This is a genomic window from Aeromonas popoffii, assembly GCF_000820025.1.
Classification (GTDB): domain Bacteria; phylum Pseudomonadota; class Gammaproteobacteria; order Enterobacterales; family Aeromonadaceae; genus Aeromonas; species Aeromonas popoffii.
Window position 1 is genome coordinate 862 of sequence record NZ_CDBI01000070.1, and the last position, 57,671, is coordinate 58,532.

44 protein-coding genes, 2 tRNA genes and 3 pseudogenes (1 of these 49 running past the window's edge) are annotated in these 57,671 nt (G+C 58.4%); 34 read left to right on the forward strand and 15 right to left on the reverse strand.

The annotated features are described in order from the left end of the window. The 4 genes from tssI to BN1129_RS14640 form a co-directional block, all read left to right on the forward strand. The coding region (gene tssI / locus BN1129_RS14625; protein ID WP_042037452.1) for a type VI secretion system tip protein TssI/VgrG at positions 1 to 1,263 on the forward strand (1,263 nt) is incomplete at its 5' end. Then, the gene (locus BN1129_RS14630) at positions 1,263 to 2,054 is read left to right on the forward strand and encodes a DUF4123 domain-containing protein (RefSeq protein ID WP_042037453.1); all 792 of its coding nucleotides are present in this window, start codon (positions 1,263 to 1,265) and stop codon (positions 2,052 to 2,054) included. The genes tssI and BN1129_RS14630, both read left to right, overlap by 1 nt. After that, positions 2,054 to 4,054, forward strand: coding sequence for a phospholipase effector Tle1 domain-containing protein (locus tag BN1129_RS14635; protein ID WP_042037454.1), 2,001 nt, complete (start codon positions 2,054 to 2,056; stop codon positions 4,052 to 4,054). The genes BN1129_RS14630 and BN1129_RS14635 overlap by 1 nt, the downstream gene beginning before the upstream one ends. Before the next feature lie 2 nt (positions 4,055 to 4,056). After that, positions 4,057 to 4,755: a DUF2931 family protein gene (locus BN1129_RS14640; RefSeq protein ID WP_042037455.1), complete on the forward strand. Its 699-nt coding sequence runs from the start codon at positions 4,057 to 4,059 to the stop codon at positions 4,753 to 4,755. A 269-nt stretch (positions 4,756 to 5,024) separates the two neighbouring features. Here the strand turns inward: BN1129_RS14640 and BN1129_RS14645 are convergent, their stop codons facing one another. Further along, positions 5,025 to 6,377, reverse strand: a complete 1,353-nt coding sequence (locus BN1129_RS14645; protein ID WP_042037456.1) for a tyrosine-type recombinase/integrase — start codon at positions 6,375 to 6,377, stop codon at positions 5,025 to 5,027. A gap of 445 nt (positions 6,378 to 6,822) precedes the next feature. After that, positions 6,823 to 6,942, reverse strand: a pseudogene (locus BN1129_RS22690) (IS1 family transposase); the annotation flags it as partial. 243 nt (positions 6,943 to 7,185) lie between these two features. Between BN1129_RS22690 and mdcA the strand changes: the two are divergent. The 8 genes from mdcA (at position 7,186) to mdcH (ending at position 14,253) form a co-directional block, all read left to right on the forward strand. Then, the gene (gene mdcA, locus BN1129_RS14650) at positions 7,186 to 8,841 is read left to right on the forward strand and encodes a malonate decarboxylase subunit alpha (RefSeq protein WP_042037457.1); all 1,656 of its coding nucleotides are present in this window, start codon (positions 7,186 to 7,188) and stop codon (positions 8,839 to 8,841) included. After that, the gene (locus tag BN1129_RS14655; protein ID WP_042037458.1) at positions 8,841 to 9,701 is read left to right on the forward strand and encodes a triphosphoribosyl-dephospho-CoA synthase; all 861 of its coding nucleotides are present in this window, start codon (positions 8,841 to 8,843) and stop codon (positions 9,699 to 9,701) included. The genes mdcA and BN1129_RS14655 overlap by 1 nt, the downstream gene beginning before the upstream one ends. Before the next feature lie 10 nt (positions 9,702 to 9,711). After that, a complete protein-coding gene (gene mdcC / locus BN1129_RS14660) occupies positions 9,712 to 10,011 on the forward strand; it encodes a malonate decarboxylase acyl carrier protein (protein WP_042037459.1) in 300 nt (99 codons plus the stop codon). Further along, on the forward strand, positions 10,004 to 10,837 hold the full coding sequence (locus BN1129_RS14665; protein WP_042037460.1) for a biotin-independent malonate decarboxylase subunit beta: 834 nt from the start codon (positions 10,004 to 10,006) through the stop codon (positions 10,835 to 10,837). The genes mdcC and BN1129_RS14665 overlap by 8 nt, the downstream gene beginning before the upstream one ends. Next, complete coding sequence (gene mdcE / locus BN1129_RS14670; RefSeq protein ID WP_209418517.1) at positions 10,834 to 11,637, forward strand: biotin-independent malonate decarboxylase subunit gamma; 804 nt, start codon at positions 10,834 to 10,836, stop codon at positions 11,635 to 11,637. Before BN1129_RS14665 ends, mdcE begins: the two co-directional genes overlap by 4 nt. Positions 11,638 to 11,772: 135 nt before the next feature. Further along, positions 11,773 to 12,732 carry an AEC family transporter gene (locus BN1129_RS14675; protein WP_042037461.1) on the forward strand — a complete coding sequence of 320 codons (960 nt, stop codon included), beginning with the start codon at positions 11,773 to 11,775 and terminating at the stop codon, positions 12,730 to 12,732. 1 nt (position 12,733) lies between these two features. Continuing rightward, positions 12,734 to 13,351 carry a malonate decarboxylase holo-ACP synthase gene (locus tag BN1129_RS14680; protein WP_042037462.1) on the forward strand — a complete coding sequence of 206 codons (618 nt, stop codon included), beginning with the start codon at positions 12,734 to 12,736 and terminating at the stop codon, positions 13,349 to 13,351. After that, complete coding sequence (gene mdcH, locus BN1129_RS14685) at positions 13,351 to 14,253, forward strand: malonate decarboxylase subunit epsilon (protein WP_042037463.1); 903 nt, start codon at positions 13,351 to 13,353, stop codon at positions 14,251 to 14,253. The genes BN1129_RS14680 and mdcH overlap by 1 nt, the downstream gene beginning before the upstream one ends. Here the strand turns inward: mdcH and BN1129_RS14690 are convergent. Together BN1129_RS14690 and BN1129_RS14695 are read right to left on the reverse strand one after the other, a co-directional pair. Next, complete coding sequence (locus tag BN1129_RS14690) at positions 14,243 to 15,172, reverse strand: LysR family transcriptional regulator (protein WP_042037464.1); 930 nt, start codon at positions 15,170 to 15,172, stop codon at positions 14,243 to 14,245. The two genes, mdcH and BN1129_RS14690, sit on opposite strands and share 11 nt — an antisense overlap. A 259-nt stretch (positions 15,173 to 15,431) precedes the next feature. Further along, positions 15,432 to 16,650: pseudogene (locus BN1129_RS14695) on the reverse strand (IS256 family transposase). Positions 16,651 to 16,854: 204 nt separating this feature from the next. On the opposite strand from BN1129_RS14695, the pseudogene BN1129_RS23495 reads away from it, so the two are divergent. Then, positions 16,855 to 17,046 (forward strand): annotated as a pseudogene (locus tag BN1129_RS23495) (IS5/IS1182 family transposase); the annotation flags it as partial. An 85-nt stretch (positions 17,047 to 17,131) separates the two neighbouring features. On the opposite strand, the gene BN1129_RS14700 reads toward BN1129_RS23495, so the two are convergent. Beyond that, the gene (locus tag BN1129_RS14700; RefSeq protein ID WP_042037465.1) at positions 17,132 to 17,332 is read right to left on the reverse strand and encodes a YbfA family protein; all 201 of its coding nucleotides are present in this window, start codon (positions 17,330 to 17,332) and stop codon (positions 17,132 to 17,134) included. A 215-nt stretch (positions 17,333 to 17,547) separates the two neighbouring features. Here BN1129_RS14700 and BN1129_RS14705 point away from each other — a divergent pair, with 215 nt between their 5' ends. Next, entirely contained in the window at positions 17,548 to 17,841 is a 294-nt protein-coding gene (locus BN1129_RS14705) for a hypothetical protein (protein ID WP_042037467.1), read from the forward strand. An 83-nt stretch (positions 17,842 to 17,924) separates the two neighbouring features. Here the strand turns inward: BN1129_RS14705 and BN1129_RS14710 are convergent. After that, positions 17,925 to 17,998: transfer RNA gene (locus tag BN1129_RS14710), tRNA-Cys, on the reverse strand. Between the two features lie 57 nt (positions 17,999 to 18,055). Beyond that, positions 18,056 to 18,131: transfer RNA gene (locus tag BN1129_RS14715), tRNA-Gly, on the reverse strand. 248 nt (positions 18,132 to 18,379) lie between these two features. Here BN1129_RS14715 and BN1129_RS14720 point away from each other — a divergent pair. The 11 genes from BN1129_RS14720 to BN1129_RS14775 all read left to right on the forward strand — a co-directional run bounded on the left by BN1129_RS14720 (position 18,380) and on the right by BN1129_RS14775 (position 35,077). Beyond that, positions 18,380 to 21,817 (forward strand): ATP-binding protein, encoded by a 3,438-nt coding sequence (locus tag BN1129_RS14720; RefSeq protein ID WP_042037469.1) that lies wholly within the window; start codon positions 18,380 to 18,382, stop codon positions 21,815 to 21,817. Between the two features lie 416 nt (positions 21,818 to 22,233). Next, a complete protein-coding gene (locus BN1129_RS14725) occupies positions 22,234 to 23,919 on the forward strand; it encodes an ABC transporter substrate-binding protein (protein ID WP_042037470.1) in 1,686 nt (561 codons plus the stop codon). Between the two features lie 119 nt (positions 23,920 to 24,038). Then, positions 24,039 to 25,022, forward strand: a complete 984-nt coding sequence (locus BN1129_RS14730; protein ID WP_042037471.1) for an ABC transporter permease — start codon at positions 24,039 to 24,041, stop codon at positions 25,020 to 25,022. 46 nt (positions 25,023 to 25,068) lie between these two features. Next, on the forward strand, positions 25,069 to 25,989 hold the full coding sequence (locus BN1129_RS14735) for an ABC transporter permease (RefSeq protein WP_042037542.1): 921 nt from the start codon (positions 25,069 to 25,071) through the stop codon (positions 25,987 to 25,989). After that, positions 25,986 to 27,005: an ABC transporter ATP-binding protein gene (locus BN1129_RS14740; protein ID WP_042037472.1), complete on the forward strand. Its 1,020-nt coding sequence runs from the start codon at positions 25,986 to 25,988 to the stop codon at positions 27,003 to 27,005. Before BN1129_RS14735 ends, BN1129_RS14740 begins: the two co-directional genes overlap by 4 nt. A gap of 11 nt (positions 27,006 to 27,016) precedes the next feature. Continuing rightward, positions 27,017 to 28,009, forward strand: a complete 993-nt coding sequence (locus BN1129_RS14745; RefSeq protein ID WP_042037473.1) for an ABC transporter ATP-binding protein — start codon at positions 27,017 to 27,019, stop codon at positions 28,007 to 28,009. A gap of 115 nt (positions 28,010 to 28,124) precedes the next feature. Then, entirely contained in the window at positions 28,125 to 29,858 is a 1,734-nt protein-coding gene (locus tag BN1129_RS14750) for a glycoside hydrolase family 9 protein (protein ID WP_042037475.1), read from the forward strand. A 128-nt stretch (positions 29,859 to 29,986) separates the two neighbouring features. After that, on the forward strand, positions 29,987 to 30,859 hold the full coding sequence (locus BN1129_RS14755) for a glucosamine kinase nucleotide-binding domain-containing protein (RefSeq protein ID WP_042037476.1): 873 nt from the start codon (positions 29,987 to 29,989) through the stop codon (positions 30,857 to 30,859). 160 nt (positions 30,860 to 31,019) lie between these two features. Beyond that, positions 31,020 to 32,885 carry a beta-N-acetylhexosaminidase gene (locus BN1129_RS14765; RefSeq protein ID WP_042037478.1) on the forward strand — a complete coding sequence of 622 codons (1,866 nt, stop codon included), beginning with the start codon at positions 31,020 to 31,022 and terminating at the stop codon, positions 32,883 to 32,885. A 213-nt stretch (positions 32,886 to 33,098) separates the two neighbouring features. After that, positions 33,099 to 34,652, forward strand: a complete 1,554-nt coding sequence (locus BN1129_RS14770) for a methyl-accepting chemotaxis protein (protein WP_042037479.1) — start codon at positions 33,099 to 33,101, stop codon at positions 34,650 to 34,652. 68 nt (positions 34,653 to 34,720) lie between these two features. After that, a complete protein-coding gene (locus BN1129_RS14775) occupies positions 34,721 to 35,077 on the forward strand; it encodes an MGMT family protein (protein WP_042037480.1) in 357 nt (118 codons plus the stop codon). 73 nt (positions 35,078 to 35,150) lie between these two features. Here the strand turns inward: BN1129_RS14775 and BN1129_RS23870 are convergent, their stop codons facing one another. After that, positions 35,151 to 35,318, reverse strand: coding sequence for a hypothetical protein (locus BN1129_RS23870; protein WP_167335284.1), 168 nt, complete (start codon positions 35,316 to 35,318; stop codon positions 35,151 to 35,153). A 115-nt stretch (positions 35,319 to 35,433) separates the two neighbouring features. After that, on the reverse strand, positions 35,434 to 38,055 hold the full coding sequence (gene topA, locus BN1129_RS14780; protein WP_042037482.1) for a type I DNA topoisomerase: 2,622 nt from the start codon (positions 38,053 to 38,055) through the stop codon (positions 35,434 to 35,436). A 361-nt stretch (positions 38,056 to 38,416) separates the two neighbouring features. Between topA and astB the strand changes: the two genes are divergently transcribed. Then, a complete protein-coding gene (gene astB / locus BN1129_RS14785; protein WP_042037483.1) occupies positions 38,417 to 39,754 on the forward strand; it encodes an N-succinylarginine dihydrolase in 1,338 nt (445 codons plus the stop codon). Between the two features lie 64 nt (positions 39,755 to 39,818). On the opposite strand, the gene sohB is transcribed toward astB, so the two are convergent. Then, positions 39,819 to 40,826 (reverse strand): protease SohB, encoded by a 1,008-nt coding sequence (gene sohB, locus BN1129_RS14790; protein WP_042037484.1) that lies wholly within the window; start codon positions 40,824 to 40,826, stop codon positions 39,819 to 39,821. 232 nt (positions 40,827 to 41,058) lie between these two features. Between sohB and BN1129_RS14795 the strand changes: the two genes are divergently transcribed. Both BN1129_RS14795 and BN1129_RS14800 read left to right on the forward strand, forming a co-directional pair. Continuing rightward, positions 41,059 to 41,814, forward strand: a complete 756-nt coding sequence (locus BN1129_RS14795) for a YciK family oxidoreductase (protein ID WP_042037486.1) — start codon at positions 41,059 to 41,061, stop codon at positions 41,812 to 41,814. A gap of 109 nt (positions 41,815 to 41,923) precedes the next feature. Next, complete coding sequence (locus BN1129_RS14800; RefSeq protein WP_042037487.1) at positions 41,924 to 42,808, forward strand: LysR family transcriptional regulator; 885 nt, start codon at positions 41,924 to 41,926, stop codon at positions 42,806 to 42,808. A 55-nt stretch (positions 42,809 to 42,863) separates the two neighbouring features. Here the strand turns inward: BN1129_RS14800 and BN1129_RS14805 are convergent, their stop codons facing one another. Next, complete coding sequence (locus tag BN1129_RS14805) at positions 42,864 to 44,036, reverse strand: MFS transporter (protein WP_042037488.1); 1,173 nt, start codon at positions 44,034 to 44,036, stop codon at positions 42,864 to 42,866. A 161-nt stretch (positions 44,037 to 44,197) separates the two neighbouring features. On the opposite strand from BN1129_RS14805, the gene BN1129_RS14810 reads away from it, so the two are divergent. Beyond that, entirely contained in the window at positions 44,198 to 45,337 is a 1,140-nt protein-coding gene (locus tag BN1129_RS14810; protein ID WP_042037489.1) for a MalY/PatB family protein, read from the forward strand. 183 nt (positions 45,338 to 45,520) lie between these two features. Next, a complete protein-coding gene (locus BN1129_RS14815; RefSeq protein ID WP_244463065.1) occupies positions 45,521 to 46,894 on the forward strand; it encodes a TAXI family TRAP transporter solute-binding subunit in 1,374 nt (457 codons plus the stop codon). A gap of 195 nt (positions 46,895 to 47,089) precedes the next feature. Here BN1129_RS14815 and BN1129_RS14820 read toward each other — a convergent pair whose 3' ends face one another. After that, positions 47,090 to 48,010: a LysR family transcriptional regulator gene (locus BN1129_RS14820; RefSeq protein WP_042037490.1), complete on the reverse strand. Its 921-nt coding sequence runs from the start codon at positions 48,008 to 48,010 to the stop codon at positions 47,090 to 47,092. 183 nt (positions 48,011 to 48,193) lie between these two features. Here BN1129_RS14820 and BN1129_RS14825 point away from each other — a divergent pair, with 183 nt between their 5' ends. Beyond that, entirely contained in the window at positions 48,194 to 49,450 is a 1,257-nt protein-coding gene (locus BN1129_RS14825) for an adenylosuccinate synthetase (RefSeq protein ID WP_042037492.1), read from the forward strand. Between the two features lie 314 nt (positions 49,451 to 49,764). On the opposite strand, the gene tyrS is transcribed toward BN1129_RS14825, so the two are convergent. Next, positions 49,765 to 50,964 (reverse strand): tyrosine--tRNA ligase, encoded by a 1,200-nt coding sequence (tyrS, locus tag BN1129_RS14830; protein WP_042037493.1) that lies wholly within the window; start codon positions 50,962 to 50,964, stop codon positions 49,765 to 49,767. A gap of 110 nt (positions 50,965 to 51,074) precedes the next feature. Between tyrS and BN1129_RS14835 the strand changes: the two genes are divergently transcribed. The 3 genes from BN1129_RS14835 to BN1129_RS14845 all read left to right on the forward strand — a co-directional run bounded on the left by BN1129_RS14835 (position 51,075) and on the right by BN1129_RS14845 (position 55,567). Beyond that, complete coding sequence (locus tag BN1129_RS14835; RefSeq protein WP_042037494.1) at positions 51,075 to 52,397, forward strand: peptidoglycan DD-metalloendopeptidase family protein; 1,323 nt, start codon at positions 51,075 to 51,077, stop codon at positions 52,395 to 52,397. A gap of 21 nt (positions 52,398 to 52,418) precedes the next feature. Continuing rightward, positions 52,419 to 53,537, forward strand: a complete 1,119-nt coding sequence (locus tag BN1129_RS14840) for an anhydro-N-acetylmuramic acid kinase (protein WP_042037495.1) — start codon at positions 52,419 to 52,421, stop codon at positions 53,535 to 53,537. 767 nt (positions 53,538 to 54,304) lie between these two features. Next, positions 54,305 to 55,567, forward strand: a complete 1,263-nt coding sequence (locus BN1129_RS14845; RefSeq protein WP_042037496.1) for a RidA family protein — start codon at positions 54,305 to 54,307, stop codon at positions 55,565 to 55,567. Between the two features lie 183 nt (positions 55,568 to 55,750). On the opposite strand, the gene BN1129_RS14850 is transcribed toward BN1129_RS14845, so the two are convergent. Beyond that, positions 55,751 to 56,149, reverse strand: coding sequence for a hypothetical protein (locus BN1129_RS14850; RefSeq protein WP_084204666.1), 399 nt, complete (start codon positions 56,147 to 56,149; stop codon positions 55,751 to 55,753). 395 nt (positions 56,150 to 56,544) lie between these two features. After that, positions 56,545 to 57,671, reverse strand: partial view of a transketolase gene (tkt, locus tag BN1129_RS14855; protein WP_042037497.1) — the 3' portion only. The gene runs 865 nt beyond the window's last position; 1,127 of the gene's 1,992 nt are visible here — the last part of the coding sequence; its start codon lies off the right edge, out of view; the stop codon is at positions 56,545 to 56,547.

The following is a 57,671-nucleotide window of genomic DNA, read 5'->3' on the forward strand; positions in this document are numbered from 1 at the left end:
GGCCGCTACAAGCAGGACGGCAGTGGCAAGGCATTTGCCCAGCACCGGCTTGATGCCCTGCGCAATGACGCGGTCAGCGGCAGTGGCAAGTCCAACAGCGCAGCCCTGCTGCCGGGCCAGACATTTTCACTCACCGAGCATCCGAACGGCAGCCTCAACACCGACTGGCAAATCGTTCATATCCGCCACACCGGCGAACAGCCGCAGGCGCTGGAAGAGGAGGGCGGCAGTGGCCCGACCGTGTACCACAACGAATTTAGCGTGGTCAAAGCGAGTACCACCTGGCGAGCGCGGATTGGCAGCCCCGAGGCACCCCACAAGCCAATGGTCGACGGCCCGCAAATCGCCAGCGTGGTTGGCCCTGAAGGGGAAGAGATTTACTGCGACGAACATGGCCGGGTCAAACTGCAGTTCCCGTGGGACCGCTATGGCTCGAGCAACGACCAGAGCTCCTGCTGGGTACGGGTCAGTCAGGGTTGGGCAGGCGGCCAGTACGGCATGATGGCCATCCCGCGTATTGGCCATGAGGTCATCGTTAGCTTTTTGGAAGGGGACCCGGACCAGCCCATCGTCACCGGTCGCACCTTCCACGCCACCAACCGACCGCCTTACGAGCTGCCCGCCAACAAGACCCGCACCGTGCTGCGCACCGAGACCCATCAGGGTGAAGGCTTCAACGAGCTGCGTTTTGAAGACCAGTCGGGTCAGGAAGAGATTTACATCCACGGTCAGAAAGACCTGAATGTGCTGATAGAGAACGACGCTGCTTGGCACATCAAGCATGACCAGCACACCGACATCGACAACGAGCGGGTCACCCGCATCAAAGCCAACGACCACCTGACGGTGGAGGGCGAGAAGCGCGACCAGATCAAGGCCGACTATTCGCTGACGGTGGATGCTTCCATGCACCAGAAGCTGGGGCAGTCACTGCTGGTTGAAGCGGGCCAAGAGGTCCACATCAAGGCCGGTAACAAGATTGTGCTGGAAGCAGGCTCAGAGCTGACGCTCAAGGTCGGTGGCAGCTTTGTGAAAGTTGACCCGAGCGGTGTCACCCTGGTCGGTCCCTCCATCAAGATGAACTCTGGCGGTAGCCCTGGCTCAGGCTCTGGGTGGGCGGGTCAGATGCCCGGCTTGCCGGGTGGTGTGGAAGTGCCTGTGGCGCCACCGGCCATGATAACTGCGCTTGGTATTCAGAAAACCATGGAGTCCATGATGCCGATGGCCAAACCTTGCCCGCTAGCAGACCAAGGGGGTAACTGATGGTATTGCAACAATGGCGCGAAGAAGGGGTTCTATATGCAGTCATTGATGCGGCAGCAGACCCCTCCTTGGTTGCGCATTTCTATGAGCTGGGCGGAAATGATGCCTACCCACTGTTTGCTGGAACAGACTTTTCGGCGCAGGCCGAACACGGTCCTTGGCTGCTACCTACCCCCTCGCAGGCTTTTGTTGAGGCACACCCCACACTCAGCGGCTTTTACTGCCGTAGTCGCGCCTCGAAAGAAGTAATGCAGAGTCACTGGCAGAGCCTGAACAGCGCCATTCATGACGGCGAGGCCGTGTGGTTTCGCTACGCCGATCATCGCATCTTGCTACCAATGCTCACCGCAATGACGCCAGGAGAGCGAGATGCGCTGCTTGGCCCGTGTGAACAGTTAATGATCGAAGGGCAGTGTGTCACACAAAGCCAAGATTTCATCTGGGTACCAGCGAGTGAAACACCTTGGTTCCATATTCGGGAGCATCAACTAGCGGGTCTTTATAACGAGTCCCGCCATGCTGACATACTGCATCGCCATCTCTGGCAACGAATAGAGAAGGTGATGAGAGCCCACACCAACCCCAAACCGGTGATCCTGAACACGTTGCAGCAAGCGAATCGAGATGGGTTGGTTGAGGATGCGCGCGAGGGCGTCATCGCTGGAGCCCTGGCGCTGCAAGCCGATTTTACGCTGGACAGCATACGTGCCCCCTTGATGCTCACCGACGATGAATTCATGCAAGTCGCCAACTGGCTCGGCAAACACCCTGATTTGATAGGAACTCACTGATGGCTGTAAGTGCACATTGTTTACTCTGCGAAAAATATGATCGGTGGATTGAGATCGATGTTCGTGATGAACAGAACCAATCATTTAAGGGCCTCAAGGCCACGCTGAAAGATGAAACCGGCCAGGTGAAAACCGTCACCCTCAAGGATGGCCCCACCTTGGTGAAAGGCTTTGCCGTTGGTGAGGTTACTCTGACCATTGAGAACCAACCTTGGCTTAAAGCGGCTCAAAACCGGGAAAAATTAAAAGAGGGGGAAGCAAGCAAGGTTCCGGCCTATGCCGATAAGTTTCTTGGCCATAAGGGTGTGAAACGTAAACACGTCAAGCTGACTACTGGGGACCTGTGCCAAACCGATCCAGAACAGCCGTTGCCGGAAGGTCACAAGCGTGGTCAAGCTCAACCAGCTCGTCTGCTCACTGACGAGTCCTACGTGATCGAGGTGAAAGGTTACCAGCTCAATATCTTGCGGATTGGCGTCTTCTTCGATGGTACCGGCAACAACACGCGCAATGCTCAAGTGGGACTACAAAAGGTGGAGCAATGGTTGCTAGAGACCTGTTCCGATCCAGCCCAGCGGGAGAAAGAGCTACGGGGCTGCCAGATGGGGCAAAGCCCGGTTAAAGGGAGCTCGGCCAATGATGTGACCAATGTAGGCAAGCTGTTTGAACAATATGACATCACAGCAGGCCCTTTGGTGACTCACAGCTATATCAGTGGTATTGGCACTCGCGACCCAATCGCAGGAGACAATGGCCCTGAATATCGTTCGGATGACACCCTGACCCAAGGATTTGACCTCGATTTTGGTGGAGATAATACCTCTATTATCGGAAAAGTAGATGCAGCATGTGAACAGAGCATAGTTCGCTCGATCAATCGGGATTTGGGCGAGATTTTAGTTGATGTAGAGCGTATCCATCGTATCGAGTTTGATGTGTTCGGGTTTAGCAGAGGCGCCGCCGCCGCCCGCCACTTTGTTAATGTGATAGACCAAAAAACCGATCACCATTTGGTACACGCTATGGCCAATAGCCCGAATATTCGCCTAAAGGCAGGTTTTGATTGGGCTAGCCGCGACGATGTACGCTTTACCTTCGTTGGCCTGTTCGATACCGTAGTTTCCTCTTACAACCGCAGTGTCAATGTTCAACTCAAAGCGGATTGTGCAGAGCGGGTAGTACATCTCACCGCGTTGGATGAAGTGCGTAAATACTTCCCGCTATCACGCATTACAGAAGATGCTGCTGGCGCCCGTATTCCTGCTCACTTTACTGAGCTGGCGCTACCGGGGGCTCACTCTGACATAGGTGGCGGTTACTATAGCCGCTGGAGCTTGAGCAATCCCAACAGCGATCCAGCCCTGATCGAGTGCATTGAGCTGGAACGTTTTATGAGTGTAGAAACTGTTTCAACACCAGATGCCGAGAGCATTGCCTATCAAAAAGCCAAGGCGTATGCCGAGGAGAAACGAACGTTGGGCTGGGTCACTCGTATCAACCCTAACCTGTCTCGTGGCGCCGTGCCGCCACTGGGGGCGATCAGCCTGAAACCTTATTCGTTCCGGCGTCCCGAGGGAAAAAGTGGCACAGGCCCCGGCAAAAAGTCGGTATATGTGGAAGTGCTGATGAGCCGGGTGGTGGAGGGGGAATACTCCCGTATTCCGCTACATATGATGGTTGAGGCGGGCCGAGCCGTGGGGGTGCCGTTTAAAGCATGGATGCCGGAAGATAGGGCATTGCAGCTTGAACCGCTATCTATCAAACGGCCAGAGGTTGACTTGAAGGAGTTGGATAAACTCTGGGCCCTATCAGCTGTCGAACAGAAGGTTGCCAAGAACTTGACCCATCAATTATCACCCGATGTTTACCGCGCCTTGCGTCGTGACTATCTGCACCACAGTGCCAGCAACCAGGGCATCGCTAATCCGGCCAATACCAATAAATATGAGCCCAGCATCAGCAAGGAGAGACGTGAGATGATAGGGAACAAGGAAGCATAAAGATGAAATATATCGTCGCATTGTTGGGAGTCAGCTTGTCATTGATGGCCTGCGCGGTTCCACAATCTCTGTCTAAATTTGCTTGGGATTATGGTACAGGCAGCAATATAGATCTTACTAAGAACACCAAGACCGAGTTCTATCTTGGAGGGAAACAGGTTTATGCGGACCGTCTAGCTGGAGGGGGGGCTGGAGGTCTGCTTGCCGACCGTATCAAGGGACAGCGTTACTACTGGGCTGGCGGCGGTGGCCTGCCCACCGATGGCGTTCCCGTCCCCGATAAAGCCGTGATTGAAATGGTTTCGTTCCATGATGGCAAGCGCTACAGCATCAAGGTGGACTTGCCTGCCAATCTGGAGCAGCAGATGCGCCAAGTCTACTCAGTCGAGGGACGTTATGACCGCCGTAGTTGGCTCTTTTTTGGTCTAGCGCCCGGCGGCTATTTTGAGGTGTTGCTCAAAGGGGATGGGCTACTTGTTAAGCCAGATATTCTACTTACCCGTGGTATCGCCGAAGAGGTGACCGATGATTGGTATGATCAGAGAGTACCGATAGCGCGCCAATATGGTATGGATGATTTCGACAAGAAATATGGTGAGCTATTCAAGCAATACCCAGTTCCTAGCGGGATGGATTGGGCTCCTATCATGGACGCTTACCGTGCCGCACAGCCTAAGACGGATACCAATCCGGTCAACTGATTTGGATAGCGGTTTAAGAGGTATCAATGAAGCAGTACCAAAACTGGTTGGCCCAGTATCTGATTTTTTCGTCGTGATAACGACCATGCCATGGCCGCAGAATTGGCCGAGGGCATCTGTGCTTTCTGGCAGGCAAGGCTAATGGCCAGGGATGGCGCCGCATCAGCTTTGTGCCCATCAGGTGGTCGCGAAGCATATCAGACGAAATGGAATCATAGAAGGAAGCGGCCGATGGCCGCTTCCTTCTTGGGTCTGATTAAGCCGAAAACTCAGCGTTTACCGAATGTCCCTTGGATTACGTTCCCCATAACATCAGGTGATTTTTCCACTTCATGTTGGGCTATTTGATGTTCCACAATTTCCCCCCATCGAAGAAATAAACTCCTCAGTTTTTCAGGGTTACGTAAAGCACCCGCCTGATAAGTTCGCAGGAGTTTGTCACTGATCTGGTGGTTCAACATGTGCTCAATCTCTAGAGGCCCCGCACCGAGTTCAATACCACAGCAGTTTGCAACACTGCGCCGCAGATCGTGAACACTAAAGGGCTCGAGCTCTGCCAGCTTACGCTTCTGTAGCCGGTCAAGGGCGCGCATAAGTGCATCACCAGTGATGGCGTGACCCAGCTTCGTCGTCGATTCGAACACATATGGACTGGTAGAGGAGGTTATCATTCGCTGCTCTGCAATGATTTCCTGAGCCAAAGGCGACAAGGTCACCACGTGCGGACGCCCATTTTTGGTTTCCGGAATCGTCCAGCGATCACCATCCAAGTGTGCCCACTGCATCGATATCACTTCACCTCGACGAACCGCGCTTAATATGACGATTTTAATTGCATTGGCAACACTTCCAGAAAGCACAGAAGTCGCAGCAATGCCACGACCACCAGCTGCTAAAGCTCCACCACCGCCAACGCCCTCCCCCAATGCATGCCACAAGGCTCGTAATTCAGAGACTGGTAGCCATCGCTCTCGAGGTGGATTGGGGGTCGCATTGTAAACTTTGGGTTTGAGCGCCAACGTGGGACTCATCTCGATAAGCTGCCGTCGCATAGCCTCTTCCATCACTTGGTTCATTATCCCCATTGCTTTGCGAAGTCCTTCCAGAGAGACCTTCTGTAGCTTCTGATAGTGTTGGTGGAGGACCGCCATGGTGATATCGCAAATACGATATTTACCAAGGGCCTTTTGTAAGTGTGTTTGGTAAATTCGACGATAATCAGAGACAGTTCGTAGGCTAATCTCTGATCGAACACCATCCCGGCGTTTTACGCTGGCTTTGTGGCTAAGCCATTGCTCAAACAGTTCATCAAGCACGAGCATCTGTTCGTTCTTTTGCTTAGCTTCTACAACAACCTGACGGGGATCGATGCCCTGTTTGACTTGCCCCACAGCAATACAATGTCGCTCACGAGCTTGAGCAAGCCCCATCGCGGGGTATAGTCCTAGGACCATGGTTTGTTGCTTGCCCAGTAGTCTAAATCTATACACGAAGCGCTTTTGCTTACCGGCCCGAACTTCGAGTGATAACCCGTTACCATGTTTAGAGCTGATAGCAAATCGGGTTGCGGTCGCACCTTCTTTAAGCTCTGCCGCCGCGACTTGTCGATCTTGAGAAATCATCCTAAAACCTCGTATTGGGGTACCACCTGGGGTACCACATTTGGCATCGTATAGGGTTGTATGTCGTTGGACAAGAGTGAATTTGACTTGCAATTAAACCATTGAATTTAAACAAAACATTATTTTTTGTTGGATTTATCAAGACAGGATTAAACGTGAGTTCATTGACTTCGTAATGCGAAGGTCGGGGGTTCGACTCCTCTTACCGGCACCAGATACAACAAAGGGTTAGCTTCGCAGTGAAGCTAACCCTTTTTGCTTTTTTGCAATTGGTCCAACACTGGGCCCAACATCACACTATCCATCCCCCTCCTTTGAGATTTTCTACTTGCTTTGCTTCCACAACAAAAAGCCCATCCGTCAGCGGTGGGCTTGAATTATTTGGGCTGTGGGATCCAAGCCAAAGGCTAGAATCGCCCCAAACACCTTTTGGCTATGCCCCCAATCAGTTTAAGTGGTGCTTTTTAATAAAGGCGTCGATGACGTTCTCGTGCATGTCAAAAGAGCGAAAAAAACAGATGGTTTTACGGGCCAGTCGCTTGATGCGCGTTCTGAGCGTCAGGTGGCGTTAATGGGATGGCCTACTTCAAGATTAGCCTTTCAACAGATAATTGGGACATAGCCCAAAATAAGTGGGCAGCAAGTGCCCAAGTCCATCTTCGATCGTCATCACAGAATTACCCAAGCAATTATTACTCTTGGGCTAATGATTCACAATCCAGCTTAATTGATGCACAGCGCCTTACGGAGGAAGCTTACTCCAGCCGAAATCTAGGCAAACATGATTTGTTGAATCAGGAGGTTAATAATGAACGCTGGCCAAACTCCGGCCCGGGACTGGAACACTCGTCGCAGCGAAAAAGCTCGACGCGTTGCCTCCCTTCCCGTACAGGGCAAGGTAATTCCCACCGATGGTCTGGTGGATGCGCTGGAAAAATTGATTGCTCCCGGCGATCGCGTGGTCCTTGAAGGTAACAACCAAAAGCAGGCTGATTTTCTCTCCCGCATGCTGGCAGAAGTGAACCCAGCGAAAGTCCACAACCTACATATGATCATGCCAAGCGTGGGCCGTAGCGAACACCTTGATATCTTCGAGAAAGGAATTGCCCGCAAGCTTGATTTCTCTTTCTCTGGCCCACAGAGCCTGCGTATTTCGCAGCTTTTGCAGGATGGCCAGCTCGAGATCGGTGCTATCCACACCTACATAGAACTCTATTCTCGCCTTTATGTTGATCTCTGCCCAAACGTCGCGCTGATTGCCGGTTACAAAGCCGACCGCAAAGGTAACCTCTACACAGGGCCAAGTACCGAAGATACTCCGGCTCTGGTGGAAGCTGCTGCGTTCCGTGATGGCATCGTTATTGCTCAGGTTAACGAAATCGTTGATGACGAGTACGACCTGCCGCGCGTGGATATCCCTGGTTCGTGGATTGATTACGTGGTTGTTGCCGACAGGCCGTTCTTTATTGAACCTCTGTTTACCCGCGACCCACGCCTCATCAAACAGGAACACATCCTGATGGCGATGATGGCGATTAAAGGCATCTACGCCGAACATCAGGTGCAGTCGCTCAACCACGGTATCGGCTTTAACACCGCAGCTATCGAACTGTTGCTACCGACCTACGGCGAACAGCTAGGTCTGAAAGGCAAAATCTGTAAACACTGGACCCTGAACCCGCATCCGACACTGATCCCGGCGATTGAAAGTGGTTGGGTTGAAAGTGTGCACTGCTTTGGCGGTGAACTGGGGATGGAAGAGTATATCCGCGCCCGTCCGGATATCTTCTTCACTGGTTCCGACGGCTCCATGCGCTCGAACCGCGCCTTCTGCCAGCTGGCAGGCCAGTACGCGGTCGATATGTTTATCGGTTCGACCCTGCAAGTTGATGGCCTTGCTAACTCCTCCACGGTGACTCGTGGCCGTCTTTCCGGTTTCGGTGGTGCACCAAATATGGGGCACGATCCGCATGGTCGTCGCCACGCCACACCGGCATGGCTGAACATGATCACTGAACCAGACCCAATGCAGCGTGGTAAAAAACTCGTCGTACAGATGGTCGAAACCTTTCAGGCTGGCGTGAAACCCACGTTCGTTGAGCAACTCGATGCGATTGAAGTGGCGAAATCCTCAGGAATGCCACTGGCGCCGGTGATGATTTACGGCGACGACGTGACCCACGTGCTGACAGAAGAAGGTATTGCCTACCTTTATCGCGCAAAAGACATTGAAGAGCGCCGGGCTATGGTGGCCGCCGTTGCCGGGATCACCGATATCGGCCTTGGCGTGGATGCAAAACGTGTTGCCGACCTGCGCAAGAGCGGCAAAGTGGTTTATCCAGAGGACATGGGGATTCGTCGCACGGACGCCACCCGCTCTTTGCTGGCAGCAAGTAGCGTTGCCGATTTGGTGGAATGGTCCGGCGGTCTTTATAACCCACCAGCGAAATTCCGGAGCTGGTAATGAAACTCCTGTCACAGACTCATGCAGAGGTGCAGGCCGAGCGGCTGGCAAGGATCGCCCTCGAAAGCCTGATCGACGAAGCACGATTAAGCCCGAAGCCAGGTCTGGTGGACAGCCGGGGAAACGGTGCCCATCACGACCTTTCGTTGGCGCTGATGGAGTACTCAGCGTATAGCCTGACGCCTATGTTTCTGCAACTGGCTCAACAAAGCTGGCTACGTCCTGCCGACATTGCCTTGCGTGAAATGATCGGTCGATTAGGACGCGAAGGTGAGCAACAGATGATGGCCGCTACGGCTGGTGTGAATACGCATCGCGGCGCTATCTGGGCGCTTGGTCTTTTGGTTAGCGCCGTGGCGATGAATGGCTCACAGGCCAGTGCGCAGCAGATTGCGGATACCGCCGCCATGCTTGCACGTTTGCCAGACAGCGCCGCACCGAAAATCTTCAGCAAAGGCCTGAAAGCCACACATCAGTATCGGGTGCCGGGCGCACGTGAAGAAGCGCAGCAGGCGTTTCCGCACGTGATGAATCTGGCGCTGCCTCAGCTTCGACACAGCAGGGCGAAAGGGGCCAACGAGAGTGAAGCCCGTATCGACGCCTTGATGGCAATCATGACCTCGCTTAGTGACACCTGCGTGCTCTCACGAGCTGGAATGCCTGGTCTGGAAGCGATGCAGAACGGCGCTCGCGCTGTGCTTAACGCCGGAGGTTGTGCCACTGCGGCAGGACGCGACGAGCTTGCAGCTCTTGATGTGCAGATGTTAGCGCTCAACGCCTCGCCCGGCGGGGCTGCGGATTTGCTCGCCGCCACCCTGTTTCTCGACAGGGTCAGCCAGCCTCTGTCTTGTTCATTTTAAAGAGGATGTTATGGAACAAATTACATTGTCATTTCCTGCCAACCGCACCGTCAGCGGCAAGGCCCTGGCAGGTGTCGTTGGCTCCGGAGATATGGAAGTGCTGTTCACCGCAGCCACCGGAGAAACTCTCTGTATTGATATCACCACATCGGTAGATAACAGTACCAGCCGCTGGAATGCGCTATTTGACCGCCTGAACCTGACCAATGGCTTGCCTGCAGGCAAGCTGGTTATCCACGACTTCGGCGCTACCCCGGGCGTTGCCCGCATTCGCATCGAACAGGTTTTTGAAGAGGTGAGCCATGCGTAACGATCGCAGTTTTATTGAATTACGGGCACGCGACCGAGCTCATGCCCTGCTGGACGAAGGCAGCTATCGCGAACTGCTCGATCCGTTTGAAGGCATCATGTCACAGTGGCTCGCGCCACAAGGCGTGGTCCCACAGTCTGACGATGGCATGGTGGTTGCTCGCGGCACCATCAATGGCCAACCAGCGGTGGTTATCGCCATCGAGGGCACCTTCCAGGGGGGCAGCATGGGAGAAGTGTCGGGCGCAAAAATGGCCGCGGCACTTGAGCTGGCTGCTGAAGACAACCGTAACAGTATTCCAACCCAAGCTGTGCTGAGCCTTGAAACCGGTGGCGTGCGTTTGCAGGAAGCCAATCTCGGTCTTGCTGCGATTGCGGATATTCATGCGGCAATAGTTGATTTACGTCGCTACACCCCGGTCATCGGCATCATAACCGGCACCGTAGGTTGCTTCGGTGGGATGTCCATTGCTGCCGCACTTTGCAGCTATCTAATCGTGACCCGCGAAGCTCGTCTTGGTCTGAACGGTCCGCAAGTTATCGAGCAAGAAGCCGGGATTGAAGAGTACGACTCCCGCGACCGTCCGTTTATCTGGAGCATGACTGGCGGCGAGATCCGGTATGAAAGCGGTCTGGTTGATGCACTGGTCGGCGACGGCGTAAATGCGGTGAAAACCGCGATGAACGAAGCCATCGCCAAAGGCGTTCCGACCCAGCATCGCAGCGATAAATACGCTGATTTCCTGACTTGCCTGACGCACTTCGATACCCGCGCACAGGTTGATACGGCACAGATCAAACTGCTTTTCGCCCGGGAGGTAAAATGATGACTCGAAGCAACAGCCGTGGCGCAATTTGGCTGGAAAAACTGGCGCCGAATGCCCCACGGATAAACAGCCTCTGCCCATCAGTTCAGGTGGCGGATGCAGACCTTAACGGTGAAACCGTGCGTTTCATCTCTGTCGTGCCGGATGCCAACAATCACTATCCGCGTGCCACCCAAGGTGAGGTTGGGTTACTGGAAGGTTGGACACTGGCGAAAGTGGTCAATGAAACCATCGACGCTGACGCCAACAGCAACGTCAAACGTCCGATTGTGGCAGTGATTGACGTCCCAAGCCAAGCCTATGGTCGTCGTGAAGAAGCATTCGGCATTCATCAGGCGCTGGCAGGTGCAGTAGGCGCTTACGCCAAGGCGCGTCTGGCTGGTCATCCGGTGATTGGTCTAATCGTCGGCAAGGCGATGTCTGGGGCGTTTCTGGCACACGGCTACCAAGCCAACCGTCTGATTGCCATCAACGACAAAGGCGTGCTGGTACATGCGATGGGGAAAGAATCCGCCGCTCGTATCACACTGCGAACCGTAGATGCGCTGGAAAAAATGGCAGCCACTATTCCGCCGATGGCTTACGACATCAGCAACTATGCCACTCTCGGTCTGCTTTCGGATCTGCTAACCATCAACAATCCTGATGCGCCGTCAGATGCGGACTTGGCTCTGGTCGAAATCACTGTTCAGAAGGCTATTTCGGATGCGCGTAAAGATCCAAGTCTGAAAAACCGTCTCGGCGCGGAGAATCGCCGTAGCTCTGCCCTCGTTCGCGAACGGATGCGTGTCGCTTGGTAACGAGCAATCCGTAGTTCGTAAAAAATTAGCCGAAAGCGGTCACCGTCGGGCGCAGCTATAGCGCCCACGGTTCAGCCTCTTTTTAAAAACTATCACCATCGCGTCAGTGTATTTTTTATCTTCTACAGGTGATCTATGACTTATGTAATCATTCATGCTCTAGCTCCGATCTTTGTGATCATGCTGCTGGGCTTTTTTGCCGGCAAAGCTGGAATGGTCGACAATAAAAATGTATCGCTGCTCAATATCTTTGTGATGGATTTTGCTCTGCCTGCTGCGCTATTCAGCGCAACGGTTCAAACGCCATGGGCGGGTATCGTCGCGCAGTCGCCACTTATTGTGGTACTGACTGGCGCAATGTGGCTCACCTATGCAGCGATCTATTTCTTGGCGACTAGCGCCTTTAAAAAATCCCCGCAGGATGCTGCTGTGCTAACACTAACCGTTGCGCTACCGAACTATGCGGCACTTGGCCTGCCAATTCTTGGTAGCGTGCTAGGTGAAGGCTCAGCCACTTCGCTGTCTGTGGCAGTATCCATCGCTTGTGGCTCAGTACTGATGACACCATTTTGCTTGCTGATCCTTGAGCGTGAAAAAGCGCGTGCAGCCGGAGAGAACAGCGGTTCTACTTTGTCCATGCTGCCAGTTCTAATGTGGCGCTCCCTGAAAAAACCTATCGTTATGGGTCCACTGCTGGGTGTGATTCTGTCGGCTATCGGTATCAGAATGCCAGAGCTGCTGCTGGTAGCCATCAAACCACTGGGCCTGTCCGCTACAGCTACTGCACTGTTCCTGACCGGTGTGATCCTGTCAGCTCGCAAACTGAAACTGAATGCGATAGTAGGTATTGCCACCATCACCAAACTGTTGATCCAACCGTTTATTGCTTGGGGCATCGTTCTGGCGCTCGGTCTACACGGTTCTGTAGCTATTACCTCCATCCTGATGATTGCCCTGTCTGCTGGCTTCTTCGGTGTGGTGTTCGGTAACCGTTTTGGTGTTCAGTCGCCAGATGCAGAAGCGGTTCTGCTGTTGAGCTCGGTCTTGTGCATCCTGTCGTTACCGTTGTTTATTACCTTAACTGCAGGCAGTTGATATGACATTCACATCGCGCCCTCACGACTTACTGTGGTTGAAAAGCAGCGATGCCCTGCTGAACATTCAGGATGCATGGGTGGCAAGCCAGTGGAACACTGGCTTGCCTGTGGTAGTGCGACGCGATGTGAATGATGAGAGAGATATTCCGGTTGGCGTGCGCGGCATGACGCGCGAACAACGCGCCGCCGGATGGGTGAAAGCAAAGGTCGTGTCACGCGTGGTGACGCCTGAAATGGTCGCCGATCGCGAGCATCTGCTGCACTCCCGATTTGTTTCCGAGCAGCCTGTTCAGGCTGCTATTTTACTCACCACCGTTGCCTGGCCCTGGCACTGGGGTATTACCGGTAGCACCGGTTATGCCATTGCTACTGACATTCCGGTTCTACACGCCGACAGCGATCTAGATTTGCTTATTCGTGCACCACAGCCGTTAACGCACGATGAATTGCGTCAATGGCAGGCACAGGTCGAAACGCTGCCGTGCCGCGCCGATACTCAAGTTGAAACGCCATTTGGCGCTTTCGCCCTCAATGAATGGCTGCGTGAAGGACGCGTTCTGCTGAAAACAACCACCGGCCCGCGTCTTACCAACACGCCGTGGCACAGGGAGTCATGATGAAAACTATTTTCACCTTCCCCGGTCAGGGGACCCAGCATGCCGGGATGCTGCAAAGTATCCCTCACCGCGAAGCTATATTCACCGAAGTTCGTGCGGTTCTGGGCGATGAAACAGACCAGCTTGATAGCCCCGATGCACTGCGACACACTCGTGCTGTACAACTTTGTCTGCTGATAGCAGGCGTCGCTTGGGCACGTGAGCTGATAGAACATGAAGTCAAACCCGATATCCTCAGCGGCTTGTCGATTGGCGCTTACCCTGCGGCAGTAATTGCCGGAGCGCTGGATTTTCGCGATTCCCTGCGCCTAGTGGCGCTGCGCGGTGATTTGATGGAGCAGGCTTATCCGCACGGTTACGGCCTAACGGCAATTGTCGGGCTAAGGTTGAATCAGGTCGAAAAATTGATAGCAGGCAGTAATACCTATATCGCTAACCTGAACGCCGAAACGCAAATTGTGATCGCCGGCCGCGACGAAGATATGGCCGCTGTTGCGCAGAAAGCACTGGATACTGGTGCTAGCAAAGCCACTCGCCTTGCTGTGAGCGTACCGTCTCACTGTACCCTGCTGGATGAACCGGCGGCAAAATTAGCTGAGGCATTTAAATATGTGACGTTGTCACGCCCACAGCGCGCTTACCTAAGCGGCTCGACTGGGCGTGTGCTGTGGGACCCCCTGAAAATCGCTGACGATCTGGCGTTTAATATGGCCCGCACTGTGCAATGGAAGGATACGATTGTATCCGCCAATCAGCGAGATGCCCGCCTCGCCATCGAAATGCCACCGGGCAGTGTGCTGACAGGCTTAACGCATCTAGCGGGCTGGCAAGGCGAAGCAATTTGCCGCGAACGCAGCAACATTGGAATGGCTCGACATCTGCTGAAACACCTTACTTGTTGAGGCCTAGGAGGGCGTACATGCGCCCTTCTGCAGCCAGCGCCAGCAGGTCCTGATCGCGCTCACGGTGGTGTGAGTAGACAATCGAAATCAGCTGGCGCATCTGGTACGGCTCCGCTAGCTTCAACAGCTGCACATCGTTCTCGTATACCTTCTTCATCCTTCCAGGGACCAGCGAAAACCCGACACCCGCCTGTACCAGACTTATCATCGAAAAGATGTCGTTCACGCGAGTAACGATTTCCGGCTCAAACCCGGCGACACTAAACGCCTCCTGAAAACCGGCATAAGTCGCAAACCCTTCTGCCAGTGATACAAACTTACGGTCAGCATAATCACGCAGATCGGCATTTTGCGCACCGTTCAGTTTTTCACTGGCAGGTGCTGCCAGGAAAATGTCGTCGTGGAACAACGGGATCACATCAAATTTCGCACCAGCAAATTCCCCCTCTTTAGTGGAGATCAGGATCGCATCCAGCGCGTCGTCTTCCAGCATATCCAGCAGTATTTGGTTTGACCCCATGGTCAGATCCAGTTCCAGAGAAGGGCGGCGCAGCTTCATGCCCATGATGATTTTCGGCACGGTTTCCAGAGTCAATGAATACAATGTGCCAATGCGCAATCGTCCACGCCCGACCCCAGCCACCTTACGCGTCTCTTCCAGTCCACGACTCATCAAGCTCATGACATCCTGGCTGTACTCTAGCAGTGTCCAAGCAGCAGGCAGCGGCACTAAATTACGCCCTTTATGGATAAACAGTGGGCAGCCGACCCCCTCTTCTAGCGTGTGCAGTGCGCGATGCACGCTGACGTTGCTGAGCTCCAGCGCATCCGCCGTGCGGGCGATATTGCCTTTACTCATAAACATCATAAACACGCTAAGTTTGCGGAAGGTGATGTCCTGATTGATGTCGTCTTTCATCGTCGTCCGGTTTCATATTTCTGAGTTGCAACTTACAAGATGTCTCTAAAGTGCCAAGGGGGTGCTTTTAACATTGATTCGGATTAACCGGTGGATTTAATCCTCTGTTTGAACGGATATGAGTGGACCCCAATATTGATTAGCTTGCAGCGATGGTATCTGTGTCGCATCGCTGCGGCCTTCTTCTTATCCGTAAACTTCTTGTCGAAAGTCAGGTTGGTGTTCAGGGTCTGGCTGGTATCTTCGTACAACTTGCTAGTCAAGTGAGATATTGTAAATTTTCTGTGTAAGTGGCTGTTAGTGACTGCTCTAGCCGCTCGTCGAACAGGATCATACTTTGGCTCATCGCCTGCTTTTTGTCCCGTATCAGCATGGTCCATTTTTTACCTATCTGATGCAACGCCAAATACAGCACCTTCGGACTGACTTGTCGGTCGGAAATGACCGCCGGATCTTGGTTAACTTGCGCAGTGAGGCATTGAGCGACTCTATCGCGTTGGTGGTGTATATCACCTTCCGAATTTGCGGTGGATAGTCAAAAAATACGCTCAGTCGTTCCCAGTTATTCACCCAGGAGCGACTGATGCCGGGATGTTCCTCATCCCATTTTGCACCAAAGGCAACCAGCTCCTGCTCAGCCTGCGACAGGATGGCAGCACTGTAAATCAGACGTAAGTCGCCAGCCAATTCCTTACGCTGCTTCCAGCTGACATAACGCAGCGAGTGGCGCACCTGATGTATGATTCAGAGCTGTACTTGGGTCTGCGGATAGATAGCTTCAATGGCTGCCGGGAACCCTTCAGCCCATCAACGCAGGAAATCAGGATGTCCTGTACACCTCTGTTTTTCAACTCTGTCATCACCGATAGCCAGAACTTGGCCCCTTCGGTTTGTGCCATCCACAACCCCAAGCGCTCTTTCTCGCCATCCATATTGACGCCCAGCGCCAGATAAACGGTCTTGTGCTGCACCGCCTCAAAGGCACGGCTACGCACGACCAGCGCATCCAGATAAACCATGGACTCTGCCAGGCGGTCACTTCCTCCATGACAGCATTGGTGACCTGCGAGATGAAGGTGGCTGAAACCTCTACACCATAGACTTCGGCAAAGTGAGCCTGGATATCGCGGGTGGACATGCCGCGAGCATAGAGGGAGACAATGCGGTCATCAAAACCCTGCAACTGCCGCCCGCCCTTTTTGGCCCGTTGTGGCTCGAAGGTGCTATTGCGATCACGGGGCACCTCAAGTTCGATGTCACCGTGCACCGAGCGAACGGTCTTGGCACTCTTGCCATTGCGATAGTTGCCGGTGTTCTTGCCTTGGGGTGCGTGCTTGGCATAGCCGAGATGGGTGTCCATTTCCGCATCGAGGACGCGCTCGGCGATACGCTTGGTCAAAACCACTTTCGCCGAGAATATCTTCGGGGTTGATGCAGCCCTCGAGCAACTGGTCGATGAGATTGTCTGGTATTGGCATTCTGTTGTTCCTTTCAACAGGTTGGTCAGGATGCCACTTACACAGATTTTTTACAGGCTCGGGAGGCATGATGCCTCCCTCTTTTTATTGGATGCCAATCAGGGCAAAGGTTTCAGCCACATTGACGCTGTAGCCATAGCACCGTCCCTGCCATTCAAAATTTCGAATATTAAGTCATAAAAGTGCTTAACTGACTGGCATTATGGCCGCAGTCCGCTCTATACCGACCAGACTATCTGTACCTTCCTGATGCTCAAGGGGATGTGCAGCCTCACTCTGCGCACCACCAAAGACCCACCCGCCCCCCTGCTCGGGTTGATGACTGTGCCATTGCGTGCCCCCGACTATAGTTGGGCACACCCGCTGAAGGTGGCCTATCGGCACTCCTCAAAGGGGACGACACATACAATAAAACCTTTTATTTCAATTTTTTATAAATGAAAAAAGGCAGCCGAGCTGCCTTTTTTGTTTGAAGCCGAGCTTAGTAGAAGATCCGCTCGCCACGCTCGCTCATCTTGAGCCACACCGGCTTGGTGCTGGTCTTGCTCCAGATGCGGTGCAGATAGCTGTAGAAACGGGCGCGATCACTGCGAAACAGCATCACGGGGAAAGCCAGAATACCCACCAGCAGCGCATAGACGCGACGAAGAATTATCTGAGTCAGGGAATAGGGATGAAACATGATAACACTCCTTACTGGTAAGACCACCGAACAAAGACTACCCCACAACCTGTAGAATTACCACACCCAAAAACCGCGTTTTTTCGCAAAAAAGTTCACAAAAAGCCACTAAATGAAATTAGGTTACATCAAATAACTTATAAGCAACAAAATCTGGCAAAGCGGTGCCGTTTGACCAGATTTAATGCGTTGGTAGTCAACATGGAGTCTGTGCGATGAAACCTGCAGAAGTGGCAATCATAGGGGTGTTGGGCCTGTTGCTTTGGTCGGAGTGGCAGGATTGGCGACTTAATCAAAACGACAGCATAGAGTTGGCCTACAAGGGGGCTCCAACCATCAGCCTGTGGCAATGCGGCCAGTTGAAACAAAAGATGATGGAGCTGACCGAGCATTCGGCCGAGGTACAGTTTCAATTCCGGGGACAGGACCTGGTAGAGGTCAATCGCTATCTGGAACGGGAGTGGCAACAACAGGGTTGCGAACCCTTGCTGACACAGCAGGGATATTGAGAAAGCTCGAATAGCGGGAAACAGAAATGCACACATGAATGTGTGGACTGTTGGCTCTGGTATGATGCTTATCAGAAAGGTTATGGAGGCACGTTCCGGAGTCGAACCGGACTAAACGGATTTGCAATCCGCTGCATAACCGCTTTGCTAACGCGCCATGCTGACAAGGCTGATTGCCTTGAAAGTGATACTCATAGTTGGTGCTATGAGAAATTGGAGCGGGAAACGAGACTCGAACTCGCGACCCCGACCTTGGCAAGGTCGTGCTCTACCAACTGAGCTATTCCCGCTTTACTGCCGCGTGCCAGTTACCTGACAACGAGGCGCATTATACGTACCCCCAGCGCAGGCACAACCCTTTTTTCGCACTTTTAGCCCTTGCCTGTGCTGTTTGCTCAGGGTTTAAACGGCTTGGCCAAAAAAACCACATCAGGCTGTGACCCCACAGGCGAATTTAAGATAAAGCCATTGAAATGATTAGTCTTTAGTCAGAGACTTGAGCCGCTTAGTAACTGGATTCTCAATTGAAAATCACACGATGAAATGGATCTTCAAGCCACGTGGGCTCAGGCCGCAGCTAATGCTGGCTTTTTTCATGTTGGGTCTGGTGCCCTTCCTGGTCGTCACCCTCTTCTTCCTCTACAGCCACGGCAAAGATCTCACCACCCAGACCTCCAACCATCTGGTGTCGGTGCGTAACATCAAGAAGAGCCAGCTGGAGGATTACTTCGGCAACCTCAAAGAACAGATCATCAACTTCTCCCAGCAGGATTTTGCCGGCAACAGTATCGGCCGCTTTTATGGCTTCACCGGCGCCTTCGAGAAACTCGGCATCACGCCACAGGAGGCCCGCGCTCGCGCCCAGGCTCGCTATGTTCCCGGCTCCTGGGATCAGTTGCAAAAACCCGACGACCAGGCCGACATAGAGCCCTCCATCAGCGCGCTGATCCTGGCGGACGAGATGTATGGCCGGGTGCACCAGCGCTTTCATCGCGGCTATGCCGACATGGTGCGCAAATCCAACTACAGCGACATTTTTCTGGTTGATCTCAACGGTGACGTGGTCTATTCGGTCACCAAGCACCCTAACTTTGCTACCAATCTGCTCTCGGGCCCCTATCAGGCAAGCGGCCTTGGCAGCACCTTCGCCAAGATCAAGCGTCGCCTCGATGGCGGCCAGAAGCCGCAGCAGATCTTCGAATTCACCGACTTTGGCCGCAACGAGTTGACCGGCCAGGTGGTCGCCTACATGGCCGCCCCCGTGATGCAATACGACTATGTGCGCGGCGTGGTGATCTTCGAGTTGCTGCCAGACAAGCTCAACCAGATCATGGCGGAACGGGAAGGCCTCGGCGAGACCGGCGAGACCATCCTGGTCGGCCCCGACAAGCGGATGCGTGCCAATGCCTGGCTGGCGCCACAGTTCAGCGTGGAGAACAGCTTCAGCCCCGATTTCAGACCTCTGCAGACCCCGCTGGTGGTCAAGACCCTCTCCGGTGAGCAGGGCGTCGGGCTGTTTCGCTCCTATCAGGATGACGAGGTGCTGGCCGCCTACACCCAGGTGAAGGTGTTCGACACCGAGTGGGCCTTCATCGCCGAGATCTCCACCAGCGAGGCCTATCGCCCCATCCGTCAGCTGGAGACGCTGGTGATCCTGCTGGGGGCTGGCTCCCTGCTGCTGCTGATCCTGTTCTCGCGCTGGCTCTCCCACTCCATCACAGCCCCGCTACGCGCTCTCACCGCCGCCGCCGAGCAGGTGGCCGATGGCGCCCTGGATCACCCCATCACTATCCCCCGCACAGACGACGACATAGACCGGCTGGCCCAGGCGTTTCGTCACATGCAACGCTCGGTGAAAGAGAAGATTGAGCTGATTGAACAGCAGACCCAGGAGCTGCAGCAGCAGGTCAAACTGACCCACAAGCAGAACCTCAGCCTGCAACAGGCGGACAAGCTCAAAGATGAACTGCTGGCCAATACCTCCCACGAGCTTCGCACTCCCATTCACGGCATCAAGGGGATGGCCGAGTCCATGCTCGCCAGCCAGCAGGACTTGACCGAAGGACAACAAAAGCAGCTCGGCCTCATCATCAAGAGTGCCGACGGTCTGGCCCGTCTGGTGGACGATCTGCTCGACTACCACCAGATGCGCTACGGCCAGCTGGAGATCCAACCCCAGCCGGTCTCCTCCAAAGGGGTCATCCGGCTGGTGCTGGATCTCTGCCAGCATCTGGTGCAGGCCAAACCCCTTACCCTGGTAGATATCAGCCCGGCCGAACTGCCCCCCGTACTGGCCGACGAGCAGCGGCTCGAACAGGTGCTCTACAACCTGGTGGGCAACGCCATCAAGTACACGCCGCAGGGCAAGGTGGTGCTCAGTGCCAGCGTTGAAAACAGCTTCCTGCGCATCAAGGTGATCGACACCGGCATCGGCATCGCCAAAGAGCATCTGGAACATATCTTCGAGCCGCTGGTGCAGATCAGCCCCGAGGTAAGCAAGCAGGGGGCTGGCCTCGGCCTCTCCATCACCCGCCAGCTGGTGCACCTGATGGGGGGTGAGCTGTTCGTCGAGAGCGAGCCAAGCGTCGGTTCCACCTTTGCCTTTACCCTGCCCCTTGCCAGCGGCAAAGCCGCCAATCTGACCCAGGGCAGCCGTCAGATCGAGCATCAGCTGGTGCGCCAGCAACCGCTGATCCTGCCGGACTGGGAGAGTGACGATCTGCCCCCTCCCCCCGAGGGTGCGCCGCTCATTCTGGTGGTGGATGATGAGCCCATCAACCTCCACATCCTGCGCCACCTGCTGCAACCCTGCGGCTACCGCATCCTGCCCAGCAGTGACGGCCACGATGCGCTGGCCAAGCTGGCCGAGGAGCCGGTCGACCTCATTCTGCTCGATGTGATGATGCCGACCCTGTCGGGGTTTGACGTCTGCCGCCGCCTGCGCGAGCAGCACCCCAAGGATATGCTGCCGGTACTGCTGCTCACCGCCCTCAACCAGCCCAAGGATATTGAGGAAGGCTTCGGGGCCGGCGCCAACGACTATCTGGTCAAGCCCTTCTGCAAGGAGGAACTGTTTGCCCGGGTCAAGGCACTGCTGGAAGCCAAAGCGGGCCGCGCCTCGCTGGTGGAAAACCGGCTGCTGAAACAGGAGATCGAGCACCGCCTGACCCTGCAGGAGCAGTTGCATCAGGATCAGCAGCGGCTGCTGGCCCTGCTCGGCGAAGGGGGTGATCCCATGGTCTTCATCGACGATCAGGGCACTGTGCTGTTTGCCTCCCGGGTGCTGGCCCGCTTGCTGGGCCAGGAGCCGGAAACCATGAAGGGTCGGTCGCTGGACGAGTGGCTGGCAAGCCCGCTGGCAACCCAGTGGCCCGATCTGAAGGCTGGCCAGGAGCTGCGCCTGGCGTTTCTGGTGGCCGGGTTGAAGGACGAGCTCAATGCCCGCGCCCTGCCCATCAATCTGGGGAACCGGGCCGCCTTCGCCCTAACCCTCAGCACTGAGCCACGTCAAGATGAGAACCGGGTGATGGCGCTGGAGAACGCCCTCAAGAGCTTGTCACGCCAGGCCATCATAGAGGACGGTCAGCTGCTGGGCGAGCTGAGCCGCCTTGGCGGCGAGTTCCGCTCGCTGGCCGATGACCTCATTCGCCAGCAAGATGACGAACCGCTGCGCCGGGCACTGGTAGAGACCATGCAGCTCACCCTGAATGCCTGGCAGCAGAGTACGGGCAAGGGCAAAATCGTATTGGCGGAGAAGAGCAAGTTGTGGCGGGTCTATATGGACAGATCCAGCCCGCAGACCCGCACCCTCGACAAGTACCTGAGCCTGGATACCCTGCCCAAATCACCGCGCTGGAAGACGGTAGTGGCCACCACAGAGTATGTGCTTGGCCACTGCCCGCTCCATGACAAGCAGCGTCAACAGTTGCAACACAGCGCCCAGACCCTGCGTCAACTCGCCAACCGCAAAGCGTGATTAATAGTGCCAAATGGGCGCCAGATCACAATTGGCAATCTGGTTTCTTTTGGCGCAAAAAAAAGCCCCGCACAGCCTTAAAACAGAGAGCAGATCTAATTCACAAATTTGTCATATACACCATTCTTGTAACCACTTCTTGCGCGAAAGTAAATAATGCAAAGCAATGATTTAAAACAGATAAAAAGGCGTTTTGACGAGTTTGACGTAACGCCGTTGATTTTTACGAAAACAACGAAATCAATAGTTGTTGTTTTCCTGTTAAATCTGGTTTGCTAAGGGCGTTGGAAAACAGAACGACAAAGGTTAGACACCTGACCAACACCGAGGGCCGATCTCCTCAGCATGCGACGTCGGTGCTCACACAAAACAAGGCGAATCCATCAGGAATGCCAAAAAATAAGAAAGGAAAACATATGCTTGCCAAAGTATCCAAAATCTCTACTGCTGTCCTGTTGGGAACCATGATGCTTGCAGGGGCTGCCAGCAACGCCATGGCCGCAGACAACAAAACCGTGCTGACCATGGTCGCACAGCAGGAAACCGCCTGGGTCAAGAACTTCAACCCCTTCCTGCAAGCTGGCCTGTTGCACACTACCCGTCACTTCATCTATGAACCCTTGGTGATATTCAACGATATGCAGGGGGGTAAACCCGTCTATCGTCTGGCCACCCACTTTGCGTTCAGCGATGACCTGAAATCTGTCACCTTCGATCTGCGTGACGGGGTCAAGTGGTCTGACGGTCAGCCCTTTACCGCCGATGACATCCTCTTCTCCTTCAATCTGGTCAAGGCCAACAAGGCGCTGGATGAGCGCTCTATCTGGACCCAGATCAAGAGCATCGAAAAGCTGGCCCCCAACAAGGTCAAGTTCGAGCTGACCGAGGTCAACACCAACGTGGTGAATGACCTGGTACTGGTGCCTATCGTTCCCGAGCACCAGTGGAAATCGGTGAAAGATCCGGTGGCCTTCACCAACGACAAGCCGGTCGGTACCGGTCCTTTCACCGAGGTGGACAACTTCTCAGCCCAGCTCTACACCCAGTGCCGCAACCCGCACTACTGGGATACCGCCAACCTCGCCATCGACTGCCTGCGCATGCCGCAGATGGCCACCAACGATCAGGTGCTGGCCGCCGTGATGAAGGGTGACGTGGACTGGTTCGGCTCCTTCGTGCCTGACATCGAGCGCCTCTACGTCGGCAACGATCCGAAGAACAACAAGTACTGGTTCCCGGCCTCCGGTACCGTGGCATTCAACGTCAACTTCCAGACCAAGCATCCCGGCAACCACGAAGCGTTCAACGACATCAACTTCCGCCGCGCCTTCTCCATGGCGATGGACAGACAGTCCATGGTGGACATCGCCGGCTACGGCTACCCCACCGTCAACGAATATCCATCAGGCCTCGGCAAGGCGTTCGCCTCCTGGGACAACCCGGAAGTCGAGAAGAAATACGGCCAGTTCAACAAGTTCGATCTGGAAGGTGCCAAGGCCCTGCTGAAACAGGCCGGCTACAAGGACTGTGACGGCGACAAATTCCTCGACACTCCGACCTGCCAGAAAATCACGTTCAAGGTGCTGGTACCGAACGGCTGGACCGACTGGGTCAACACTGCCCAAATCGGGGTCGAAGGCTTGCAGGCCCTCGGTCTGAACGCCAAGACCGCCACCCCGGAAGCGACCGTCTGGACCGAGAACCTCATCACTGGCGACTTTGATGTGGCGCTGCAGGGCTACTTTGCCGGAGCCAACCCGCACAAGTACTTCGAGACCGCGTTCCACTCCCGCAACATGGGCGAGCGTGGCAACCGCTTTGCAGCGCCCCGCTACAAGGATCCCGAGCTCGACAAGCTGATCGACGACTTCACCCAGACCGCCGATGCGGCCAGGCAGAAGGAGATCATGTTCGCCATCCAGGATCGTGTTGGCGCCAACCAGACCATCATTCCGGTCTTCAACAACCCGACCTGGTACGAATACAGTACCAAGCGTTTCCACGGCTGGTTCAGCGCTGATAACCCGGTAGCCAAACCTCAGCTCCACCCGGACACCCCTGAGCGTCTGCTGCACGTGTTGTCTCTCAAGCCCAACAGCTAAACAATCCCGGCCCCCTGCGGGGGGCCATTTTCCCCGCCATCTCTTCCATCCCCCCGGATCGTACGGGGTTGGGGGAGCTTTGCCCGACGCGGGGCAGGCTTGCAGTAAAAGGGTTTACCATGGGATTTATACTGAGACGTTTCTCCTTCTATCTGGTCGCCTTCCTGGTCGCCGCCACCATTAACTTCCTGCTACCCCGAGCCATGCCTGGGGATCCTGTCTCCGTCATGTTTGCCCGCGCTGGCGCCATGATGGAACCCGCCGCCCTGGAGGCCCTCAAGGCCACCTTCGGTTTTGTCGACGGCCCCATCGGCACCCAATTTCTCACCTATGTGAAGAGTGTCTTCACCTGGGATCTCGGCACCTCGGTGCGTTTCTACCCGCAGCAGGTCTCTGACGTGCTGGGCCGCGCCATCGGCTGGACCCTGTTTCTGGTGGGCACCTCCACCATACTGAGCTTCTCCATCGGTTCCATCGTCGGCATCTTCGCCGCCTGGCATCGCGGCGGCCGGATGGACAGCATTCTCTCCCCGCTCACGCTAGTGATGCAGGCCATCCCGCCGGTGGTGGTCTCCCTGCTCGCCCTGTTCCTCTTCGGGGTCAGCCTGGAGTGGCTGCCCATCGGCTACGCCTACAGCCCGGAAATTCCGGCTGACTGGGGCTGGGAGCACATCAAGAGCATCCTGACCCACGCCATCATGCCGGTGCTGACGCTGTCCATGGTGCAGGTGGGGGGCTTTCTCATCACCATGCGCAACAACATGATCAACCTGCTGGGGGAGGATTACATCACCATGGCCAAGGCCAAGGGACTCTCCAGCAACCGGGTGATCTTCAACTACGGCGCCCGCAACGCCATACTGCCGAGCGTCACCGCCCTCTCCATGGCGCTCGGGTTCGTCATCGGCGGCTCCCTCATCACAGAGGTGATCTTCAACTATCCCGGCCTGGGTCTGACCCTCTATCAGGGCATACTGGCCCGCGACTATCCGCTCATTCAGGGGCAGCTGCTCATCATGACCATCACCATGCTCAGCTTCAACTTCCTGGCCGACATGCTCTACGTCTTCCTGGATCCCCGTCTGCGTAAAGGAGGCAAATAAGATGCATATGCCAACCATGCTCAACATGCTGTTACCGGACAACAAGATGCGTATGCCCACCATCCTCAAGATCTTGTTGGGCAACCGCAAAGCCGCCTGTGGCCTCGCCATCGTGGTTGCCTTCATGCTGATGGCCATCTTTGCCCCGATCCTGGCCAGCAACGAGCCGACCAAACGGGTGGCTCGCCCCCACCAGCCGCCCAGTGCCGAGTTCGTGATGGGGTCCACCCGCATGGGCCACGATATCTGGGCCCAGTTCACCAATGGCGCCCGTATCTCGCTGTTGGTCGGCTTCAGCGCGGGTCTGCTGGTCTGTACCCTGGCGGTCGCCATCGGCATCACCGCCGGTTACTTCGGCGGTCTGGTGGATGAGTGCCTCACCTTCCTGATGAACGTGGTGCTGGTGATCCCCAACCTCCCCTTGCTACTGGTATTGGCGAGCTTTATCGGGGAGGCGTCGCCGACTGTGATTGCCGTGATAATAGGCTTGACCTCCTGGGCCTATGGCGCGCGGGTCATCCGTGCCCAGACCCTGGCCCTGCGCGAAAAAGAGTTCGTCATCGCCGCCGAAGTGCTGGGGGAGCCGGCCTGGCGCATCATTCTGGTGGAGATACTGCCCAACCTCATCTCCATCATAGGGGTGAGCTTTATCGGCTCCATCATCTACGCCATCGTCACCGAAGCGACCCTGGAGTTCCTCGGGCTCGGCGACCCGACCGTGGTGAGCTGGGGCATCATGCTCTACAACGCCCAGACCTCCAGCGCCATCATGGTGGGCGCCTGGTGGGAGATCCTGGCCCCCTGCTTCGCCATCGCCACCCTGGGTGCGGGCCTGGCTCTGCTCAACTTCGCCATCGACGAGATAGCCAACCCGCAGCTGCGCTCCCACAAAGGGCTCAACCGCTGGAAGAAACTTGCCACACCGGCCGCAACACCGCTCTGTGCAGCTCAGGAGAAGACAGCATGAACAAGCATCCCCTGCTGTCAGTACGCAATCTTTGCGTCGACTACATCACCGAAAATGGCGACGTGCGCGCCGTCAACTCGGTGAGCTTCGATATCAGACAGGGCGAGATCTTCGGTCTCGCCGGCGAGTCGGGCTGCGGCAAGTCCACCGTCGCCTTCTCGGTGGCCCGACTGCACAAGCCGCCCGCTTACATCAGCGGTGGCGAGATCCTGTTCAAGGGGGAGAACATCCTCCACTACAACGAGGAGCGGCTGCGCTCCTACCGCTGGCAACAGGTCTCGGTGGTGTTCCAGTCCGCCATGAACGCCTTGAACCCGGTGCTGCGGATGGAGGAGCAGTTCTGCGACGTGCTGCTGGCCCACAACCACGGCATGACCCGCGTTGATGCGATCAAGCGCGCCCAGGTGCTGCTGGAGATAGTCGACATACACCCGAGCCGGCTCAAGGATTACCCGCACCAGTTCTCCGGCGGCATGCGCCAGCGGCTGGTGATCGCCATCGCCATGGCGCTCAACCCCGAGCTGCTGATCATGGATGAGCCCACCACGGCGCTCGATGTGGTGGTGCAACGGGAGATTTTGCAGAAGGTCTACGCCCTGAAAGAGCAGTTCAACTTCTCCATTCTGTTCATCACCCACGACCTCTCCTTGATGGTGGAATTCTGCGATCGCATCGGCATCATGTATGCCGGTGAACTGATAGAGGTCGCCCCCTCCAAAGCTATTTTGACTGCGCCACTGCACCCCTATACCAAGGGGCTCGGCAACTCCTTCCCGCCCCTGCACGGACCGAAAACCGTGCTGGAGGGGATCCCGGGCACCCCGCTCAACCTGCTGGAGGTGCCGGTCGGCTGCCGCTTTCAGGCCCGTTGCGGCAAGGTGCACGCGCGCTGCCGTCAGGAGTACACAGTCCTCACCGAGATCCGCCCCGGGCAACAGACCGCCTGCCACCTCTATGAAGAGCAGGGGCTGCAACAAGATTCCGTGATCTATCTGGACAAGGCCGCTGGCTGTTAAGGATGTCTGTCATGCAAATCGCCAACACCGATGCCCCCATCATCGAAGTCCAGCATCTCTACAAGGACTTCCCCATCAACTCCAATGCCATCAAGAGTGGCAAGATGCGGGCACTCTCCGACATCACCTTCAACCTGCACCGGGGCCGCGCCCTGGCAGTGGTCGGGGAGTCGGGCTCCGGCAAGAGCACCATCGCCAAGATCATCGCCAAGATGTACAAGCTCAGTGCCGGGCGCATTCTCTATCGCGGCCGGGATCTGGAGGAGTTCAACAAGGGCACTGCCCTGCTGGACTATCGCCAGAGCGTGCAGATGGTGTGGCAAGATCCGTTCGGTTCTCTCAACCCGACCCACACCATCTATCACCACATCGCCCGCCCCCTGCTGCTGCACAGCAAGGTGATCGACAAAAAAGAGCTGCCCGACATGGTCCATGCCCTGCTGGAGAAAGTCGGCCTCACTCCCGCCAAGGCGACCGCAGCCAAGTACCCCCACCAGCTCTCTGGCGGCCAGCGCCAGCGGGTCAACATCGCCCGCAATCTGGCGGTAGAGGCGCAAGTGGTACTGGCGGACGAGCCGACCTCCATGCTCGACGTCTCCATTCGCATCGGCATCCTCAACCTGATGGAACAGATGAAGAACGAACTGGGGGTCTCCATGCTCTACATCACCCACGACATCGCCACCGCCCGCTATGTGGCGGAAGATCTGGCGGTGATGTACGTGGGCCACATGGTGGAGTGGGGCGAGGTGGACGAGATCCTGCACCACCCGCAGCACCCCTACACCCAGCTGCTCATCTCGGCGGTACCCGACCCCGAGAAGAGCATCCACGCCGAGCTGGAGGGTGGCCGCAAGGGGGAGATCCCGCTCTGGACACCGGAGTCCTGCGGTTGCCCCTTTGCCGGGCGCTGCAATCAGGCGATGCCCCGCTGCAAGGAGAGCCTGCCTGCCATCACCAGGCTGGCCGACAATCACTTCGTGCGCTGCTACCTCTACGAGTGAGGGTGAGCCTTAGACCGGCCGGACAGCACTGTCCGGCCATGGCCTCGATACGGGGTGACCACAGCCCCGTGATGTGCCTCACCGTCCGTCGGTGAACCACAGGAGTAATACCTTGATGGAACTCTTGATCAATCAGGTGGGCTACGAGTGCGACGGGCACAAGGTCGCCCTCTTGCAAACCTCCCACGCCCATGATCTCGGCGGCTATGTCAGGCTGCAACGCCTCTATGATGGCCAGATCCTGTTTGAAACCCCGCTGCAAGCAGCCGGGGGCGTCCCCGGCTGGCAGGGCCGCGCTTACTGGCGTGCCGACTTCTCCGCATTCAAGGTGCCCGGTCATTACCGGCTGGAGGCAATCACTGCCCAAGGGATTGTCCGCTCGACCCGCTTTGCCATCGGCCAGGATCTGCTGGCCAGTCGTTGCCTCTCCGACGTCATTCACTACTTCAAGGGGCAGCGCGCCAGCGGCACCTTCGATCGGGCAGACCGCAGCGCCCGCCTGTTTGGCACCGACCAGCACAAAGATGTGCACGGCGGCTGGTTCGATGCCAGTGGCGACATGAGCAAGTACTTGAGCCACCTCTCCTACGCCAACTACCTCAACCCCCAGCAGACCCCCATGGTGGTGTGGGCCCTGCTCAAGTGCAGGGAGCTGCTGGCTCCGCGCCGCGATATCGATGGGGTGAACCTCTGCAAGCGACTCAATGACGAAGCGCTGCACGGCACCGATTTCCTCTGCCGGATGCAGGATGAGTCGGGCTTCTTCTTCATGACCCTGTTCGACCAGTGGAGCAAGGATCCCGCCCAGCGCGAGCTGTGCGCCTATGCCACCCAGCAGGGGATCAAGTCCGCCAACTGGCAGGCGGGTTTTCGCCAAGGGGGTGGCATGGCCATCGCCGCGCTGGCCCGCGCCGCCCGCGAGAGCGTCAGCGGCGACGTCGATGCCAGCCGCTACGCCGAGGCGGCCAGCCGCGGCTACCTGCACCTGCGTGAGTACAACCTCGCCTATCTGGATGACGGGGTAGAGAACATCATCGACGACTACTGCGCCCTGCTGGCGGCGGTGGAGCTGACCCGCACCTTAGGCTCCGAGTGGCTGGCCGAGGCAAGAGCCCGAGCCAGCAAGCTCTGCGCCCGCCAGCGAATCCATCCGGAGCTGGGTCACTACTGGTCGGCCAACGAGGATGGCTCACGCCCCTACTATCACGCCGCCGAAGCGGGCCTGCCGGTGCTGGCGCTGCTGGAATATTTAGGCGTAGAGCCAGATCAGGGGCGCAAGGCCCGGGTGCAAACGGTGGTGGAGCAGGCGCTGGCCGCCGAGCTGGCACTGTGCGCCCGGGCGGGCAATCCCTTCTCCCTCGCCCGCCAATATGTCAAAGGGGTGGATGAAGCGCCGCGCGTCAGCTTTTTTATCCCCCATCACAACGAATCCGGCTACTGGTGGCAGGGGGAGAACGCCCGCCTCGCGTCGCTGGCGACCATGGCCTTTGCCGCCGCCCGCCACTTCCCCCGCCAGAGCCAGCCACTGAACACTTACGGCCAGCGCCAGCTCGACTGGATCCTCGGGCAAAACCCGTTCAACGCCTGCATGCTGGCGGGCCACGGCATCAACAACCCCACCTATACCGCCGGGTATCCCAATGCGCAGGGGGGTATCTGCAACGGCATCACCGCCGGGTTCGATGACGAACATGAGGTGGCCTTTATCCCGCAGGAGTACAAGGATCGGCTGGATCAGAACTGGCGCTGGGGCGAGCAGTGGATCCCCCACGCCGCCTGGTTTGCCCTGGCCATCAGCTGGCAGAGTGCCCTGGGTGATCGAAATGAGCAGGGAGGTCACCATGATTGAGATGTACAGGAATCGGCTCGATCATAACTGGCACAGGGAAGAACAGCGGATCCTCCATGCAGTCCGGTTTGCCCTGGCCATCAGCTGGCAGAGTGCCCTGGGTAATCAAAATGAGCAGGGAGGTCACCATGATTGAGTTCTGGGTCGGGGTCGATGGCGGGGGCACCCACACCCGCGCCCGCATTCGGGATCGGACGGGCAAGCTGCTCGGCGAGGGGCGCGCCGCCGGATCCAATCTGGAGCTGGGCATAGAGGTCGCTCACGCCAATGTGCTGGCTGCCATCGCCAGCGCCCGGATCACTGCCGGGCTCGGCATCGAGAGCGAACAGCTGATGGGGGGCGGGCTGGCACTCGCCTCCGCCGAGCTGGCCGACTGCTACCACGCCATGCTCGCCATGCCGTTCCCTTTTGCGAGCGTGCGGCTCACCTCCGATGCCTTCGGTGCCTGTCTGGGCGCCTTTGGCGGCGAGGAGGGGGCCATCCTCATCGCCGGTACCGGCTCGGCCGGGCTCATCTATCGCCACGGCCAGCTTCACACCTGCTCCGGTCGCGGCTTCCCCATCTCGGATCTGGGCAGCGGCGCCTGGCTGGGGCTGCGTGCCATCCAGCAATCCCTGCTCTGCCATGACGGCATCCTGCCCCCCAGCACGCTCGCCATCCGCTTGCTCGATCACTTCAAGCGGGATCAGGCGGAAGTGGTGCGCTGGGCCGCCCGCGCCATTCCGGCAGACTATGGTCACTTTGCCCCCTGGGTGTTCGATGCCGCCAGCGATGGCGACGAGCTCGCCAACCAGCTGCTGGACGAAACCTGCACCCAGCTGCATACCCTGCTGGAGGGGATGCAGCAGCTGGGAGCCAGCCAGATTGCCCTGCTCGGCGGCATCGGCATGCGCCTCGCCCCCCGGCTAGCGCACGTCAACCTCGTTCACCCGCAAGCCGATGCACTGGAGGGGGCCATCCTGTTTGCCCAGTCGGAGGCGTTCCCATGTCTGCACTGCTGAGCCTTGTCCCATTCGATCTGCCCGCTGGCGGGGACAGGATCCCCCTCTGCCCGCTTCAGGGGGCGCCCATCTCCGCACTCAGGATCCCTCCCCACGTTGACCAGTACCACAAGGAGATGATCGCCCTGTTTGTTCCCTTAACTCCCTCAGAGGAATTTGCATGTCTGCACCCCTGATCCACACCCAGGTTGAGCGGCACGATGGCAAGGACGTCTGGTTCCGCTTTAGCCTGAGCCAGCTGCCGGCAGCCCACTGGAAGCTCCACTTCTGCCTGGCGCGTCACATAGATCCCGCCTCCCTCGAGGGCGCCAGACTGGAACGCCAGAGCGGCAGCTACAAGGTGCTGATCCCGGCGGAGGGGCAACGGGAGCTGCGTTTTTGCTGTCGCAACACCCCCATCAAGAAGCTCTCCGACATGCCACGCGGCTTCTTCCTGAGCCTGCCCGAGGCCAGCACAGGCCCCCAGCTGATGCCGGTGGTGCTGGCCGATGAGGATCTTGGCCTGCCGCCAAGCGGGCCCAACACCCCGGACCTGCCCAAGGTCGAGCCCCTCGCTGGCATAGTGCCCCAGCCGGATCAGCGGGTGCTGCTGGAGGGCAACTTCCGGCTGGCAGAGCGGGCCCATGTCAGCGGGCCCGGGTCGCTTACCACCCTGCTGGACCATTTCAACGAGCTGACCGGGCTCGCGCTGGAACAGGATCATGATGGGGAGATCCGGCTACTCGAGGAGCCCCTGGCTACCGAGGCCTATCGCCTCACCATCACGCAGGAAGGGGTGACCATAGCCGCAGCTGGCGAGGCTGGCTGGCGCCACGGTCTGGTGAGCCTGGCACAGTGGTATCTGCAACATGGGGAGAGCCTGCCCTGCATCGAGCTGGTCGATGCCCCCCGCTTTGGTTTTCGCGGTATCTTCCTCGACTGTGCCCGCCACTTTCACACCCTGGCCACCCTCAAGCGCCTGCTCAAGCTGATGAGCCTCTACAAGTTCAACCGCTTCCACTGGCACCTGACCGATGACGAGGGGTGGCGGCTCGAGATCAGGGCCTTCCCGCAGTTGACCGAGCTAGCCGCCTGGCGCGGCCACGACCTGCCTGTGGGGCCCCAGCTCAGCGGCGGCCCCGAGCCCTATGGCGGCTACTACACCCAGAGCGAGGTGAAGGAGCTGGTGAGCTATGCCAGTGAGCTCGGCATCACCGTCATTCCCGAGATCGACATTCCGGGTCACTGCCACGCCGCCATCAAGGCGCTGCCGGAGCTGCTAGTGGAAGAGGCTGATCGCTCCCGCTACCGCTCGGTGCAATATTTCGATGACAACGTGCTCAACCCCGCCCTGCCCGGCACCTACCGTTTTCTGGAAGCGGTGCTGGACGAGGTGTGCGAGCTATTCCCCGATCCGCAGATCCACATGGGGGGTGACGAAGTGCCGACCGGGGTCTGGACCGGCAGCCCGGCCTGCCAGCAGCTGATGCAACAAGAGGGGTATCAGGATTGCCGTGAGCTGCAGGGCCACCTGCTGCGCCACTGCCAGCAATATCTGGCGGGCAAGGGCAAGCGGATGCTGGGCTGGGAGGAGATATTGCACGGCGACAAGGTGAGCCGGGATGCCACCATCTTTGCCTGGACCAGCTTCCAGGCAGGGCTGGATGCCGCTGCGGCGGGGTATCCCGTGGTGATGGCGCCCGCCCAGCACCTCTATCTGGATCTGGCCTGGAACCAGGACATTCATGAACCCGGCCTCTACTGGGCGGGTACCCTCAATCTGGAGCAGGTCTATGCTTGCGATCCTGCGCCAGCCGATTTCCATGCCAACGATAACATCCTCGGGGTGCTGAGCCCCTTATGGTCGGAACTGGTGACCTCTCGTGACCGCCTCGACTATATGATGTTCCCGCGCATGCTGGCCACGGCCGAGGTGGCCTGGAGCGATCCCGCCCACAAGGACTGGGATCACTTCGCCGCCCGCCTGCCGGGTCAGCTGCAGATCCTCGACCAGCTACAGGTGGGTTACCGAGAGCCACAGAAGTAGTATTACCTTCCTATCTGGCGACCTTTCGGTCGCCTTTTTTACCATCCACCAACAAAAAACCAACTTACCCCTACCATTCATCCACCATTGTTGGCAAAATTCAGCCCCTAATGAAGCCAATCTGGCACACCCTGGCAAGCACCTGCAACCACACCCAGATCTGCCACAATAACAACGACAAAACTATCAACAAGAACATCGGAGCGTATTCCTATGGCCCGCAGAGACGCCCATACCCTGGACAGCGAAGTGGAGTTTCCTGCCGACGAACAACTGGTTTCCACCACGGATCTGCGCGGGGTGATCACCTATGCCAACCCCGCCTTCTGCCGCATCGCTGGCTACCCCGTTGAAGAACTGGTCGGCCACAACCACAACCTGGTGCGACACCCCGACATGCCCAAGGCCGCTTTTGCCGATCTGTGGGCTCGCCTCAAGGAGGGCAAGCCCTGGCGCGGCATGGTGAAGAACCGCTGCAAGGATGGCCGTTACTACTGGGTCGACGCCTATGTGACCCCCATCTACGAGGGGGGCATAGTCAGCGGTTACCAGTCGGTACGCTGCAAACCGGAACCCCAGCTCAAGCGAGTCGCTAACCAGACCTATCAGGCTCTGCTCAAGGCGGAGCGCGGCTCGACCAACAGCCTTCCCTCCTTCAGCCACGTACGCCTGCCGGTGCTGGGCCTGCTGTTGCTCGGCTTGCTCGGCTGGGCCTTTGTCAGCAAGGGCGCTATGGCAGCCCTGCTGATGCTGCTGCCCCTGCTGCTCATAGGTGGCGCTTACTGGCGCGAGCTCTTTGCGCTGCCGCTCTATCTGCAGCAGCTCGGCCGCGAATACGACAGCCTGACCCGGCTGGTTTACTCGGGCGACGGCCCCGGCGCCATCGCCGACTTTCACATCAAGATGCTGCAGGCCCGCATCCGTACCGTGCTGGGCCGGGTCAACGATGCAACCCACCCCCTGCAGACCCTGGCCACCAACCTGAAACAGGCGTCCCATCAGGCCTGCCTCGACATCAACGAGCAGAATGCCCAGACCCAGCAGATGGCTGCCGCCATGACCCAGATGGCCAGCACGGCCCACGAGATCGCCCACAACATTCAGGACTCCAACGGTCAGGTCAACGAGGCTCGCAGCCGCTGCGAACACACCAACCAACAGCTGAGCCAGACAGAACAACGCATCGAGCAGCTCGCCAAACAGGCGGAGCTGGCGTTCAACTCGGCGGTGGAGCTGGCCAGCGAATCGGAGCGGATCGGCAGCGTGATGGGCGAGATCCAGGGCATAGCCGACCAGACCAACCTGCTGGCCCTCAACGCAGCCATCGAGGCAGCGCGGGCCGGTGAGCAGGGCCGCGGCTTTGCTGTGGTGGCCGACGAGGTGCGCACCCTGTCGACTCGCACCCACAAGGCAACCGAGCAGATCCAGGGCAGCATACATCAGATCCTGCACACTCTGGGACGCTGGAAGGGGATGATGCAGGAGAACCTGCAACAGACCCGGGAGTGCGCCGAGATGACCCGCCAGGGCGCCAGCAGCCTGCTCTCTGTGCTGGAAGAGATAGAGCTGGTCACGGAACACTCCACCCAGATAGCCGCCGCTGCCGAGCAGCAGCAGGCGGTGGTAGAGGAGATCAGCCGCAACATCAACCAGATCTCCCAATACTCCCACGCCAACAGCCAGAAGATGCAGGAGGTCGACAACTCGAGTCAGGAGCTACTGGAGCGAGCCAGGCAGCTCAAGGGGCTCAGCCAGACCTTTGGTTGAAGCGGTTGTCACCGCCACAACAGAAGCGCCACAATGGCGCTTCTGTTGTTTCTGATGAGTCATGACCGATGAGAATGGAGCCAGCCCCTGCCCCACTGAACAAAGTCGCCCGCATCGAGGCGATCCTCACCCTGATCCCGGCTGGCAAGGTGGTCAGCTATGGTCAGGTGGCAGATCTGGCGGGACTACCCGGTCGGGCCCGGCTGGTAGGCAAGGTGCTGCGGGAAACGGACAAGGTGCTGCCCTGGCATCGCGTGCTAGGTGCAGGCGGCACCATTTCACTGCCAAAAGGGTCGACAGGCTTTGCGCTGCAGACGGGGCGATTGCAGCAAGAGGGGGTGCCCGTGATCGGCGGGCGGGTAAAGATGCGGGAGTGGCAATGGCAGCCCGACCTGGCCGAGCTGCTATTCCTCATTCCCTTTTAAACCGGGGCGTAACGGCTTCTCATGACCCTCTTCTGAGCCAAAAAGCGGCCATGACTTATTGCCTCCAGGTACATCACAGCGAGAGAGGAGCCAGGATCTCGTCGCTGCGCACCTGCACAGGTATGGTTTCATACTCCCGTTGCAGCAACACCAGCAGACTCTGCCTGTCCACCTCCAGCACATAGGCAGTCCCTTCCCGGGTCAGACAGGTCATTCCCGGCCGGATCTCGTTAATCTCCATCACAACCTCCGTGTACAGCGCTGTCATCCTTGCAGCCGTTTCAGTATACCGTCATCTCCCAACAAAAAGGCCCCAGCAAGGGGGCCTCTTTCATCATAGTGTGAACTACACGCCATCAGGCCTTCTTCGATTTGGCCAGGCTCTCCTGCCACTTGCCGTTGTCGTAGTGCGCCGTCCAGCCCGTTGCCTTGCCGTTGACCTCTGTCATCACGTACTGCTCCTTGGTCTTGCGACTAAAGCGAACGATGGAGGCATTACCGTCAGGATCTGACGCCGGGGCGTCAGCCAGGTACTGGTGCTTGGGCGAGAGGCGATCTTTGAAGCGCTTGAGCTCTTCCACCAGGGGCGCACGGGTCTCGCGGGATTTCGGGAAGTTGCTGGCGGCGAGGAACAGGCCGGCCGCCCCGTCACGCAGCACAAAGTGTGCATCGGACTGGGTGCACTTGAGCTCGGGCAGCGGCACCGGATCTTCCTTCGGTGGCGCTATATCACCGTTTTTCAGGATCTTGCGGGTGTTCTTGCAGGTCTCACTGGTGCAGCCCATGTACTTGCCGAAGCGGCCGTTCTTGAGCTGCATCTCGGATCCGCAGCGATCGCACTCTATGCTCGGCCCTTCGTAGCCCTTGAGCTTGAACTGGCCCTTCTCGATCTCGTAACCGTCGCAATCCGGGTTGCGGCCACAGACGTGCAACTTGCGGCTGTCGTCGATGATGTAGGCGTCCATGGCGGTGCCGCAGACACCGCAGCGGTGCTTGGCGCGCAGCGCCTCGGTTTCGGCTTCGTCACCGTCGGTGGCGGAGACAAATTCGTCGGCGGAAACCAAGTTGATGGTTTTCTTGCAGCGCTCTTTCGGCGGCAGGGCATAGCCGGAACAGCCGAGGAACACGCCGGTGGTGGCAGTACGAATCCCCATCTTGCGACCGCAATCCGGACAGTCGATGTCGGTCAGCACCATCTGGTTGGCACGCATGCCCCCCTCTTCCGCGCCCCGATCCGCTTTTGCCAGCTCCTGGGTAAACTCTTCGTAGAAGGCGTCCAGCACTTTCTTCCACTCCAGGCTGCCTTCGGCGATGCCATCGAGCTTGTCTTCCATCTTGGCGGTGAACTCGTAATTCATCAGCTCGACGAAGTTTTCCACCAGACGGTCGGTGACGATCTCGCCCATCTTCTCGGCGAAGAAACGGCGGCTCTCGACCCGCACATAACCGCGATCAACGATGGTGGAGATGATGGAGGCGTAGGTAGACGGACGGCCGATACCGCGTTTTTCCAATTCGCGTACCAGGGCCGCTTCGGTGAAGCGCGCGGGCGGCTTGGTGAAGTGCTGGCGCGGATCCAGCTTGATCAGTTTGAGCAACTCGCCCACGGTCACCGCCGGCAGCTGGCTGTCTTCGCCCTTGCGACCCATGGGCGGCAGCGCCTTGGTCCAACCGGCGAAGCGCAGAGTACGGCCACGGGCCTTGAGTTCGAACTCGCCCGCCTTGACGGTCAGGGTGGAGGAGTCGTACTGGGCCGGGGTCATCTGGCAGGCCACAAACTGGCGCCAGATGAGATCATACAGACGCATGGCATCCGGCTCCATCCCTTCCAGCAGCTCGGCCGTGACCAGCACGCTGGAGGGACGGATCGCCTCGTGGGCCTCCTGGGCGCCAGCCTTGGAGCCATAGAGATTCGGCTCGTTCGGCAGATAGGTGGCACCATACTGCTCGCCGATATATTCACGCACCGCTTCAACCGCCTCTTTGCTGAGGTTGGTGGAGTCGGTACGCATATAGGTGATGTAACCCGCTTCATAGAGACGCTGAGCCATCATCATGGTCTTCTTCACCCCGAAGCTCAGACGGGTAGAGGCCGCCTGCTGCAGGGTGGAGGTGATGAAGGGCGCGGAGGGCTTGGAACCGGTCGGCTTGTCTTCCCGATTCACTACCTTGTAGTCGACCCCTTCCAGGGCAGCCACGGCGGCAAAGGTCTCGGCCTGGGTGACCGGCTTGAAGTCGGCGCCGTTACGGCTGACCACTTCCATGCGCAGGGAGGCATGTTCACCGGTCAGCAGGTCGGCGTTGAGATCCCAGAACTCCACCGGCACGAACGCCTTGATCTCGCGCTCTTTATCGACGATGAGGCGCACCGCAACAGACTGCACCCGACCGGCGGAGAGGCCGCGAGCCAGCTTCTTCCACAGCAGCGGGGAAACCATGTAGCCCACCACCCGATCGAGGAAACGGCGGGCCTGCTGGGCGTTGACACGGTGAATGTTCAGCTCGGATGGCTGGGCAAACGCCTCCTGAATCGCGGTCTTGGTGATCTCGTTGAACACCACCCGCTTGTAGCGGCTGTCGTCACCACCGATGATCTCGCGCAAGTGCCAGGCGATCGCCTCTCCCTCTCTATCCAAGTCGGTTGCGAGATAGATGGTGTCGGCCTTGGCGGCCAGACTTTGCAATTCACTGACCACTTTCTCTTTGCCGGGCAAAATCTGGTAGTTGGCCTGCCAGCCTGCGGCCGGATTGATCCCCATCCGTGAGAACAGGGCATTGCGATCCTTGGCAGCCTTCTCTGATTCGCTCAGCTTGATGCCGCGAATGACAGGTTTTTTGGGCTCGTTGCTGGCGCTGCCACTGGTGGGCAGATCGCGAACATGACCGACGCTGGATTTCACCACGTAGTCCTTGCCCAAATATTTGTTGATGGTCTTGGCCTTGGCCGGAGACTCCACTATGACCAGTGATTTGCCCATGCTGTAACTATTATCCTCATTGCACCCGACGGGGTTGGTGTGCGGTTTTGTGGGGCTGTATAAGAGATTTGACGCGAAAAAGCAATCTTGTGAGCAAATTAGCTCACCCTCTCGAACCACCTGACCTCTTTATTTATTAATGCGAAGCCGAGCCGCGGGAAGCAACCGCTTTTTTATTTTTATGCTATATCCACCCCCTTTTTATATTTGAAATGACATAACCAACCGCTCTTGTAACATAACAAACCACTTTGGTTATCAGCTTGTTACAAAAGACAAAATCTCATTATAATGGCTGAATCCCGCAGCTTTGTGCGCGGAAGGTACCGCTACCCATATAAAAATCGAAAGGATGTACTCAATGAAGCACTTCGAGGTCAACTTCGACGGACTGGTCGGCCCGACCCACAATTATGCCGGCTTGTCCTATGGCAACGTCGCCTCCCAGAGCAACGCCAAGGAGGCGTCCAATCCGAAGGAAGCGGCCAAGCAGGGGTTGCGCAAGATGAAAGCGCTGACCGAGCTTGGCATGACCCAGGGGGTGCTGGCACCGCAGGAGCGGCCGGATCTGGCCACCCTGCGCCGCCTCGGCTTCACCGGCAGCGATGCCAGCGTGCTGGCCCAGGCCGCCAAACAGGCTCCCGCCGTGCTGGCTGCCTGTTATTCAGCCTCCAGCATGTGGACCGCCAACGCCGCCACCGTCTCCCCGAGTGCCGATACCCAGGATGGCCGCATTCACTTCACCCCCGCCAACCTGACCAACAAGTTCCACCGTTCCCTCGAACCCGAGGTGACAGGTCGCATACTGCGCGCCGTGTTCAACAACGATCGTCACTTCTATCACCACCAGCATCTGCCGGAGAACGACCACTTCGGTGACGAGGGCGCCGCCAACCACACCCGCTTGTGTCGTGCCTACGGCGAGTCCGGGGTCGAACTGTTCGTCTATGGCCGCAGTGCCTTCGACGTCTCCCTGCCCGCCCCCAAACGCTACCCGGCCCGCCAGACCCTGGAGGCCAGCCAGGCCATCGCCCGTCTGCACGGTTTGAGTGAAGAGAGCGCCGTCTTCATCCAGCAAAATCCGGATGTGATCGATCAGGGGGTGTTCCACAACGACGTGATCGCGGTGGGCAACCAGAACGTGCTCTTCTTCCACCAGCAGGCCTTTCTCAACACGGCGTCAGCGCTGGCCGAGGTGCGCACCAAGTTCGGCGAGGGCGAATTGCACTTCATCGAGGTGCCGACCAATGAGGTATCGCTGCAGGATGCGGTGAAATCCTATCTGTTCAACACTCAGATCCTCACCCTGCCGTCCGGCGAGATGGCCATCATCGCCCCCACCGAGTGTCGTGACAATCCGGCCGTATCGGCCTACCTCGGCCAACTCCTCGCCCAGGGCACCCCCATCAAACAGGTGCACTACATGGACGTGAAACAGAGCATGCGCAACGGTGGCGGCCCTGCCTGCCTGCGGCTGCGGGTCGCCATGAACGATCTGGAACTGGCGGCGGTCAACCCGGCCTGCCTCATCAACGACAGCCAGTTCGCCCGGTTGGATCAGTGGGTGGATCGCCACTACCGCGACAGTCTGGCGCTGGACGATCTGCGCGACCCGGCGCTGGTGCAGGAGTCCCGCACCGCCCTGGACGAACTGACCCAGATCCTCAAACTCGGCTCCGTCTACCCCTTCCAGCGCTGAATCGCTGGATAGCAAAAGCCGGGCAAATGCCCGGCTTTTTCATGCCAGTGGTGCAAGCGAGACCTCAGCGCCAGGGGCTCTGCTGCCACAGCCGGCCGAGGCTCGACTCCAGCGCCAGGGCCGCCTGCTGTCCCAGTTTCTGGGTCAGGCTCTTTGGCTTGCGATAGCTGATGCCGACCACCTTGTGATGGCTGGCCTGGGACAGCAGGTAGTCGTCACTGGTGCAGAGAGTATCCACCAGCCCCAGCCCCTTGGCCTGGCTCGCCAGCCAGTGCTCTCCCGTGGTGACACTGTCTATGTCGAGGTTGGGTCTGTGCTCGGCCACGAACGCCTTGAACCGCTCGTGGATGGCGCCCAGCTCCTCACGAAACTTCTCCCGCCCCAGATCGTCGTTCTCACCGAACATTGTGATGGTGCGCTTGTACTGGCCAGCGGTGTGCATCTCGAATTCAATGTCGTGCTTTTTCAATAGCTTGTTGAAGTTCGGCAGCTGGGCTATCACCCCGATGGAGCCGACGATGGCAAAGGGCGCCGCCAGGATCTGATCTGCCACGCAGGCCATCATGTAACCGCCGCTCGCCGCCACCTTGTCGATGGCCACGGTGAGTTTGATCCCCTTGTCGCGCAGTCGCTGCAGCTGGGATGCGGCCAAGCCATAGCCATGCACCACACCGCCACCGGATTCAAGGCGCAGTAGCACCTCGTCACCAGACTGGGCGACCCCTATCACGGCACTCACCTCTTCCCGCAGGGAAGCCACCTCTTTGGCGTCCATGCTGCCGTTAAAATCGAGTACAAACAGCCGGCTGCGCTCGTCTTCGGTCCTGGCACGGGCCTTGTGTTCGGCCTTGCGATCCTTCTCCAGCAACTTGCGTCCGGCCTTGCCGGCCAGCGCCGCCTGCAACTGGTAGCGCCCCTGCTCCAGCTCGCTGGAGAGATCGGTCACCACCAGCTCCCCCTTGCGGGATTTCGGCTGACGGCTGCTGATCACCATCAAAATGACGGCCGCGATAGCCAGCAGTAAGGTGAGGGTCTTGGCCAGAAACAGCCCATATTCGGTCAAAAATGCCACTTGATGCTCCGCTCAATGTTCGAGTTTTTCACATTCTAGGGAGTTTGCCGGGCTCGCGCAAAAACTCTGCGACAGTGGCTCAAAAAACACACTCTTTAATCACAACCCCTCTATTTTCTTCACATTTTTGCCGTCTCATACTGGTCAAATGCCGTGCGGGGTCAGTACACTGGCTCTTCTATATACCGCGATACCGCGCGCATCTGCCACGAACGTGTTAACAGGAGTTGTCATGCTCGATTATCAGGCCCCCCGGGATCTGCTCAAGCACAAGGTCATTCTGGTCACAGGTGCCGGTGACGGCATAGGCCGCGAAGCCGCTATCACCTATGCCGCCCACGGCGCCACCGTGATCCTGCTCGGCCGCACCAGCGCCAAACTTGAAGCTGTTTATGACCAGATTGAGGCCGCCGGTTATCCGCTGCCCGCCATAGTGCCGGTGGACTTGAAAGGCGCCACCGCCGCCCACTACCGTGGCATGGCCGAGACCTTCGAGCAGCAGTTTGGCCGCCTCGACGGTGTATTGTTCAACGCCGGCCTGCTTGGCACCCTCTCCCCCTTCGAACACATCCAGGAGAAGGAGTGGGACGAGGTGATGCAGGTCAACGTCAAATCCGAGTTCCTGCTGACCCAGGCGCTGCTGCCGCTGATCCGCCAGACCGCCAAGGCGCACGGTGAGGCCTCCATCGTTTACACCTCCTCCAGCGTGGGCCGCAAGGGCCGCGCCTACTGGGGCACCTACGCCATCTCCAAGTTCGCCATCGAAGGCATGATGGAAGTGCTGGCCGACGAGCTGGAAAACACGGCGGTGCGGGTCAACACCCTCAACCCGGGCGGTACCCGCACCAAGATGCGTGCCAGCGCCTTCCCGGCAGAGGATCCCCAGCAGCTCAAGACGCCGGCCGATCTCATGCCGCTCTATCTCTATCTGATGGGGGCCGACAGCCGTGGCAAAACCGGCCAGACCTTTGTGGCCCAGCCCAAATAAATCAACAAAATAACCGGAACCCTGCGCCACATGGGGTTAAATTCAATAGGGTGCCGCCGGCACCCCATTGAAGGCCCTTACCACATACGATCCCTGATCAGGTTGAAATATGTTTCGTCCCAAGAGCACGTTTGAGCAATGGCGGATCTTTCAGGCCGTGGTGGACCATGGCGGTTATGCCCAGGCCGCTGAAGCACTGAACAAGAGCCAATCCTCTCTCAATCATGCGGTGGCCAAGCTGCAACAGAGTCTGGGGGTGCCTCTGCTGGCAGTGAGGGGGCGCAAGGCTGTATTGACCCCGGCGGGGGAGATATTCCTCAAGCGGGCGCGTCAGCTCAGCCAGCAGGTGGAAGAGCTGGAGAACCTGGCCAACAACCTGGAGCGGCAGTGGGAGCCGCAGGTCAACCTCTATGTTTCCGTGCTGCAACCACGGGAGCGTCTCTATCGGGCGCTGGCCCATTTCTATCCCCGCAGCCGGGGCTGCCGCGTCAATCTGCACGAACGCATTCACTGCCACTTCAACGCCCTGCAAGTGGGGGATCTCATGCTCTCCGAGCACCTTCCCCAGGATCGTACCGGCCTGCCGCTGGACGAGGTGTGCCTGCTGCCGCTCTGCTCGGCCAAGCATCCCCTCGCCGCCCTGGTAGGGCCCGTCTCGACTGACGAGCTTGCCAGTCACAACCAGATCAGCCTGCATCCCCCCATTCACCGCTCGGTGGACTGGAATGATGCGGATGACACCGGCTGGAAGGCGACCCACTATCACGAAGTGATAGCCATGCTAAAACTCGGCCTCGGCTATGCCTGGCTGCCCCGCCATCTGGTGCAGGAGGAGCTGATCAGCGGCGTCCTGGTGCCACTGGATCTGGCCAGTGGCAACGAGCGCCATCTCTATACCTATCTGCTGACCCCGTCAGCGGATTCGCTGGGTCCGGCCACCGAGCTGCTGCTGCGCTGCCTGCGCAACGAATATCAGACCGGTAACAACAAATAAGTCCAAGCCGTCAGGCGGCCAGCGCCACCCATCGCCAATCGGTCACAGACCCGCCTCACACATTGGGCACCCGCCAGCAGGCGCCCAGTGCCGCCAGCGCCAGCGCCGTGGCCACCATGAAGACCCCGTGAAAACTCCAGATCTCGGCCACAGTCCCCGCAATGGCCCCCGCCATGATGGAGCCGGTACGTATGCTATTGGCAAACAGGGTGGTCGCCACCCCGGCGCGCCCCGGCATCAGATCCTGGAAGTAGGACATGCCGATCCCGGCGACTATGCCGATGAAGATGGCGTTGAGCAGTTGCAACGCGATGAGCGCAGACTGACTCGACAGGGTGACCAGCCCCGCGTAGAAACCCACCCCGGCCAGCACGGCCACAAGCATCATGGGACGCTTGCCGAAGCGCTGGGTGTAGTAGCCAGCCAGCAGCATAAAGGGGATCTCGAGGGCCGCCGCCGTGCCCATCAGCACACCGGCCAGTTTCTCCTCCAGCCCCAGCTCGCGGGTGATGTAGAGCGGCATGTTGATGAGGTACATGCTGTTGCAGGTCCACATCAGGGTGGAGGCAATGAACAGCGCCCGCACGGAAGGGTCTCGCCAGCTGCTGAGCCGCTCCACCTCGCTGTTTGGTGTGGGCAGCGGCAGGGAGGGCAGCCAGCGCCACACCACGAAGGCACAGATGAGGTAGGCCAGGGCGGAGGCGAGATACATCACCTTGAAGCCATAGCCGATGGCCAGCGCAAAGGCGATGGGGGGGCCGATGACCCAGGCCAGGGAAAACTGGGCCCGCAACACAGAGCTGAACATGTCTGCCCGCTTGTTGCGGCTGTCGGCATATTCCCGTGCCAGGGCAAACAGCTGGGGACTGGCGGTGGCCGCCAGACTCGCCAGCAAGACCCCCAGGCTCACCAGCAGCCAGTAGTTGCGATTCCAGGCGAACAACAGGGAGAGCACCACCCCCGCGAAGCAGCAGCGCAGGATCAGCCGCTTGCGATCACCCTTGCTGTCGGAGCGGTGGCCGAGCCACTGGCTGATGAGGATCCCGACCACTGCGTTGACCGTGTAAAACAGTCCAACCAGCAAGGGACGAACCTGCACCTCTTCGGCCAGAAACAGGCTCAAGGTTGGCACCTGGAGCGCGACTGCCACCCCAGTTATAAAGGTCACGGCCAAAAAAGAGAGGGAAACGGGATCCGATCTCCTCAGCGCGGCAGTCAACAAGCTCATAGGATTACCACTGATTGGGGGCAAGAAAACGGGCCAAAATTCGGCAAGTGCATGAAATAGCGTTGCTTATTTTATGTCATGATCAAGAGTCACCTCAAGGCTTGCGACCCCGCGCCCGACCCCGTACATTGAAAGCCCACTGCCCAGCATAAGGATTCCACATGTTTGATTTTGACCGGGAAATAGATCGTCGCGACACCATGAGTCTGAAATGGGACAAGTACAAAGGACAAGACGTGCTGCCCATGTGGGTAGCCGACACCGACTTTGTCTCGCCGCCTGCCGTCGTCGAGGCCCTCACCCAGCGGGTCGCCCACGGCATCTTCGGTTACTCGCGCCCCTCTGCCCGGCTGATCGAACTGATCATAGCGCGTCTGGCCAGCCGCTACGGCTGGACCATCCAGCCGGAGTGGCTCATCTTCCTGCCCGGTGTGGTACCCGGCCTCAACCTGGCGTGCAAGGCCTGGAGCCAGCACGGCCGCGGCATCATCACCCCCAAACCGGTCTACTACCCCTTTCTGCAGGCACCCGGGTTCAACGATCGCCCCCTGCTCACCGTCCCCATGGTGGAAGAGGCCGGTCGCTGGGTGCTGGATCTGGAGGAGCTGGAGCGTCAGGCCCCGGCGGCGGATCTGCTGCTGCTGTGCAACCCGCACAACCCGGGCGGTACCGTGTTTACCCGCGAAGAGCTCAAGGCCATCGATGCCATCGCCGAACGACACAATCTGGTCGTCTGCTCGGACGAGATCCATTGTGATCTGCTGCTCGACAAGCAGGCCCACCACATACCCTATGGCGCCATCAGCCCGGCAGCCGCCGAGCGCTCGGCCGTGATGATGGCACCAAGCAAGACCTTCAATATCGCGGGCCTTTGCTGTGCCTTCGCCGTGGTGCCCAACGCCCGCCTGCGCCTCAAGCTGCAACAGGCGATGCGCGGCATCAGCGCCGACGTCAACCTGCTGGGCTTCGTGGCAGCCGAGGCAGCCTATGAGGGAGGCGAACCCTGGCTCTGCGAACAACTCGACTACCTGGCCGCCAATCTCATGCTTATCGAACAGGCTGTCGCCCGCTGGCCCGGCGTCAAGCTGGCTCGCCATCAGGCCACCTACCTTGCCTGGATTGACGTCAGTGCGCTCGGGCTCGAGGATCCCATCACCTTCTTCGAACAGGCAGGGGTTGGGCTCTCCCCGGGCGCCCAGTTCGGCGATGGCCAGTTCGTACGGTTCAACTTCGGCTGCACCCGGGCACGGCTGACCGAGGCGCTGGCCCGGATGGAGAAAGCGATCCAGACTCGCATCTGATGGCAATAGGGTATATTTTTGCGGCTGAATCTCAGCTGCACCGACCGCCGCCATAAGCGATGAGGGCGGGTCTGAATGGCACATGCCATGCAAACCCGGCTCTGTGCTGAACAGCGGCAGGCCGTGATGTCAGACGGGATGGGCTTGACCCATCCTTTTTATCAGCCATTTATCCGGTTAATTATGTTGCCAAGCGCCCTGCACCACCTGTCGACCCTGTCTCGTTTCGCCCTGCCCTTGCTGGCAGCCGCCTTGGTGTTGCCCCTGCACGCCACTACACCATCCTATCTCACCATAGGCACAGGGGCGCTCAACGGCGTCTACTATCCCGCAGGAGGGGCCATCTGCCGCCTGCTGAACGCAGATAGCGCCAACCACGGACTGCACTGCGCCGTGCAGAGCACCTCGGGCTCCCTCACCAACCTGAAGGAGCTGAACCAAGGGAAAATCCAGCTGGTGCTGGTGCAATCGGATGTGGTGCATCATGCCGCCAAGGGCACAGGCCCCTTCGTGGGCCAGCCACCCAACGACCGGCTTCGCAGCCTGTTTCGACTCCATCAGGAGTCGCTGACCCTGATCGCCAGTGCCAACAGCAACATCAGCACTCTGACCGACATCGAAGGCAAACGGGTCGATCTGGGCAATCCGGGTTCGGGAGAGCGCGTGACCAGCCAGGCCCTGCTCGATGCCATGGGCTGGCAGGAGAGCAGCTTCGCCCCCGTCATTCCCTCCTCCATCAACAACCAGCTGGAAGGACTCTGCGATGGTACCCTGGACGCCGCCTTCATGGTGGCGGGCCATCCCAATCAGCGCATAGGGGATCTGACCGGTCGCTGTCAGGCACGCATCATCCCCATCGAGGGGGAGCAGATCGATCGTCTGCTCAAGACGCTCCCCTATTATCAGCGCAGCCACATCAGCGCCAATCTCTACCCGGGACAGCCCAGCGACGTCAACACCTTCGCCGTCACCGCCGAACTGATTGCACTGGACAGCCTGCCAGACACAGAGGTGCGCACTGTGCGCGACGTGCTGACCGCACGGCTCAAGCAGTTCACCCGTCTGCATCCGGCGCTGACCCCCCTCACCCTGGACTCCATGCAGGCAAAGGCTGAGGTACCGCACCACCCGGGCATGGAGGATGCTGTCCTGCCGCCGCCATCACTCATCCCCGAATCCCTGACCCCTGAGGAGTCAGCAGGCTCGGCGGCGACGGCAGCCCAGTCGGCCCAGTCGGCGGCGCAGACCACCGGGGATGGCGCAGCAGCACAAACCGCAACCTCAGAAGCATTGGCAACCCAGCCCACTGCGGTAGAGTCTGTCTCGACCGCCCTGGCCACTCAGGCTGTGACTGTGGACGCCCCCTCGGACGCCGTGGCCACGCAAACCGTGACGACGGACCCACCCTCGGCCGCCGTGACCACGCAACCCGCCTCGTCCGCACTCGGCTCGGCGCCAGCCGATACGCAAGGGGCGGCGCCCAGTGCCACCAATGGCAGCGACGGCGTGCACCAGCCCCTGCCTGCCACCCCTTCGGCAAGCGTGCCCGTCCAGTAATCTCATGCACCACCAACGAAAGAGGCCACCTGTCAGGGTGGCCTCTTCTTTTGCATTGCTCCTGCGGCCTTGCTCTGTGGCGACTCATACACGATATGGGTCGCCACACAGCTGCCGAGCGGTATCTCCCTTCCGGCCCAGTCCAACCGGGTCAGGCGCCCGCCATGAACAGTCTGCCTATCCTGCCGGATCTTGTCAGCCTGCTGCCTTGGGCGCCGCTTGATGACGGGCGTCGGGCTGCAATATCTCCTCCTCCACCCAGTGCAGCAGCTGTTTGATAGCCCGCGACAACACCTGATTCTGACGCACCACGTACCCCAAGCTGGTGCCGGGAAAATCGGTCAGACGGGCCACGGGGGCGGTGAGCTTGAGGCGCGGATGGAGCGAGAAGTCCGGCACTATGGCCACCCCGAAGCCCGCCTCGGCCCAGTCGAGCTGGGCATCCACGCTGCCGACCTCCATGATGCGGCAAGTCGGCAGGCCTAGCAGGGGCAAGGAAGGGTCTATCAGCGCCCGGGTGCGGGTATCGTGGCCGAGCAGGATCAGGGTCGGCTCATCAAGGGGATCGCTCTCTCCCGCCTTCGCCCGCGCCTGCCAGCGGGCCAGCCCGTGTCCCAGCGCGCACCAGGTCACCTGCTGCAACTCGGTGTAGAACAGCGGTTCGCTGCGCTTTTGCGCCATCACGAAGCCAAGATCTGCCTTGCCGGCCCTGACCAGCTCGGCAGCCTGATCCGAGGTGGTATTGAACAGGGTGAGATCGATGCCGGGAAAGGCCTGCTTGAAGCGCTGGAACGGCTGGATCAGCAGCAGACGGGAGATGATGTCGCTGGCGGCGATGGCGAGCGTGCCCTGGCTCAGCTGGTTGAGGGCATTGAGATCGGACTGGCACAGCAGCAGCTCGTTGATGGCCCGCTCGGCGCTTTGCAGCAGTCGCTCACCGGCCTGGGTCAGCCGAAACGGGCTGCGTTCAATCAGCTTGACCCGGGTGGCCTGCTCCAGGTTCTTGAGATGCAGGCTGACGTTGGGCTGGGTCATGTGCAATTCGGTGGCGGTCTGGCCGAAATGCTGCAGGCGGGCCAGGGTAACGAAGGTGTGCAGCCAGTGAATATCCAGCATGGGGATCCTCTTGTTTTTCCACATCTGCGCCCATGACGCGGGCCAGCGCGGCAATACGGGACGTCTTGCCGGTAAATTCGCCACAATTATATGGTTTTCTTATTGGAATTATAAAGATAATTAATTTTTCTAATCCGCCGCAGCCTCCTAGGATGGACGCCTAACGTCTTAGGAGAAAGAGTCATGTCGTCTATCGTAGTCGTAGGTGCTAACTGGGGTGATGAAGGCAAAGGCCGCATCGTCGATTATCTGGCAGGTCAATCCGCCGCCAGCATCCGTTTTCAGGGCGGCAACAACGCCGGCCACACCGTCGTCAACGACCTGGGCACCTTCAAGCTGCACCAGTTGCCGAGCGGCGTATTCAACCCGGAGTGCCTGGTTGTCCTCGGCCCTGGCATGGTCATCAGCCCCGAGCCATTGACCCGCGAGCTGGCTGAAGTGAACGCCGCCGGCGTGACCCCGAAACTGGCCATCTCTGATCGCGCCACCTTCTGTCTGCCGATCCATGCGCTGGAAGATACCCTGGAAGAAGTCCGTCTGGGTGATGGCGCCTATGGCTCCACCCGCCAGGGCATAGCCCCGGCTTACGGTGATCGGGTCATGAAAAAAGCGATCCTGGTCGGCTGGCTGAAGCAGCCAGAGGTGCTGGTTGAGCGCATCCAGTTCTTCCTCGACTGGAAACTGCCGCAGCTCAAAGCCCTCTACCCGAGCTTCGAGTTCAGCCAGACCGCCCAGGAAATGGCCGATTGGCTGCTGGAAGTCTCCGCCCCCTGGATCGACGCTGTCTGCAACGTCAGCGAGCCGCTCAAGGCCATCCAGGCCCAGAACGGCACCCTGCTGTTCGAAGCCCAGCTGGGCGCCGGCCGTGACCTCATCTACGGTGAGTACCCCTGGGTGACCTCTTCCCACGTTTCCGGCGCCTACGCCGGTATCGGTGGCGGCCTGCCGGCTCTGCGCCCCGAGCGCGTGATTGCCGTGGCCAAGGCGTTCAGTACCTCTGTCGGTACCGGCACCCTGATCACCGCCATGGAGAATCAGGAAGAGTTCCGCAAGTTCGCCAACGAGTTCGGTGCCACCACCGGCCGTCCCCGTGACATCGGCTACTTCGACGCTGTTGCCACCAAGCAGGGTCTGGAGATCCAGGCCGCCAACGAGATCGCCCTGACCAAGCTGGACTGCCTCTCCGGCATGCCGGATCTGAAGATCTGCGTGGCCTACGAAGGCGCCAACACCGAGAACCCCATCTGGCCGCAGACCGCCGGTCTGAAGCCGGTGTACGAGTCCATGGAAGCCTGGAGCGAAGACATCTCTCACATCCGCAAGTTCGAAGACTTGCCCAAGGCTGCCCAGCACTATGTGCTGCGCATCGAAGCCCTGCTGGGTGTGCCGGTTCCCATGGTCTCCGTCGGCCCGGGCCGCGAGCAGATGATACTGCGCTAAGCTCCCTGCGCAGCTGCCAGCAAGATGTCAAAACCGGCCTCACAGAGGCCGGTTTTTTTATGGCCACCGCACTATAAGCTGACCGCCGAGGGACAGGCAGGAACGAGCCCCATCCGCAAGAACGACTCCCGGCGACAGGCGCCATGCAGGCGGCCAGCAACTTCAGCTGGAGAGCGTCCACCTCTGTATGCTCTATCGCAACCTTCTGAAACAGGAAGGCTGATCCCCACTAGCGCAGGGAATAACGCAACAAAAAGGCCTCCGCAAGGGAGGCCTTTCTTATGGCAGTGCCGGGCTGAGATGGCAATGACGGCTTACTTGACGGTCACCCGGGCAAACTTGCGCTTGCCAACCTGATAGACGGCGGTACCGGCACCTACCAGTGCCTTTCCATCTTCCAGCTTTGCGCCGTCAACCTTGACCGCGCCCTGCTTGATCATCCGCAGTGCTTCTGAGGTGGTGGCCACCAGATCGGCATCCTTGAGCAGGTTGGCAATGGCCAGCCCTTCCCCTTCCAGCGCCAGTTCGACTTCCGGCATCTCGTCCGGCATGGCGTTCTTGGAGAAGCGCTGGGTGAAATCTTCGTGGGCCGCTTCGGCTGCCGCTTCGTCGTGATAACGGGCGATGATCTCTTTAGCCAGCCAGATCTTCACATCACGAGGATTCAGGGTGTTCGCGGCGATACCGGCCTTGAACTCTTCAATCTCGGCCAAGGGGCGAGAGGAGAGCAGCTCGTAGTAGTTCCACATCAGGGTGTCGGTGATGGACATGATCTTGCCGAACATCTCGCCCGGGGCATCGTGCACGCCTATGTAGTTGGCGGCAGACTTGGACATCTTCTTGACGCCATCCAGACCCACCAGCAGCGGCATCATCAGCACGCACTGTGCGGCCATGCCGGCATCTTTTTGCAGCTCGCGGCCCATCAGCAGGTTGAACTTCTGATCGGTACCGCCCAGCTCGACGTCCGCCTTCAGCGCGACCGAGTCATAGCCTTGCAGCAGCGGATAGAGGAATTCGTGAATCGCGATGGATTGGCCGCCGGTGTAGCGCTTTTTGAAGTCGTCGCGTTCCATCATGCGAGCCACGGTCTGCTTGGCCGCCAGCTTGATCATGCCGGTCGCGCCCAGCTCGCCCAGCCAGCTGGAGTTGTACTCGATACGGGTCTTGGCAGGATCGAGGATCTTGAACGCCTGCTCGGCATAAGTGAGGGCGTTGTGCTTGATGGCCTCTTCAGAGAGCGGCGGACGGGTGCTGTTCTTGCCGGAGGGGTCACCCACCATGGCAGTGAAATCACCGATCAACAGGATGATCTCATGGCCCAGATCCTGGAAGGTCTTCAGTTTGTTGAGGATCACGGTATGACCCAGGTGAATGTCGGGAGCCGTCGGGTCCATCCCCAGCTTGATGCGCAGCGGGCGCCCTTCCTTCAACTTGGCGACAAGTTCTTCTTCAACCAGAATTTCTTCCGCTCCGCGCTTGATCTCGGCTAGCGCCACCTCGAGCTGGGACATTTTTTGACTCTCCAATCACGATTCCACAGGGCCAAACATATTACTGGAATGGCGAGCTAATTGGAAAGGCTGTAAAATCCATCCATTCTGCCCGACTTCATCTGCTTCTCATGGTTATTTGGCACGCCTTCAACGCACTTCCCCACTGGCACCGCAAGATGGTGCTGATCCTGAGCATCATGGTGATGATGCTGGCTGCCTGGCCAAGCGAACAGGCGGTCGCAACCCGGGTCGATGAAAACGGCAACGTTTTTGCCGCCGAGCCGCAAGCCGACGAGGGCGAGCTGCTGGCCCAGACCGAGCTGCCCGTCACCCCGCCCAAGCCCAGCTATGTCACCAAACAGGTGAAGGTGCACCGGGGCGACAACATGGGAGTCATCTTCCAGCGCCTTGGCCTCAGCACCACGGATCTGCACCTCATCGATCAGCTCGATGGCACGGATCCCCTGCGCCGGCTCAAACCCGGCCAGGAGCTCACCTTCAAGCTCACCAAACATGGCATGCTGCACAGCCTCTATTACCCCCACAGCCTGGAGCAGGCGCTGAAAGTGAACCGCAAGGCGGATCGCTTCGTCGCCAAACCGGTCAAGCTGGAACTCGATACCCGCGAGCAGGTGGCCAAAGGCGAGATCCGCTCCAGCTTCTGGGGTGCCGCCGCCGAGGCGGGCATGACAGAAGTTCAGATCATGAACCTGGCAGCCATCTTCGGCTGGGACATCGACTTCGCTCAGGACCTGCAACCCGGGGACAGCTTTCGGGTGGTCTATCAGGAGAAGTATCAGGATGACGAGCGGGTCGCCTCCGGCGATATCCTGGCCGCCGAATTCGTCAACCAGGGCACCGCTTACCGCGCCGTGCTCAATGAAGATGGCAACTACTACACGCCGGAAGGCAAGGCGATGCGCAAAAGCTTCCTGCGCGCCCCGGTCAACTTCAAATACATCAGCTCCAACTTCAACCCGCGCCGCCTCCACCCGGTCACCGGCAAGATCCGCCCCCACAACGGCATCGACTATGTGGCTCCTGTAGGCACCCCCATCATGGCGGCGGGCTCCGGCCAAGTGGTGGCCGCCGGCCACAACCAGTTCAACGGCAACTACGTCTTCATCAAGCACGCCGGCAACTTCGTGACCAAATACCTGCATCTGTCCAAACGCACCGTCGATAAAGGGCAGCGAGTGAAACAGGGACAGACCATTGGCACCCTGGGGGGCACAGGCCGGGTGACAGGCCCGCACCTGCACTATGAGTTCGTGGTGGGCGGCATTCACAAGAACCCGCGCACCCTCACCCTGCCACAGGCTGAAACCCTGACCGGACGGGAGCTGGCCAATTTCAGGAAGCTGGCGATGCCGCAACTGGCCAAACTCGACCAACTTGACAAGCCTGAGCTGCAGCTGGCTCAGAACAAACGGGACAATCGTGGTGGCTAAGTGGCCGCCAAGGAGTGGGGAATGAAAGAGCGCTATATCGGACTGATGTCAGGCACCAGTATGGATGGGATCGATGCCGTGCTGGTGATGATCGACGGCGATGAACTGCGGGTCGAAGCGGCACTCTGCCACCCCTGGCCCACGGCCCGTGAGCTGCACGCCCTCAGCACTCCGGGCGAGAACGAAATAGACAGGATGGGCGTGGCCGACAATCTGGTGGCCCGCGAGTTTGCTGCCGCCACCCACGCCCTGCTCGCCAAGGCGGGGCTGACCCCTGAAGATATTCGCGCCATCGGCAGCCATGGCCAGACCATACGCCACCGCCCTCAGCTCGGCTTTACCCTGCAGATCGGCAATGCCGCCCTGTTGGCCGCGCTGACCGGCATCGACGTTATTGCCGATTTTCGCACCATGGACATGGCCCTCGGCGGTCAGGGGGCGCCGCTGGTGCCCGCTTTCCATCAGGCACTGTTTGCCAAACCCGGCGCCCTGCGGGTGGTGCTGAACCTCGGCGGCATCGCCAATATCTCGGTGCTGCCGGGCAATCCCGGTGGGGTGTATGGCTTTGATACCGGCCCTGCCAACACCCTGCTCGATGGCTGGTATCGCCGTCATCAGCCAGACGGCGGCAACTACGACGCCGGTGGTAAATGGGCCGCCAGCGGCCAGCTTATTCCTGACCTGCTTGGAAAGCTGCTGGCTCACCCCTACTTCGCCGCCGCCGCCCCCAAGAGCACCGGGCGGGAGATGTTCACCCTCGATTGGCTCGATGGCGAGCTGGCAGGCACTGCATACGCCCCCGTGGATGTGCAGCGCACCCTGCAGGCACTCACCTGCCACAGCATCGCCCGTCAGCTGCCCGCCCAGCCCGAGGCAGTCGGTACCAGCCAACCCAAAGCCGAGCTGTTTGTCTGCGGCGGCGGCGCCCATAACACCCCGCTGCTGGCGGAACTCGCCAGCCTGCTGCCCTGCTGGCACATCGCCAGTACCTTTGATCTGGGGATAGCCCCCGACTGGGCAGAGGGGGCGGCGTTTGCCTGGCTGGCACAGCGCTTTATCCATCGCAAGCCGGGCAACCTGCCCGCGGTCACCGGCGCCAGTCGCCCGGCCGTGCTGGGTGCCCTCTACCTCGCCGGATAACTGACACCGGGTGCCCCCATCCCGAGCGCTGATCCAGACCCGCCCCCTTGTGCGCCTGCCTACCACTGACCCGCGTCACGCAGGCGGGCAAGCCACCATCTTGCTCCACCATCACAACCGCTCACAGGACGACTGCCCACTTATGGCATATTTATCTCGCTATTTTGGGCGGCCAACATCATCAAAATAAGCACACAAGCGGCGATTCAAGTGCAATAACAAAATATCGCCTATGCAATGTATTGAATTATATTCCAGCCACATCTTTATTAGTCTTTGCATGACCTTGGGTTAGCATATTTTTAGCGAACTGGATAGATCCCCAAAACGATTAAAATTACATATCCATGCAAAATAAAAACGGTTATCCGCAAGATGACGCATATTTTTAACGCATCATTCACAGCGCTGCCCCATCCCCACAGAGGGATAAACCCAGTCCACACGGGCTCGCCCGCGATGCCAACCCTGTTTGAACCACCTCGGAATGGTATTCACCCTGAATTGAATAGCAAAACAGCTATATTTTCGAGCGTTGACCTATCTCATAGAAACGAAATCCCGGTTTGCATCCCCTGATAGCCACTCATAGAATCGCCATGTCTGACATATCTACCCTGTCCCGCCCTCTCTTATCCCATTCAGCTATTGGGTGGATCACAAATAATAACCGGGGATGCCGCCGCTGGTGCAGTAGCCATGGCGCACAACAAGATGGGGTAAACCTGTATCTGAATTAACAAAAAATATTAAAAAGAGGCATATCTATGAGTGGCATCATCAAGTCGGCAAGAAATACCACCAATGCTCCGCAGGCGCTGGGGCCCTACACCCAGACGGTGGCATTCTCTCATTACAACAATATTTCCGCCCAGTTACCGGTCGCTCCCAAGACGGGCAAAATGGTAAGTGGCGATGTCAAGGTACAGGCCAGACAGTGCCTGAATAACCTCAAGGCCATCATAGAGAGCATTGGCCACGTGATGAACGATATGGTCAAAACCACCATCTTCCTGAAAGAGATGGCGGATCTGGAGGCGGTCAACGCCGTCTATCGCGAATTCTTCCCGGGTTATCTGCCGACCCGCACCACCCTCGCCGTCGCCGCCTTGCCGCTGGGTGCGCTGGTGCAGATCGATGCCATCATCTCCAACGGCGAAGGCACCTTCCCGCAAGATCCTTGCCCGCTGGTCAAACTGGCCCGCAATAGCGACAAAGCACCGCACAATCCGCTCTCAACCCATACTGTGGCCTTCTCCCACTACAACAATATCGGCGCACAACTGCCGGTCGATGCCGCCTCGGGCCAGCTGGTCGCCGGTGGCATCAAGGAGCAGGCGGGTCAGTGCCTACGCAATATCAAGGCGGTGCTGGAGAGCATAGACGTGCCGTTTGACGATATCGTCAAAGTGAATATCTACCTGACCAGCCTCGCCGATCTGGAGGCCGTCAACGAGGTCTACACCACCTTCTTCCCCGACTCCGCCATTGCCCGCGCCGTTGCCTATCTGCCCGCCCGCTCGGTGGTCAGTGCAGCCGCCCTGCCAATGGGGGCGCGGGTGCAGATGGATGCGGTCATCTCCCACGGTGACGGCACTCCGCCGCAACGGGTGGAAGACCGTCACAAGCTAGTGATCTCTGCCCGCAATACCGACAAGGCACCGCAGAGCCCGCTCCATTGCCAGACCGTCGCCTTCTCCCACTACAACCATCTGTCTGCACAACTGCCGATTGACCCCGCCACCGGCAAGATCCTGGCTGGCTGCATCAAAGAGCAGACCGCCCAGTGCCTGAGCAATATCAAGGCCATCGTCGAGAGCATCGGCCATGTGATGGACGATATCGTCAAAGTGAATATCCAGCTCGGCAACATCGCGGATCTGGATGCGGTCAACGCCGTCTACACCCAATACTTCCCGGGCTACCTGCCCGCCCGCACTGTATTTGGGGTGGGCGAACTGCCCGCCGGTGCGCTGGTGCAAATTGATGCCGTGCTCTCCAATGCGGAAAGTACCCCGCCGCAAGCATAAGGTTTACTGTGTATGATAAAAAGACACCGGCTTAAGCCGGTGTCTTTTTATATAATTTTCAGGGGCATGCTTTTAATATCATCATATTAGTGAATACACTATCCAACCTGGCAATGCATCCATTTAGTTTTGCGAACGTCCAATGACGCTTCGCCAAGCTAACCTACGAGCCATCAGTGTTCGCTAAAGGTAGTGCTTAAGTTCTACTTCCCGTGTCTTGAACATCTGATAATCAACAACTGTGCGTCCCTTGGCTGCGGTGAACCACTGTACACCGACTTCATCTGAATATCTAAACTCCAATCTAAATTCATATTTACTACTGACAAACAAAGCAATACATGCACCGATCAAAAATGCAACCACAGGGAGAACTGACGTTATTACCTGACCATGTTCATCCGTCGGGACAATGATAAACAATACGCTTGAGGCAATGAAACCGATGATGAACATATTGAGCAGTTTATCTTTCCACGAGAGCGTCCTGACTTGCACATCAGATATTTTATCAAAGTCATAACTGTCTTTGTTGACCCGCAGTTTTTTTGCTGATGGATCGATAGAAATAGAACAAGACATAGGAAAACTCCATCTTGATTACACATCAAATGACATTTTTATAATTAAAGATCATTCACCCGGGAACGGATCCTGCTCCCTCCGAATATCCTTGTGAGCTGATGCCATCACCCAGAGACGATGCGGCAAGAATGTGATTGCTGGCTTGGTTTATACCATGACGACCCGCTGAAACAGCAGGCCGTCAATCGAGAGCTGGGAGTGGCAGCAGCAAGGAGGGTATCATATGGCGCCACGAATAACAGCAAATGAAAAAGAAAAAGCGAGGTCGATAAACACATCACTCTGGCAGCATCAAAGGCCATAAAAAACGCCCCCCATCTTGCAACGGAGGGCGTTTTATCGTTCCGGCTATTGGGCCACGCTGACCCAAGGTTCAGGAACTACAAGGGCTATTACAGGGACTCTGCGGTCGCAACCACGTTTTCCACGGTAAAGCCAAATTCCTTGAACAGCAGCTCGGCCGGTGCAGACTCACCGAAGGTAGTCATACCGATGATCTTGCCGCCGAAACCGACGTACTTGTACCAGTAGTCAGCGATGCCCGCTTCGATGGCCACACGCTTGGTGACAGAAGACGGCAGCACAGACTCTTTGTATTCGGCAGACTGGGCATCGAACACGTCGGTAGACGGCAGGGAGACCACGCGCACGGCGCGGCCCTTGGCCGTCAGCTGCTCATAGGCGGCAACGGCCAGCTCCACTTCAGAACCGGTGGCGATCAGGATGAGTTCCGGCTTGCCAGCGCAATCCTTCAGCACGTAGCCACCCTTGGCGGTGTCGGCCAGCTGCTGGGCGCTGCGGTCCATCTGGGCCAGGTTCTGACGAGAGAAGATCAACGCAGTCGGGCCGTCGGTACGCTCGATGGCGTGCTTCCAGGCGATGGCGGATTCAACCTGGTCACACGGGCGCCAGGTGCTCATGTTCGGGGTCAGACGCAGGGACGCGATCTGCTCAACCGGCTGGTGAGTCGGGCCATCTTCACCCAGACCGATAGAGTCGTGGGTGTAAACGAAGATGGCACGCTGCTTCATCAGCGCGGCCATGCGCAGGGCGTTACGAGCGTACTCCATGAACATCAGGAAGGTGGCGCCGTAAGGGATGAAACCACCGTGCAGGGCGATACCGTTCATGATGGCGGACATGCCGAACTCGCGTACACCGTAGTGGATGTAGTTGCCGGAGGCATCGTCGTTGGTCAGGGACTTGGAACCGGACCACATGGTCAGGTTGGACGGTGCGAGATCCGCAGAACCGCCCATGAACTCCGGCAGCAGCTTGCCGAACGCTTCCAGAGAGTTCTGGGACGCTTTACGGGTCGCGATCTTGGCCGGGTTGGCTTGCAGGGTTTCGATGATCTTGGCGGATTCGGTAGCCCAGTTGGCCGGCAGTTCGCCTGCGGTACGGCGCTTGAATTCGGCAGCCAGGGTCGGGTGAGCGGCTTCATAGGCGGCGAACTTGGCAGCCCAGTCGGCTTCCAGCGCAGTGCCCTTCTCCTGACCGTTCCACTCGGCAGCGATGT

Bases quoted from the DNA above. Each gene is read 5' to 3' on its own strand.
- BN1129_RS14640 (WP_042037455.1), top strand. From the start codon at position 4,057: ATGAAATATATCGTCGCATTGTTGGGAGTCAGCTTGTCATTGATGGCC.
- BN1129_RS14635 (WP_042037454.1), top strand. From the start codon at position 2,054: ATGGCTGTAAGTGCACATTGTTTACTCTGCGAAAAATATGATCGGTGG.
- BN1129_RS14765 (WP_042037478.1), top strand. From the start codon at position 31,020: ATGTCTGCACCCCTGATCCACACCCAGGTTGAGCGGCACGATGGCAAG.
- mdcH (WP_042037463.1), top strand. From the start codon at position 13,351: ATGAAAACTATTTTCACCTTCCCCGGTCAGGGGACCCAGCATGCCGGG.
- BN1129_RS14805 (WP_042037488.1), bottom strand. From the start codon at position 44,036: ATGAGCTTGTTGACTGCCGCGCTGAGGAGATCGGATCCCGTTTCCCTC.
- BN1129_RS14840 (WP_042037495.1), top strand. From the start codon at position 52,419: ATGAAAGAGCGCTATATCGGACTGATGTCAGGCACCAGTATGGATGGG.
- BN1129_RS14770 (WP_042037479.1), top strand. From the start codon at position 33,099: ATGGCCCGCAGAGACGCCCATACCCTGGACAGCGAAGTGGAGTTTCCT.
- BN1129_RS14775 (WP_042037480.1), top strand. From the start codon at position 34,721: ATGAGAATGGAGCCAGCCCCTGCCCCACTGAACAAAGTCGCCCGCATC.
- BN1129_RS14705 (WP_042037467.1), top strand. From the start codon at position 17,548: ATGAAACCTGCAGAAGTGGCAATCATAGGGGTGTTGGGCCTGTTGCTT.
- BN1129_RS23870 (WP_167335284.1), bottom strand. From the start codon at position 35,318: ATGGAGATTAACGAGATCCGGCCGGGAATGACCTGTCTGACCCGGGAA.
- topA (WP_042037482.1), bottom strand. From the start codon at position 38,055: ATGGGCAAATCACTGGTCATAGTGGAGTCTCCGGCCAAGGCCAAGACC.
- BN1129_RS14835 (WP_042037494.1), top strand. From the start codon at position 51,075: ATGGTTATTTGGCACGCCTTCAACGCACTTCCCCACTGGCACCGCAAG.
- BN1129_RS14795 (WP_042037486.1), top strand. From the start codon at position 41,059: ATGCTCGATTATCAGGCCCCCCGGGATCTGCTCAAGCACAAGGTCATT.
- BN1129_RS14655 (WP_042037458.1), top strand. From the start codon at position 8,841: ATGAAACTCCTGTCACAGACTCATGCAGAGGTGCAGGCCGAGCGGCTG.
- BN1129_RS14630 (WP_042037453.1), top strand. From the start codon at position 1,263: ATGGTATTGCAACAATGGCGCGAAGAAGGGGTTCTATATGCAGTCATT.
- BN1129_RS14645 (WP_042037456.1), bottom strand. From the start codon at position 6,377: ATGATTTCTCAAGATCGACAAGTCGCGGCGGCAGAGCTTAAAGAAGGT.
- mdcA (WP_042037457.1), top strand. From the start codon at position 7,186: ATGAACGCTGGCCAAACTCCGGCCCGGGACTGGAACACTCGTCGCAGC.
- BN1129_RS14690 (WP_042037464.1), bottom strand. From the start codon at position 15,172: ATGAAAGACGACATCAATCAGGACATCACCTTCCGCAAACTTAGCGTG.
- BN1129_RS14755 (WP_042037476.1), top strand. From the start codon at position 29,987: ATGATTGAGTTCTGGGTCGGGGTCGATGGCGGGGGCACCCACACCCGC.
- BN1129_RS14810 (WP_042037489.1), top strand. From the start codon at position 44,198: ATGTTTGATTTTGACCGGGAAATAGATCGTCGCGACACCATGAGTCTG.
- BN1129_RS14750 (WP_042037475.1), top strand. From the start codon at position 28,125: ATGGAACTCTTGATCAATCAGGTGGGCTACGAGTGCGACGGGCACAAG.
- BN1129_RS14675 (WP_042037461.1), top strand. From the start codon at position 11,773: ATGACTTATGTAATCATTCATGCTCTAGCTCCGATCTTTGTGATCATG.
- mdcC (WP_042037459.1), top strand. From the start codon at position 9,712: ATGGAACAAATTACATTGTCATTTCCTGCCAACCGCACCGTCAGCGGC.
- BN1129_RS14820 (WP_042037490.1), bottom strand. From the start codon at position 48,010: ATGCTGGATATTCACTGGCTGCACACCTTCGTTACCCTGGCCCGCCTG.
- BN1129_RS14735 (WP_042037542.1), top strand. From the start codon at position 25,069: ATGCGTATGCCCACCATCCTCAAGATCTTGTTGGGCAACCGCAAAGCC.
- BN1129_RS14745 (WP_042037473.1), top strand. From the start codon at position 27,017: ATGCAAATCGCCAACACCGATGCCCCCATCATCGAAGTCCAGCATCTC.
- BN1129_RS14825 (WP_042037492.1), top strand. From the start codon at position 48,194: ATGTCGTCTATCGTAGTCGTAGGTGCTAACTGGGGTGATGAAGGCAAA.
- BN1129_RS14680 (WP_042037462.1), top strand. From the start codon at position 12,734: ATGACATTCACATCGCGCCCTCACGACTTACTGTGGTTGAAAAGCAGC.
- BN1129_RS14800 (WP_042037487.1), top strand. From the start codon at position 41,924: ATGTTTCGTCCCAAGAGCACGTTTGAGCAATGGCGGATCTTTCAGGCC.
- mdcE (WP_209418517.1), top strand. From the start codon at position 10,834: ATGATGACTCGAAGCAACAGCCGTGGCGCAATTTGGCTGGAAAAACTG.
- BN1129_RS14700 (WP_042037465.1), bottom strand. From the start codon at position 17,332: ATGTTTCATCCCTATTCCCTGACTCAGATAATTCTTCGTCGCGTCTAT.
- BN1129_RS14720 (WP_042037469.1), top strand. From the start codon at position 18,380: ATGAAATGGATCTTCAAGCCACGTGGGCTCAGGCCGCAGCTAATGCTG.
- tyrS (WP_042037493.1), bottom strand. From the start codon at position 50,964: ATGTCCCAGCTCGAGGTGGCGCTAGCCGAGATCAAGCGCGGAGCGGAA.
- BN1129_RS14730 (WP_042037471.1), top strand. From the start codon at position 24,039: ATGGGATTTATACTGAGACGTTTCTCCTTCTATCTGGTCGCCTTCCTG.
- astB (WP_042037483.1), top strand. From the start codon at position 38,417: ATGAAGCACTTCGAGGTCAACTTCGACGGACTGGTCGGCCCGACCCAC.
- BN1129_RS14850 (WP_084204666.1), bottom strand. From the start codon at position 56,149: ATGTCTTGTTCTATTTCTATCGATCCATCAGCAAAAAAACTGCGGGTC.
- BN1129_RS14740 (WP_042037472.1), top strand. From the start codon at position 25,986: ATGAACAAGCATCCCCTGCTGTCAGTACGCAATCTTTGCGTCGACTAC.
- BN1129_RS14725 (WP_042037470.1), top strand. From the start codon at position 22,234: ATGCTTGCCAAAGTATCCAAAATCTCTACTGCTGTCCTGTTGGGAACC.
- BN1129_RS14815 (WP_244463065.1), top strand. From the start codon at position 45,521: ATGTTGCCAAGCGCCCTGCACCACCTGTCGACCCTGTCTCGTTTCGCC.
- BN1129_RS14665 (WP_042037460.1), top strand. From the start codon at position 10,004: ATGCGTAACGATCGCAGTTTTATTGAATTACGGGCACGCGACCGAGCT.
- BN1129_RS14845 (WP_042037496.1), top strand. From the start codon at position 54,305: ATGAGTGGCATCATCAAGTCGGCAAGAAATACCACCAATGCTCCGCAG.